The 57,671-nt window shown below is 54.2% G+C and carries 42 protein-coding genes and 3 pseudogenes (1 of these 45 running past the window's edge); 22 read left to right on the top strand and 23 right to left on the bottom strand.

Annotation, left to right across the window (positions count from 1 at the left end; all coding sequences use genetic code 11):
* Both AC2FLJ_RS21330 and AC2FLJ_RS21325 read left to right on the top strand, forming a co-directional pair.
* A protein-coding gene (locus AC2FLJ_RS21330; protein WP_496707532.1) for an oligosaccharide flippase family protein crosses the window boundary here: on the top strand, positions 1–575 show its final stretch. Its footprint begins 700 nt before the window's first position; the window shows 575 of its 1,275 coding nt (coding positions 701–1,275); its start codon lies beyond the left edge, outside the window; it ends in the stop codon at positions 573–575.
* The gene (locus AC2FLJ_RS21325) at positions 562–1,395 is read left to right on the top strand and encodes a sulfotransferase domain-containing protein (RefSeq protein WP_496699203.1); all 834 of its coding nucleotides are present in this window, start codon (positions 562–564) and stop codon (positions 1,393–1,395) included. The genes AC2FLJ_RS21330 and AC2FLJ_RS21325 overlap by 14 nt, the downstream gene beginning before the upstream one ends.
* A gap of 324 nt (positions 1,396–1,719) precedes the next feature.
* On the opposite strand, the gene AC2FLJ_RS21320 is transcribed toward AC2FLJ_RS21325, so the two are convergent.
* The 4 genes from AC2FLJ_RS21320 to AC2FLJ_RS21305 form a co-directional block, all read right to left on the bottom strand.
* Positions 1,720–3,750 carry a polysaccharide biosynthesis tyrosine autokinase gene (locus tag AC2FLJ_RS21320; RefSeq protein ID WP_496707530.1) on the bottom strand — a complete coding sequence of 677 codons (2,031 nt, stop codon included), beginning with the start codon at positions 3,748–3,750 and terminating at the stop codon, positions 1,720–1,722.
* Between the two features lie 468 nt (positions 3,751–4,218).
* Positions 4,219–5,298, bottom strand: a complete 1,080-nt coding sequence (locus AC2FLJ_RS21315) for a helix-turn-helix domain-containing protein (RefSeq protein ID WP_496707529.1) — start codon at positions 5,296–5,298, stop codon at positions 4,219–4,221.
* A gap of 60 nt (positions 5,299–5,358) precedes the next feature.
* Positions 5,359–6,105, bottom strand: coding sequence for an anti-sigma factor (locus AC2FLJ_RS21310; RefSeq protein WP_496707527.1), 747 nt, complete (start codon positions 6,103–6,105; stop codon positions 5,359–5,361).
* Entirely contained in the window at positions 6,102–6,674 is a 573-nt protein-coding gene (locus AC2FLJ_RS21305; protein ID WP_496707525.1) for an RNA polymerase sigma factor, read from the bottom strand. The genes AC2FLJ_RS21310 and AC2FLJ_RS21305 overlap by 4 nt, the downstream gene beginning before the upstream one ends.
* 48 nt (positions 6,675–6,722) lie before the next feature.
* On the opposite strand from AC2FLJ_RS21305, the gene AC2FLJ_RS21300 reads away from it, so the two are divergent.
* The 3 genes from AC2FLJ_RS21300 to AC2FLJ_RS21290 all read left to right on the top strand — a co-directional run bounded on the left by AC2FLJ_RS21300 (position 6,723) and on the right by AC2FLJ_RS21290 (position 11,159).
* Positions 6,723–7,667 (top strand): c-type cytochrome, encoded by a 945-nt coding sequence (locus AC2FLJ_RS21300; RefSeq protein ID WP_496707523.1) that lies wholly within the window; start codon positions 6,723–6,725, stop codon positions 7,665–7,667.
* Between the two features lie 87 nt (positions 7,668–7,754).
* Entirely contained in the window at positions 7,755–8,771 is a 1,017-nt protein-coding gene (locus AC2FLJ_RS21295; RefSeq protein ID WP_496699215.1) for an Ldh family oxidoreductase, read from the top strand.
* A gap of 81 nt (positions 8,772–8,852) precedes the next feature.
* On the top strand, positions 8,853–11,159 hold the full coding sequence (locus AC2FLJ_RS21290; protein WP_496707521.1) for a Tex family protein: 2,307 nt from the start codon (positions 8,853–8,855) through the stop codon (positions 11,157–11,159).
* A gap of 28 nt (positions 11,160–11,187) precedes the next feature.
* Here AC2FLJ_RS21290 and AC2FLJ_RS21285 read toward each other — a convergent pair whose 3' ends face one another.
* On the bottom strand, positions 11,188–12,447 hold the full coding sequence (locus tag AC2FLJ_RS21285; protein ID WP_282121591.1) for a replication initiation protein: 1,260 nt from the start codon (positions 12,445–12,447) through the stop codon (positions 11,188–11,190).
* A gap of 578 nt (positions 12,448–13,025) precedes the next feature.
* Between AC2FLJ_RS21285 and AC2FLJ_RS21280 the strand changes: the two genes are divergently transcribed.
* Positions 13,026–14,411: an AAA family ATPase gene (locus AC2FLJ_RS21280; RefSeq protein WP_496707519.1), complete on the top strand. Its 1,386-nt coding sequence runs from the start codon at positions 13,026–13,028 to the stop codon at positions 14,409–14,411.
* Positions 14,404–15,471, top strand: coding sequence for a ParB/RepB/Spo0J family partition protein (locus tag AC2FLJ_RS21275; RefSeq protein ID WP_496707517.1), 1,068 nt, complete (start codon positions 14,404–14,406; stop codon positions 15,469–15,471). Before AC2FLJ_RS21280 ends, AC2FLJ_RS21275 begins: the two co-directional genes overlap by 8 nt.
* A gap of 649 nt (positions 15,472–16,120) precedes the next feature.
* Here the strand turns inward: AC2FLJ_RS21275 and AC2FLJ_RS21270 are convergent.
* From AC2FLJ_RS21270 to AC2FLJ_RS21245, 6 genes are all read right to left on the bottom strand, one after another.
* Positions 16,121–17,668 (bottom strand): adenylate/guanylate cyclase domain-containing protein, encoded by a 1,548-nt coding sequence (locus tag AC2FLJ_RS21270; RefSeq protein WP_496707515.1) that lies wholly within the window; start codon positions 17,666–17,668, stop codon positions 16,121–16,123.
* 6 nt (positions 17,669–17,674) lie between these two features.
* Positions 17,675–18,040 (bottom strand): response regulator, encoded by a 366-nt coding sequence (locus tag AC2FLJ_RS21265; protein WP_058273434.1) that lies wholly within the window; start codon positions 18,038–18,040, stop codon positions 17,675–17,677.
* Between the two features lie 18 nt (positions 18,041–18,058).
* Positions 18,059–20,746, bottom strand: coding sequence for a response regulator (locus tag AC2FLJ_RS21260; protein WP_496707513.1), 2,688 nt, complete (start codon positions 20,744–20,746; stop codon positions 18,059–18,061).
* Between the two features lie 14 nt (positions 20,747–20,760).
* Positions 20,761–21,510, bottom strand: a complete 750-nt coding sequence (locus AC2FLJ_RS21255) for a Tll0287-like domain-containing protein (protein ID WP_496707511.1) — start codon at positions 21,508–21,510, stop codon at positions 20,761–20,763.
* Positions 21,511–21,831: 321 nt separating this feature from the next.
* On the bottom strand, positions 21,832–22,923 hold the full coding sequence (locus tag AC2FLJ_RS21250; RefSeq protein ID WP_496699228.1) for an aminomethyl transferase family protein: 1,092 nt from the start codon (positions 22,921–22,923) through the stop codon (positions 21,832–21,834).
* An 11-nt stretch (positions 22,924–22,934) separates the two neighbouring features.
* On the bottom strand, positions 22,935–24,503 hold the full coding sequence (locus tag AC2FLJ_RS21245; protein ID WP_496699230.1) for a trimethylamine methyltransferase family protein: 1,569 nt from the start codon (positions 24,501–24,503) through the stop codon (positions 22,935–22,937).
* A 103-nt stretch (positions 24,504–24,606) separates the two neighbouring features.
* Between AC2FLJ_RS21245 and AC2FLJ_RS21240 the strand changes: the two genes are divergently transcribed.
* The 5 genes and pseudogenes from AC2FLJ_RS21240 to AC2FLJ_RS21220 form a co-directional block, all read left to right on the top strand.
* Positions 24,607–25,479 carry a LysR substrate-binding domain-containing protein gene (locus AC2FLJ_RS21240; RefSeq protein ID WP_496699232.1) on the top strand — a complete coding sequence of 291 codons (873 nt, stop codon included), beginning with the start codon at positions 24,607–24,609 and terminating at the stop codon, positions 25,477–25,479.
* A 72-nt stretch (positions 25,480–25,551) separates the two neighbouring features.
* Positions 25,552–26,091 carry a dihydrofolate reductase family protein gene (locus AC2FLJ_RS21235; protein WP_496707509.1) on the top strand — a complete coding sequence of 180 codons (540 nt, stop codon included), beginning with the start codon at positions 25,552–25,554 and terminating at the stop codon, positions 26,089–26,091.
* Positions 26,088–26,660 (top strand): TetR/AcrR family transcriptional regulator, encoded by a 573-nt coding sequence (locus AC2FLJ_RS21230; protein WP_496699236.1) that lies wholly within the window; start codon positions 26,088–26,090, stop codon positions 26,658–26,660. Before AC2FLJ_RS21235 ends, AC2FLJ_RS21230 begins: the two co-directional genes overlap by 4 nt.
* A 570-nt stretch (positions 26,661–27,230) precedes the next feature.
* Positions 27,231–30,431 carry an ATP-binding protein gene (locus AC2FLJ_RS21225; protein WP_496699238.1) on the top strand — a complete coding sequence of 1,067 codons (3,201 nt, stop codon included), beginning with the start codon at positions 27,231–27,233 and terminating at the stop codon, positions 30,429–30,431.
* A gap of 28 nt (positions 30,432–30,459) precedes the next feature.
* Positions 30,460–30,558, top strand: a pseudogene (locus tag AC2FLJ_RS21220) (IS5/IS1182 family transposase); the annotation flags it as partial.
* Positions 30,559–30,646: 88 nt separating this feature from the next.
* Here the strand turns inward: AC2FLJ_RS21220 and AC2FLJ_RS21215 are convergent.
* Complete coding sequence (locus tag AC2FLJ_RS21215; protein WP_496699240.1) at positions 30,647–31,615, bottom strand: LysR family transcriptional regulator; 969 nt, start codon at positions 31,613–31,615, stop codon at positions 30,647–30,649.
* A 129-nt stretch (positions 31,616–31,744) separates the two neighbouring features.
* Here AC2FLJ_RS21215 and AC2FLJ_RS21210 point away from each other — a divergent pair, with 129 nt between their 5' ends.
* The 6 genes from AC2FLJ_RS21210 to AC2FLJ_RS21185 all read left to right on the top strand — a co-directional run bounded on the left by AC2FLJ_RS21210 (position 31,745) and on the right by AC2FLJ_RS21185 (position 38,913).
* A complete protein-coding gene (locus tag AC2FLJ_RS21210; protein ID WP_496699242.1) occupies positions 31,745–32,752 on the top strand; it encodes a TAXI family TRAP transporter solute-binding subunit in 1,008 nt (335 codons plus the stop codon).
* An 81-nt stretch (positions 32,753–32,833) separates the two neighbouring features.
* Positions 32,834–35,047: a TRAP transporter permease gene (locus AC2FLJ_RS21205; protein WP_496699244.1), complete on the top strand. Its 2,214-nt coding sequence runs from the start codon at positions 32,834–32,836 to the stop codon at positions 35,045–35,047.
* A gap of 4 nt (positions 35,048–35,051) precedes the next feature.
* Positions 35,052–36,290: an NAD(P)/FAD-dependent oxidoreductase gene (locus AC2FLJ_RS21200; protein ID WP_496699246.1), complete on the top strand. Its 1,239-nt coding sequence runs from the start codon at positions 35,052–35,054 to the stop codon at positions 36,288–36,290.
* 28 nt (positions 36,291–36,318) lie between these two features.
* Positions 36,319–37,062, top strand: a complete 744-nt coding sequence (locus AC2FLJ_RS21195; RefSeq protein WP_496707505.1) for an aspartate/glutamate racemase family protein — start codon at positions 36,319–36,321, stop codon at positions 37,060–37,062.
* An 89-nt stretch (positions 37,063–37,151) separates the two neighbouring features.
* Entirely contained in the window at positions 37,152–37,880 is a 729-nt protein-coding gene (locus AC2FLJ_RS21190) for a TSUP family transporter (protein ID WP_496699249.1), read from the top strand.
* 16 nt (positions 37,881–37,896) lie between these two features.
* Positions 37,897–38,913 carry a D-cysteine desulfhydrase family protein gene (locus AC2FLJ_RS21185; protein ID WP_496707503.1) on the top strand — a complete coding sequence of 339 codons (1,017 nt, stop codon included), beginning with the start codon at positions 37,897–37,899 and terminating at the stop codon, positions 38,911–38,913.
* Between the two features lie 235 nt (positions 38,914–39,148).
* Here the strand turns inward: AC2FLJ_RS21185 and AC2FLJ_RS21180 are convergent, their stop codons facing one another.
* The 3 genes from AC2FLJ_RS21180 to AC2FLJ_RS21170 form a co-directional block, all read right to left on the bottom strand.
* Positions 39,149–39,796 (bottom strand): glycine-rich domain-containing protein, encoded by a 648-nt coding sequence (locus tag AC2FLJ_RS21180; protein ID WP_496707501.1) that lies wholly within the window; start codon positions 39,794–39,796, stop codon positions 39,149–39,151.
* 275 nt (positions 39,797–40,071) lie between these two features.
* Positions 40,072–40,926: a DUF4396 domain-containing protein gene (locus AC2FLJ_RS21175; RefSeq protein WP_496707499.1), complete on the bottom strand. Its 855-nt coding sequence runs from the start codon at positions 40,924–40,926 to the stop codon at positions 40,072–40,074.
* Positions 40,927–41,025: 99 nt separating this feature from the next.
* Positions 41,026–42,717, bottom strand: a complete 1,692-nt coding sequence (locus tag AC2FLJ_RS21170; protein WP_496707497.1) for a thiamine pyrophosphate-binding protein — start codon at positions 42,715–42,717, stop codon at positions 41,026–41,028.
* Positions 42,718–43,152: 435 nt separating this feature from the next.
* On the opposite strand from AC2FLJ_RS21170, the gene AC2FLJ_RS21165 reads away from it, so the two are divergent.
* Both AC2FLJ_RS21165 and AC2FLJ_RS21160 read left to right on the top strand, forming a co-directional pair.
* Positions 43,153–44,712: a class I adenylate-forming enzyme family protein gene (locus tag AC2FLJ_RS21165; RefSeq protein ID WP_496707495.1), complete on the top strand. Its 1,560-nt coding sequence runs from the start codon at positions 43,153–43,155 to the stop codon at positions 44,710–44,712.
* A 248-nt stretch (positions 44,713–44,960) separates the two neighbouring features.
* Entirely contained in the window at positions 44,961–46,148 is a 1,188-nt protein-coding gene (locus AC2FLJ_RS21160; protein ID WP_496707493.1) for a YbfB/YjiJ family MFS transporter, read from the top strand.
* A 99-nt stretch (positions 46,149–46,247) separates the two neighbouring features.
* On the opposite strand, the gene AC2FLJ_RS21155 is transcribed toward AC2FLJ_RS21160, so the two are convergent.
* A complete protein-coding gene (locus AC2FLJ_RS21155) occupies positions 46,248–47,900 on the bottom strand; it encodes an NAD-dependent malic enzyme (RefSeq protein ID WP_496707491.1) in 1,653 nt (550 codons plus the stop codon).
* A 582-nt stretch (positions 47,901–48,482) separates the two neighbouring features.
* Complete coding sequence (locus tag AC2FLJ_RS21150; RefSeq protein WP_496707593.1) at positions 48,483–48,764, bottom strand: hypothetical protein; 282 nt, start codon at positions 48,762–48,764, stop codon at positions 48,483–48,485.
* Here AC2FLJ_RS21150 and AC2FLJ_RS21145 point away from each other — a divergent pair.
* Positions 48,709–48,830 (top strand): annotated as a pseudogene (locus tag AC2FLJ_RS21145) (IS6 family transposase); the annotation flags it as partial. The gene AC2FLJ_RS21150 and the pseudogene AC2FLJ_RS21145 overlap by 56 nt on opposite strands.
* A gap of 2 nt (positions 48,831–48,832) precedes the next feature.
* Here the strand turns inward: AC2FLJ_RS21145 and AC2FLJ_RS21140 are convergent.
* From AC2FLJ_RS21140 to AC2FLJ_RS21115, 6 genes and pseudogenes are all read right to left on the bottom strand, one after another.
* Positions 48,833–48,919: pseudogene (locus AC2FLJ_RS21140) on the bottom strand (IS6 family transposase); the annotation flags it as partial.
* Positions 48,920–49,441: 522 nt separating this feature from the next.
* A complete protein-coding gene (locus AC2FLJ_RS21135; RefSeq protein WP_496707489.1) occupies positions 49,442–51,841 on the bottom strand; it encodes a trimethylamine N-oxide demethylase in 2,400 nt (799 codons plus the stop codon).
* Positions 51,838–52,209, bottom strand: coding sequence for a cupin domain-containing protein (locus AC2FLJ_RS21130; RefSeq protein ID WP_282121446.1), 372 nt, complete (start codon positions 52,207–52,209; stop codon positions 51,838–51,840). The genes AC2FLJ_RS21135 and AC2FLJ_RS21130 overlap by 4 nt, the downstream gene beginning before the upstream one ends.
* Before the next feature lies 1 nt (position 52,210).
* Positions 52,211–54,193: an ABC transporter permease gene (locus AC2FLJ_RS21125; protein ID WP_496699272.1), complete on the bottom strand. Its 1,983-nt coding sequence runs from the start codon at positions 54,191–54,193 to the stop codon at positions 52,211–52,213.
* Positions 54,193–55,221, bottom strand: a complete 1,029-nt coding sequence (locus AC2FLJ_RS21120; protein ID WP_058277106.1) for a quaternary amine ABC transporter ATP-binding protein — start codon at positions 55,219–55,221, stop codon at positions 54,193–54,195. The genes AC2FLJ_RS21125 and AC2FLJ_RS21120 overlap by 1 nt, the downstream gene beginning before the upstream one ends.
* Positions 55,222–55,303: 82 nt before the next feature.
* The gene (locus AC2FLJ_RS21115; protein ID WP_058277107.1) at positions 55,304–56,257 is read right to left on the bottom strand and encodes an ABC transporter substrate-binding protein; all 954 of its coding nucleotides are present in this window, start codon (positions 56,255–56,257) and stop codon (positions 55,304–55,306) included.
* Positions 56,258–56,494: 237 nt separating this feature from the next.
* Between AC2FLJ_RS21115 and AC2FLJ_RS21110 the strand changes: the two genes are divergently transcribed.
* Positions 56,495–57,430 carry a LysR substrate-binding domain-containing protein gene (locus tag AC2FLJ_RS21110; protein WP_058277108.1) on the top strand — a complete coding sequence of 312 codons (936 nt, stop codon included), beginning with the start codon at positions 56,495–56,497 and terminating at the stop codon, positions 57,428–57,430.
* Positions 57,431–57,671: the final 241 nt, after the last annotated feature.

Genomic DNA, 57,671 nt, shown 5'->3' with positions numbered 1-57,671 from the left:
TCTTGGTCGGGGAAACGGCGGTTGGCATCTATCGAATAGCCCTGCAAGGTGCAATGCTGGTGGCTTTTGGATCGCAGGCGGTGAATGTTGTGCTGGCCCCGCGTATGGCGCAGCTGCGCGAAGGTCGAAACCAGGACGAGTTAGTCGTCCTACTGCGTACCAGCATCGTATTGTCGCTTTGCGTGGCGGTGCCAGGGCTGCTGATTTATGCGGCCTTTGGCGAACAGATATTAGCCTTACTCTTTGGAACAGATGCCGTTGCTGCACTTATCCCCCTGTTGATCCTTTCGGCCGGCAATACTTTGGCTATGCTAAACGGCGCCGTCATCCCCCTGCTCAATATGACTGGCAACGAGAATCGTACTCTCATGTCGTTTGCACTGGCATTGGCGTCTACCATCGTGCTGAATTTGGCACTCATTCCGTTCTATGGGACGAACGGCGCTGCCATGGCCGCATTCCTGGCCATCGTTGTCTCAAGTCTTGCACTGCGGCACGCAGCGATCACTAGTCTTGCGATTGATCCGCCTACCACTCTTTTCAGACAAAGGGCTCCTGAAAATGATCACGCCTAAAAACCCAAAACCTACTGCGCTTGTGGTGGGTCCGATGAAATGTGGCACAAGCTGGATACACGAGTATTTCGAAAGTCGCAGGGACATCTGTCTTCCAAGTGGCGTCAAAGAGACGTTTTACTACGACAGGTACCATCACCGTGGGTTGGCATGGTATGAAAGACACTTTAGGCATTTCGCCCCCGACCAAAATGTCGCAATCATCGAAGTGGGTCCTTCGCTCTTTCATGCCTCCGGCACCGCCGCCCCGAAGATTTTCGAAGAATTAGGCGATATTCCGATTGTTGTGACTCTGCGCGATCCGGTAAAGCGGGCATGGTCGCATTACCAGCATATGGCCCGTGGCTACACAAAGCTTCCCGTGCATCAAGCCGTGCAAAAGTTTCCTGAGATCATCGAAGCAAGTCGGTATTCTAAGCACCTTCCAATCTGGAAGGCGCATTTCAGCAGGGTCACCGTTCTACAACAATCAGATCTTGCCGAAGATCCTGACGGTTATGTAAAGACACTTTCGAATGGGCTAAGTTTGCCGATCAAAGACGCTGGAAATATGGCTGAGCGGCGTGTCAATGAGGCGACGGCGCCCAGATCTTATGTTCTCGCGCGTATTGGGCGTTATGGTGCTCGTGCACTACGGTTCATTGGGCTTTACTCGGTTGTAAACGCGCTCAAAAGTGCTGGCCTTAAATCGGTTTTTTTTAGTGGCGGCAAAACGGCGAAGCTGGCTGCGACCGACAGCGATTTGAATTTCCTCGAAGAGTTGCTGGCATCTGAACGGCAGTTCGTGTCTTCGTACGTCGAGGGCACGAATTTGAAGTGATGTGTCGGCCGTGCTTAAAATTGGTTCATTGCTCATTGTATCGCTTCTGAATTGGGCAATACAGTCGCCTTCGCCTGACCAGATCTCCAGAAACTGCTCCAGCGTTCTGTTGACCATTAAAGCCCGGTGAGAGGAACAGCCAAAGTCATTGCGGCATTAATATGCTTCAGAGACAAGTGGGGCAGCTGAACCAGTGTTGGGCCAATATAGCTAGAACCATGAGTTTAATGAGTGTCGGCACCAAGGCCTCAAAAACAACCCAAGCCAGCCCGTTCAGGGGTTTACCGGCAAATCCATGTTGTGTTTCTTCTTAGGTATCGGCCGTTAGTTGCTGTAATATTTGTTGGCATACCCGCCGTATGAATAGCCGTAGTGCTTGGCGCTGCGAGCGTTGATCTGGCCCAAAACAAGACCGGTCAAGCGCTGGTTGTCAGTGTGGAAAAGTCGCATAGCTTCGGTGACATCCTGCTCGGAGGTGGCGTTCCATTTGACCGTCAACAACACTGCATCCGCATTGCGCGCAATCAGCCGAGCGTCAGATACCAACAGCGTCGGCGGCGTGTCGATCAAAATTATATCGTATATCTCACGCATCTCTTCCAAAAAGAGCCGGAATCGATCCGAAGCAATTAGATCCGCCGCATTCGCCGCAGTCTTCTCGCCAGCCAAAACATCGCAACCCAATAGCGAGTCATTAAAGATCGCCTCTTGCGCCTTTACATCCCCAGCCAGAACCGAAACGATCCCCTTCTTCGGCGCTTCCTGCAACTGTGCCGTCATCGTCAGGCGGCGGATGTCACCTTCAACCAGCAACACCTTCTTGCCGATTCCGACAAAGTTTTGCGCCAATGCCATAGAATTTGTCGTCTTGCCTTCTTCCGGCAACGAAGATGTCATCACGACAATCTGCGGTGGGCGGTCCACATTGGACAACATCAGCGAAGTGCGCAAGTTACGCACTGCCTCGGCTGCAGCGGAAGAGGGTTTGTTGACAAGATATTCCAGAACCTTGCGGCGCCCGCGAACGGGAAAAACCGGGATTTGGCCCAAAACACTGTACCCGGTTTTGCGCTCCATCTCGTGCGCCGTGCGATAACCTTTGCGCCTTGTTTCGTTCAGCACAACAATAGCAGCACCCAACAAAACGCCCATAATGGCTGAGAAAGCAAGGATCACCGGTTTTCGCGGTTCCGATGGATCGCTGGGGACTACGGCGCGTGACAATTGCCTGCTATCCGCTTTCTGAATTCCTTCCTGCGCGGCTGTCTCTTTCAGGCGTGCCAGGAAATATTCGTACAACAACCGGACCGCTTCTGCCTCGCGCCCCAGTTGTTGCAGCATGATCAAGTCTGCATTCTGCAGCGCGATACGCTCGCCCAACTCCTGAGATGATTGCGTCAAAGCCTGAACTTGTTGGGTCGCGCGCCCCGCCTCAAGCTCAGAGCGCGCAAGCAGGCGCTCAAAGGCGGTGTCAAACGCGACCTCACCCGTGTCGGATGCGTTGATCTGCGAGAATATGCGTTGTAACTGCGGGTCCTGGCTGGCTTCGACCTGGGCCGCGCGGCTATCAGCAGCTTCAAGTGCTTCATATCGCGCCTGGGCCGAGGCGCGAGTTGCTTCAGCCGAAATGCTACGTTCGCGCAAATCCTTAAGCTGAACTTCCTGTAACTGAAGCGCTTCAGGTGAGATCAACGCTGTTGTTGCATTGAAATCATTGAACTGCGCTTCGGCAGTTTCTAACTCAACTTGCAACTCGGCCACGCGCACGGTCAGCCATGCAGTAGCATGTTCCGTGGCTTCAAACTTCACTTCGATCTGGTTCAGGATGTAAAGCTCGACAATAGTGTCGGCAATCAACGCAGATTTGCGCGCCTCTTCGGTCTCGACCGTGACCGTAAAGACCAAGCTTTGCCGCACGTTTTTCACCGAAACCTTTTGCAGAATGGCCGAAACCACACCGTCCCGAATTTGCTGCTCGGCTATATCCTCGGGCACCTGTTCGCGGTCGCTCCCAACTCCAAGCAAGGATTTGATAAACTGCTTGACCCCGTCTAGCGCGGATACAGGTTGAAGCGCGGCGTTGAACTCGGGGTCCGATACCAAGTCCAGCTTGTCTACAACCTTGGCCATCAGGCCGCGCGACTGAAGAACTTGGAGCTCTGAATTGACCTCAACCGTATCTCCGGCAAGACCGCCCACCACGCTTTGAAGATCAACGACGCTGGCCTGTTCGGTTTCCAATATGACGACGGCTGTGGACCGGTATAGCGGAACAGAGGCCACAAACGCGTAATACGCGCCAAACAAAATTGCAGCTGTGGTGCACAGGGCAATAATCCACTTATCGCGCCACAAAATGCCGGCTAAAACTCCAAGGTCGATCGTGTCTTCTTCGACGTGTCGTTTATCGGGGTACGCCCGGATTTAGTCGCTGCGTCGTGTATCGGAGTTTGCTTCATATCAAGCTTAATGTCCCTGATGCCAAATATACGCAAAGCGCCTGCGCTTGCGCTCTCTACATGGCTGCGAAGCATAAATAAAGATCTCTACATGCTTTGGTCTAGACACTCAGAAACACGGCAGAAATTACCGTTTAAGTGATGCTATATCTCTAAGAAATCCACGCCGAATTAGACATGCAGCATCCATCGACACCATCTTGAGGTAGATGCTGCCATTGTACCCAAAGAACCATCGGCGCAACCTGTTTCCCAGCGGAATTGCGACGGTTCTCTCGGTCTTCGTCTGAGTAACTGAAGCACATGAAAAGACCGAAGACCAAGCCGCGCTTACTGCCCGGACATATCGCGGGCTGTTCAAAGATTACAGCGTCGCGGTCCAGACCCGGTAACGCCCCTGCCCCGTTACCTCTCGGATCAAGCCGCGCCCCATAAAACGGTCGATATTGCGTTGCACCGCAGCGCGCGAAGCCTGCGTCAGGTCCTCGGCAAGCGGCGCCGACACCATGGGCCATGCGGTCAGCGCGTCGATCAGGCGCGGTGGCGTGCGACCGCTCAGGTCACTTGTCGCCTCGCGGGCACGCTGATCCCAGGCGCTGACCCGATCCAGGTGCAACAAGGCCGCCAAAATCGACTGCCCTGCCCCTCTGATCCAGGCTGAGAGTTTCTCCTGCGGCTCACCAACCCCGCGCAACGCCCCCGGACCCGACAGCGCCAACGGCATGAAGATCGCCCCACCCCGCCCCATCGACGCAGCATGTCGGGCTGCAATGATCGCTGCCTCAGTGTCCTGACCAACGCCTTCTGACAGGGCGCGCCAGGCATGAAACCCGATTGCGGCCTGCGTGACGGGATGCAAGCCTTCTGCGTTCTGCATAATCTCAGCCAAATCGGCGATCGCCTCTGGCATGTCTTCGATGCCCTGTGACATGCGATCAAGAAATGCGGTCAGGCCAGTGGCCCAGCCGTCTTCTGCCGGGCCAGCCCCCGCCGTCAGACGGCGCACGGCCCAGCCTGCCCGGAACATCGCCTGGACATCATCGCCGGTTGCGCCAATCCGTAATCCGACCCACAATGCAAGCCGGTCGACACCGATCCTATCCCCTGTCCACCAGCCCAGATCAGACACATCCATCAGCGCCAACCGGTGTCCCCACCCTGTCGGCCCTGCGCGCAAACGTTCGTCCAACGCCCCAAACGTGGCCGCCAGTTCCGCCAGTTCATAAGACAGCTCGGCCTGCGCCGCGCGCCAATCCCTTGGGTCAAACAGAAGACGGCGATCGACTGCCGGACCGGGGGGCAGAAATACGCCCTGTGCCATACCTTCATCGGGAGGGAGGAACCAAAGATCATCTTCCTCAGCCGGGTCGATGTCATAGATGCTGGGAGGACCGATCGCGTCGTCGTCCTCATCCGGGTCCGGCATCACAGGTTTCATCGTCATGCCCGCTATATTTCGGACATTTCGTGCGGTTCACAAGACGTATTCCGCCCTGCCCCCCGGTCAACCTGCGAATGTTGTGGTCAGAATGTTCAGTTGCTGGTCAAGATCGGTCTGCTTGCTGCTGCCGATTAGCATATAGCCATATCCATCCTGCGCCCATGTCGCAGTGGCAACACCACTTATCGCCGCAAGTTTGACATCCTTTGCCGGCGCACCTTCCCCCTGGCGGATCACACAGAAGGCCAGCGGCTGGCCCTGATCATCCGCAAAAACTACCTGGATCAGAGGTTTTCCCTTAAAGGACAGTACCTGAGCGCGCTTCAATTCCAGCCCGGGCAGCGTCTCAAGTGTGTCCCGGTTAAGCGATCGGCCCAACTGTGCCTCAGCCCGCGCAAATTGCGCATCCAGCGCAACCGGAGAACTGTCCAACGATTCAATCGTGTCCGGCGAATAAAGCGACTGATAGATTGCTGCCTGTTCGGCCCAACCCATTGGCTCTGGCCGTGTCGCCCAGAAAGTTGCGGACACGGCCACGACGGCAACCGACGCGGCAACTGCCATCAAGCGCCAGAGACCGCCTGAGGTGTCGGCCGTACTGACCGGCATTGGCTGCGGCAATTCAATCTTCGGCTCATCCGCAGGGATGTTGTCAAACACTGATTGCACCACAGATGCCAGCGGGTCCAGTGTCATCAGGCGTTGTTCCAGTGCAAGATCGGTTTCGATCGCCGCTTCGATTGCGGCGGCCTCGGCCGCATCCGCATTGCCTTCCAGATACGCCCTCAGCGTCTCGTCGGAAAACTTCATTTGCCACTCCGTCGAACGGTGTCTGCCGCATCATGCTGCATCACGTTTTTCAGTTTTTGCCGGGCGTTGGACAACCGGCCCATGATAGTGCCTATTGGCACCTCCAGCAACGCGGCGGCTTCGCGGTAGCTGTATCCTTCAACAAACACAAGCATGACTGTCTCCCGCTGCGCTTCTGGCAACTCCATTACTTGTGTAAACACCTCAGCGGCGAAAATATTCGTTTCTGAATCCGGTCCGGTCGCAACCAATTCGGCCTCGGGCGTTACGGACAGCGCCTGGGCCTTACGCACCGAGCGTGCGCGCACCTCATTCAGCCAGATCGAGCGGCAGATCGTCATCAGCCAACTGTCCAGCCGATCATACGACGTAACCTGATGATGACGCTCCAACGCACGCAGACACGTCGATTGCAATAAATCATCGGCAACATCCGACGCCCCCGAAAGTGCAAGACCAAACCGCCAGACCCGTTTGGAATGCGTCTGGATTGCGCCGCGCACGGCCTGTTCGGAGGAAATATCGGGACTCATCGAATAAATCGCGACCTGTGTGTGTTTGCTTTTCACGGACCGGGCCCGCGGGGTCAGGACTGACATAACCCGAGGAGGAAAGAAATGAAACTTCTGTTGAAGGCAGTCACGATTGCGTCGGCAATTGTTGCAACCCCGGTTCTTGCGCAAACTTGGACGCTGGACCCTGAAGGCTCGCATCTGGCCTATGGTTCGATCAAAAAAGACACCGTGGGCGAGGTAAACTCTTTCACAGGCCTCTCCGGTCAGGTTGGACCCGACGGGAAAGCCGATATTGAAATTGACCTTTTGTCGGTGGAAACCAATATCGACATTCGCAATGAACGTATGGTCGAATACGTGTTCCAAAAAGCGGGTACAGCTTCACTGACGGCGCAGTTCGACATGGCAGATGTAACGGCCCTGAGCGTTGGCCAAACCACGATTGTCGATGTCGATGCGATGCTTTCGTTGGCAGGCACAGAAGTAGCGTTTGATGCCGAGATGTTTGTGGCGCGCCTGTCTGAAACATCCGTCTTGGTTTCAACAAATGACATGGTGTTCATCAGTACAGAAGATGCAGGCGTCGATGCTGGTGTGGAAAAGTTGATGGAATTGGCCGACCTGCCCGGCATCACCCGGACCGTACCCATCACAGCGCGTCTGATATTCAACCTGGACGAAAAGACAGCCCAAGCCGAACCTGCCGCCACCGCCGTAACTGCTGCGGTTGCTATCGAAGGTGACGTCAAAGCAGGTAAGAAGGTGTTCCGTAAATGCAGCGCTTGCCACAAGTTGGACGAAAACCGCCATACGGTGGGCCCATCGCTTCACCGCATTATCGGCGCTACGGCGGGTCAAGCTGACGGATTTAAGTTCTCGGAACCTCTAAAGGGGTCGGGTATCGTCTGGACAACCGACACCCTGACCGCCTTTCTGGCGGATCCCAAAGGCACAGTTCCCGGCAACAAGATGCAGTTTCGCGGCCTGAAAAAGGAATCCGATATCGTGAATGTGATCGCCTATTTGCAAGCCGAAGCACAGGGTTAAACCTGAACCAATCCAATAAAGCGGGTTCCCTTTACACGTACCGCCACGCTATCCCTTGTCTGACCTCAGACAAGGGAGACGCGCGGCATGAGCGACACGGTCAAACTGACACTGGACGAGATCCGAAACCTCAGCCTGTCCATCCTGACCAAGTCGGGGTTTGGCCCGGAACACGCGGCCGCCATTGCCGATGTATTGACGACCTGCCAGGTCGACGATTGCCAATCTCATGGGTTGTTCCGCCTGTTCATGTGTAATGACACCATGAAGACCGGCAAGATTGACGGGCATGTGGCCCCGGCTCTTGCGCCTTCGGATAATGCCATTGTTCGTGTCGATGCGCGCGGAGGCATGTCTTTGCTGGCTTTTCGCGAAGCATTGCCTGTGCTGATCGAAAAGACCCGCACCCACGGCATCGCTGCAATGGCAATCAACCGCTGTTTTCACTTCTCGGCCCTTTGGCCCGAAGTGGAAAGTCTGTCTTCAGAAGGTCTGGCCGCGATGGCGATGGTGCCCAGCCACAGCTGGGTCGCACCGGCTGGGGGCACTCGGGGTAGTTTGGGTACGAACCCGCTGGCTTTCAGCTGGCCGCGTCAGGGCAAAGACCCATTCACGTTTGATTTTGCCACCAGCGCCTTTGCCCGTGGTGAGATTGAGCTTTATCACAGGGCGGGTAAGCCCCTGCCCGAAGGCGTCGCCATAGACAAATATGGAAATCCGACCACTGATCCGCAGACCGCGATGGAGGGGGCGATGCTCACCTTCGGCAGTTACAAAGGCTCGGCCTTGTCGATCATGATCGAGCTGTTGGCCGGTCCGTTGATCGACGACCTGACCAGCCTGGAAAGCATGGAGTTTGCCGAGGGCCAAGGCGGCGCGCCCTATCACGGCGAGATCATTCTGGCTTTTGACCCCGCCCAGTTCAGCGGTGGTCGTGCCGCAGCAAATGATGAGCGCGCCGAACGCTTGTTTGCCGACATCGTCGATCAGGGTGCGCGCCTGCCGTCGCAAAGACGTTTTGCTGCTCGCGCACGCAACACCGCCCGTGGACACGTTGAGATCGCGAAAACCCTGTACGAAGATTTGCTGGTTTTGGCCGAATAGGTGTAAGGCCCGCGATCTTCTCTTTCCCTTAGCGGTGCGGCTGGCTAAGAAGTTCCTCCCAATTGAATTCAGGAGGCCCCCTTGGACCGCATCGCCCGCACCATCGCCACCGAAATCAACGCCCGCGCCGAACAGGTCGGTGCAGCGGTAAAATTGCTGGACGAAGGGGCCACGGTTCCATTCGTGGCGCGTTACCGCAAAGAGGTGACTGGCGGGTTGGATGACACGCAACTTCGAACTTTGTCGGACCGTTTGACCTATCTGCGCGAACTAGAGGCGCGGCGCGCAACCATCCTGAGTTCAATCAAGGATCAGGACAAGTTGACCGACGAGTTGGCGAAATCCATCGCGCAGGCAGACACCAAAGCCCAACTGGAAGACATCTACCTGCCCTACAAGCCCAAGCGCCGCACCAAGGCGATGATTGCGCGCGAAAACGGGCTGGAACCGCTTGCCGATGCAATCCTATCGAACCGTTCCACCGATCCCGAAAGGCTGGCACAGGGTTACATTAGTGATGCGGTTCCCACAACAAAGGACGCATTGAATGGCGCGCGGGACATAATCACTGAACGGTTGACTGAAAACGCCGCCCTTCTGGGTGAATTACGGAATTTCATGCAACGCGAGGCCTTGCTGACCTCGAAAGTGATCGAGGGTAAACAGCAAGAAGGCGCCAAATTCAGCGACTACTTCGATCATTCGGAGCTTTGGGCCAAGACCCCATCGCACCGCGCCCTGGCAATGTTACGGGCTTCGAAAGAGGGGATCGTGACGCTGGACATCGCCCCCGAGCCCGAGGCTGGCGCCGCGCGAGCCGAAGCTATGGTGGCTGCTCATCTGCAGACACGCAGCGATGCACCCGGTGATAAATGGCTGCGGAAAGTTGCCGGCTGGACGTGGCGGGTAAAACTGTCCCTTGCGATGATGGTCGAGCTGATGGCCGATTTACGCAGCCGTGCACAAGACGAAGCAATTCATGTTTTTTCCCGCAATCTCAAAGACTTACTGTTTTCCGCACCTGCCGGCGCGCGGGCTACCTTGGGGTTGGACCCTGGAATCCGAACCGGCGTCAAAGCCGCAGTCGTTGATGCAACAGGCAAGGTGGTTGCGACGGAAACCTTGCACCCATTCCAACCCAAGAATGATTTGCGCGGATCGCGGGCGGCGATCCTGCGCTTGATCTCAGCCCATAAGATTGACCTCATCGCTATCGGCAACGGCACGGCGAGCCGCGAGACCGAAAAGATGGTTGCCGACACGTTAAAACTGCTGCCAAAGGGCGTCAAAGCCCCAACCAAGGTTGTCGTTTCAGAAGCCGGAGCTTCGGTCTATTCGGCATCAGAATTGGCCGCGCGTGAATTTCCAGACCTAGATGTATCGCTGCGTGGCGCTGTTTCGATTGCCCGCCGCTTGCAGGATCCGCTGGCAGAACTGGTAAAAATCGAACCAAAATCCATTGGCGTCGGTCAATACCAGCACGACGTTGATCAACATCGCCTGTCACAGTCGCTGGCTTCCGTAATCGAAGACGTTGTGAATGCTGTGGGTGTGGATCTGAATACGGCCTCTGCCCCCCTACTCTCACACGTTTCTGGTCTTGGGCCCGGCCTTGCGGAGGCAATTGTTATGCATCGTGATCTCAACGGCGCGTTCCAGTCCCGCAAGGAGTTGCTGCGCGTCGCGCGTCTTGGGCCGCGCGCCTATGAGCAGTGCGCAGGTTTTTTACGGATACGGGATGGCGTGGAACCCTTGGACGCGTCCTCGGTGCATCCAGAAGCATACAAAATTGCGAAACGGATCGTATCTGCCTGTGGTCGTGATATTCGCCAAATCATGGGGCATGACGGTGCCTTGAAAGGGCTGCGCGTAGAACAGTTCGTGAATGAAGATTTTGGCCTTCCGACTGTGCAAGACATTTTCTCAGAGCTGGAAAAGCCAGGTCGTGATCCCCGCCCTAGTTTCGTGACCGCTTCGTTTACTGATGGGGTCGAAGAGATTACCGATCTGAAACCTGGAATGGTGCTGGAAGGGACAGTCACCAATGTGGCCGCGTTTGGCGCTTTCGTCGACGTGGGCGTGCATCAGGACGGTTTGGTCCATGTCAGTCAGCTTGCGGACAGGTTTGTCAAAGACCCGCATGAAGTGGTGAAAACGGGCCAAGTGGTCAACGTCACCGTGGTCGAGGTTGACGTGCAACGCAAACGTATTGCTCTGACCATGCGAAAGGATGGCGGAGCTTCGGCGCGTAAAGAACAGGACGGCAAGGGTACAGAAAAACGCCCATACCGCCCAAAAGGGAAACAGGCGCAATACGCAAAATCTAGAGAAAACGCGCACCACAGCGCACTTGGTGACGCCCTAAAATCTGCGCTCAAAAAGCAATAGCCCTGGATGAACGTTATTGAAACAACGCTCAGGTGAAAGCTTCCGGTTCAAGCTCCTCCCAGAATTCAAATATCTTTGTGGCGTTCAACCCTGATCGCCACCCATGAGCTCTGAAATGTTCTCGGTCGAGATCATTATCAAGGCCCGATAGAAAGAGCCGCTTGTCGGCATCGCGTTGCGTTGGGTTTCGCCGCGAAACCAGGTCCTCAACAATTGCCAATCGCCGCGCACGTTCGGTCCGCTCTACAGTTCTTGCTTCGTATTCCTTGTCCTGCTGCTCTTGTTCGGCAGTCCTGCGTTTTACAGCTTCACCCACCGATGGGCCTGGCACCGCCGACGTCTTCTTTTCTGGCGCTTGATAGTTGTCCCGCAAGGCAGCGGACAGGAAACCAAGAGTCGATTTAACTCCATCCCTGCCCTTGGCATATTCGAGCTTTTCCCGAACATAGTCTTCGCCATGTTCAGAAATCCATTGTCGCGCCAACCTGTCGGACACACCTTGCTGGCGCAGCGTCTTGTAGATTGTCAGATTGCGAACGCCATCTTCATCATCAATCTCAAACATCGCTTTCTGCGGGTTACCCTTTATCAGGAACCGGATATCTGTAACTGTGCGGCCTTTCTTCTGGAATTCAGGCTCAATGAGAATATCAGAGCTTTTGTTAACTTCGGCGACAGCTGGTTTAATGATCTTGGCATTCAGGTGCTTGAAGCTGCCATAGTAATCGCTTCCGTCGACCCCCATGAGCTTTCTGAAGACATCCAACGCCCACCAACCCGTCGATCCTGTCCGGACAAATCGATAACAATTTTCATAAAGCGCTAAGCCGTGTCCTGAACTAAAATTTCTCTGAATCTGGACATTTATTAACGCGTAGATTTTCGGATCATAAAGTTTCTGCGCCAATGCTGGTGAATACGCGTATTCACAGATTCCATTCTTCAACTTCGCAAAACTCAACAAAGATGAAACACCCCATTCCTGGCGTCCCTGCTCATCCAACATGTCCCATTCAGCGACCGTTTCAGCCAGAGCGCGCAAGCTTGCTCGCAACGTGTCAAAGTCGTTTGAGTTATACCCAACCATCATCGCCAACGTCCGGGCGTCAATTGTATGGGTCGGGGCGGACGTCAGCGCGTCATATGCATTCAACAACAACACGTTCGACAACTTGCGTTGCAACAGCGTCAACTTCCCGCTGATGTGAATCGCGGCGACGTTTTTCTTAACTGTCTCCCGACGCAACGCGCCTGAGAGGTTGTCCATGTTTACTTGTGTATCCGGCATGATTCTGCCTGGCTGCTCGTTTGCTCATTATTTGCATGATAGGTACCTGAGTTGCAAACTATTTTAGGTGCCTATATACAGGATGACGCCGATCCTGTGGACGGGTACCTTTCGAAGTAAGCCCAAAAGTTATCCACAGAAACGCATGGGAAAGATTCGCACGAAGCAAAGAACACGCAAACTCTCGTGCCCTGAACCCTAATTTAGAGCCTTTTTCAAGGTAGATACTGGCGTCCTGAGAATCGGGCCCCATCTAACCGTAACTTGGCGCCATACGTCCTGTACTTGGGTACCTATAATCCCGTATGCGGGTCCCCTTGACCCTGTAAATGGTTACTCAACAACATTTAATCTCTTGTATTAAATAGTTTTTTTCACGCCAAAGATTCTAAATTATACAAAATAACTAAACGATTTGTTGCGTTCTGCTTTATTGATTCTTCAAGTTTCGTGGCGAAACCTGGCGGCAACTACAACTTCAGTGGAAAAAACAAAGAGGGAGGATAGCCTCTCATCCAAATGTTCGCTACATTGCGTTATATACGCCGCCAAGGCGAACATTACCTGAGGTACCGACAGTGAATAAGAACAACCAACCTCCCCTGCCCCCTTATCTCAATCTCGATCCGGAAAAAGCAGCTGCAAAGCTACCTGATCCTATTGGAACTTCACGATTCGCTAAAGCTGCTACTTTCTGCGCAAAAGGGCGCGAGGATTTAGCCAGGAGAGGTTACGCACCCGACGGTGAAAAACGGTTACGTCGTTTCTCTATCTGGGAGATCACCAAATACTTAATTCCCGTAGCGCCAGCTCACCTAAGACGCGTCCTCAAAGCAAATATCGAGCTCCCACAAGGCGAGGGGGAAGCAGGTTCAAAGTGGTTTACTCTTGAAGAGGTTCTGACGCTTAGAAAACACTTTGCCGCGGAAGGTGTCAGTACTAAGGAATACTTGCCATATCGTCCGGAAGGCCTGCCTGCCAAAGTCGTATCAGTAGCGAACTTCAAAGGGGGCGTTGGCAAGACATCAACCGCGGCTCACCTTGCTATGTCTGCGGCATTAGATGGCTACAAAGTTCTGGTGATTGATCTAGATAGCCAGGGATCGATGACGTCAATTCTTGGCGGAACAGTTGCGGACGAGTGGCAAACAGTATTTCCGCTGATAGCCAAAGATTACGCGAGGGCTGTTCAAGAAGAGAACCGTGTCCGGCAGGTTGGCGGGCAGGCCGAAATCCCTTTGGATGAAACACTGCAAGAGGCGCTAGCAACAAGTCCAACTGATGTTATTCAGAAAACCCATTGGCCCAATATCGACCTTATAGGGGCCCAACTGAATTTGTATTGGGCAGAGTTCCAGATCCCGGTCTGGCGTATGGGGTTAAAAAGTTGGCCATTGTGGGATGGTCTGACCAACTTTCTTGAGACTGAAGGTGTTCTAAACGATTACGACATCGTATTCATTGATACCCCTCCTGCACTTGGGTACCTAACGATCAACGCATTGGCTGCAGCGGATATCCTTTTGGTCCCGCTTGGAGCGTCATTCCTGGAGTTCGATTCAACCGGCCGCTTCTTTGACATGCTGTATACGACGTTCGCAAGTATCGAAGATGGGGAGAACACCGCCCAGCGAGCAGCCGGATTGCCAGAGTTGAAGTTCGAATGGGATGTCGTTCGGGCAATCATTACCCGATTTGATGCCAGCCAACAGACAGATATGGCGAACGTGATCCAGGCGTATTTTGGTGACTTCATGAACGCTTACCGACAGGACTTCACTGCTTTGGTCGGGCAGGCGGGTGAACAAGTGAACGGTATTTACGAGGCTGACTACCGAGATTTTAACCGCGAAACCTATGTCCGTGGACGTGAAACTTTTGATCGTACCTACGCGGAATTCAAAGAAGTTCTAATAGGTTGTTGGTGGCGGGATGCCCAAATGGGAGGAGAGTCGAATGGCTAAACGTAGAAGACTTGCTGTTCCAAACACAGCGGAATTAGAAGAGTTGGAGGTGGGTTTCGCCGCGAAACCTTCTTTGAACCCGTTTGACGGTACAACGCCTACACCACCGATTGCACAGGTAGCAGCAGAGGCTGCATCCTTAAGCGGAATGGCGACTGTCACGGACCGTGTGGAATTAGCCAAGGATCAAAGCGACGCAGCAAGGTGGCGAGACGCAAAGGATGCGGGTTTGGTGGCTGAAATGCTACCGATTGAGTCGATTGATGCTGAGTATATTCGTCGAGATCGGATGGTCGAAGACGAAGAGGCTATGGCGGAGCTTTTGGAGTCTTTGAGAACAAACGGGTTGCGTACACCTATTGAAGTGACGCGTGAAGGCGAAAGCTATGGTCTTATTTCGGGGTTCAGGCGCTTAAACGCTTTTAGACGTTTGTCTAAAACAGATGATCGGTTTGCAACCATTCCTGCCTTCGTGAGAGGTGCTGGTTCGGGGCAGGGGGCTTACGTATCGATGGTCGAAGAAAATGAGCTACGCTCTAACCTAAGCCCATACGAGCGTGGACGTATCGCAGTTCTGGCAGTAGGGCAGGGGATATTCGAATCTACCGAGGCAGCAGTCGATGTCTTGTTTGCAGCTGCCTCCAAAGCCAAGAGATCAAAAGTTCGCAGTTTTGCTATGGTCCATGAAGCTCTCGGTGACCTGCTGCAACATCCTGTGGCGCTTTCGGAGAAGGCGGGTTTAAAACTCGCATCGGCGCTGAGAGGGGGGGCTCAGAGCAAACTTCGTCGTGCACTGGCAGAGGCAGAGGTTATTGACCCTAAAACCGAATGGGACGCTCTGGAAAATGCAATGAAGTCGTCTCCTCCGCCTGCTACCGATAAGCCCCGTGGCGGGCGTCCGCAGCTAGTCCAACCGTTGACACCGATCAAGTTGGGTGGAGGGGGGACAGTACAGGCCGAGCTGTCACCAGATGAAGTTCGCATTCGAGTCCGAGTGCGGGGAGTATCGACCGAGGATGCTCAAGAACTGATAGAACAGATCGCGCGCCACCTTGGTTAGTTTAGTGGCGAAATCAGAACAAAGCGGCTGATGTACGTTTCCATTGGCCGCATAACATCTAAAAGCTCGCGCAAATGCGGATCATCAATATAGTGAGCAAAAAGCTGTTTTAATGATCATTATGGAAACTGGCGCTGTGCTATCATAATGCTCCTTGAACTCAAGTTTGCGACAGATCATGGCTGAGCGCGGTTAGAGGGGGGGGGGGCTGTCGCAAACTTTGCCTCTACCTGTCAGGTCGAGTGCGTTCCTGGTCGCGTGCACAAGAACATGACAGGAGCAGGCCGTGACAATCTCGTTGAAGGCGCGCATTTTCCGAATGACGTGATCACACTCGCGGTTATCTTCTACCTGCGGTACGGAGTGTCTTACCGGAATCTGGACGAAATCATGGCCCTTTGCGCAGTAAGGCTATAGCCGCGCCATCTACTCGTCCAACAACCAGAATAGACTACTCAACATGACCCCCACATCTCAGGTGCTTGAACCATGTCGCCGAGATGGGGACAACAAATTTATTGGTCCAGAACCAAGGGTTTGCAAACGCAACGATCCGCTTTTGGAGACACAAATTAGGCCGTTTGGCCAAGTTCCAACTCGAAATTATCAAACGGTCGAACTGATGGGGCTCAGAACCGTGTCACAAGCCTTAAGATACGAAGTAGGATGTTATTTCTCCCACTCCTTTTACAAAATGAGTTTGCGCTTCCGCGTTGGACAAATGGTCACCCAGTGCATCTTTGGTTTCCTCGGAGATGTGGATGTGCCCTGACCTTCCCGTGGCCTCGAGACGGCTGGCAAGGTTCACGGTTTCCCCCCAAACATCATAAATTGAACGTTTTCGCCCAATCAGACCAGCAATGACGGGTCCGGAATGGATACCGATGCGGATTTGCAAACCCGCGCTACTAACTGTGCTGTCGGACATCGTTCTCAGGATGTCACGTGCAAAGCTTATTGCCGCTATCGCGTGGTCCTCGCGACGCAAAGGAATACCCGATGCCGCCATGTAGGCGTCTCCAATCGTCTTGATCTTTTCGATACCGTGCAGGGTGGCCAGGTCATCAAATGCAGTGAACAAGTTTGACAATTCCAGGATCAGGTCACCGGCGTCCATGCGGGCTACTAGTGGTGTAAATTCCACGATATCCGCGAATATTATGGTGGCGCCGACGAAACGATCAGCGATGTTTGTCTCGCCATCGTTTAGTCGTTTGATAACCGGCGCGGGCAGCATCGAGTGCAGCAATTTGTCTGCCCTGTCACGTTCGTAGGTGATCTCATTTGTGAACGCCAATTCCTTAGCGCGCCAGCGACTGCGTTCCATGCAGGCATCCACGCGCGCGTGCAGTAACACCGGGTCGATAGGTTTTGGCAAATAGTCTTCAGCGCCGACACTGATACATTTGGCGATAGCGTTTGTCTCGTTCAGACCTGAAACCATGACCACGGGTATTTCGCGCCAAGACGGATCTTTTTTCATTCTTTCGAGGACGTCGATGCCATTTACCTCTGGCATTAGGATATCCAACAGAACAAGGTCGAAGCCCTCGCGATCTAGTGCTTCAAAAGTTTCGCTGGCCGAGCCGACCGATCGCACACTGTGTCCTCGGCGCTCTAGCAAACGAGTCAGGATTTCCCGATTAGCCGTCTCGTCATCGATCACCAAGATACGCCCGGTCAGGGCTTCGCGACCGGCATCTGAGCTCGCAAGGCTGCGTTCAAGGCTGGCCGCAATTTCCTGATCCCGGTCACTGTCCTCAGCGCTTTGCGGAATGTCCGCATCACTGATGGTGCTGTCGATCTGTAGCGCCAGCTTACGCGCTTCGCTCAGGATCGCGTTTATGTCGCTGCGAGCCGAAGGCTTCAGATCTGCCTCGAAATCATCCAGAACCATTTCGGAATAACCAATGATCGCATTGATCGGTGAGCGTAAATCATGCCGTAATTTTGCCTGAGCGTCTTTGTCGGCCGAGATTTGGTGCGCACTTTTCCCCAACAATTCGATCATCTGAACAAGGTTGCTGGCGGCGGCGCCAATCTTTTGCAAATCCTTTAACGCGGCTTCTGGCCCAGTTTTGCGCACCTCCTCGATCAGCAGGTTATGAAACCCTACGATCGCTTCTGACGGCCCATTGAGGTTTTGGGAAATGCGGGTAGCTAGTGCCAACTTGTCTTTTCGGTTCTTGGAAACCATGCCGCGCTACCCGTCCAGCAGTTTTTTAATAATCTCCAGCAACCCAGGCAGTTCGATCGGCTTGGTATAGAATTCGTCGCATCCTGCCTCCATGGCTTTGTCGCGATCACTTTGCATCGCATGGGCAGTTAAAGCGACAACTGGGATAGTTTTCGTGTCTGGGTTTGCTTTTATTTGTCTTGTCGCCTCCCAACCGTCGATTACGGGCAGGCTCATGTCCATTAAAATCAGATCTGGTTTATCCGATAGGGCTTGTTCGACGCCAGCCTGACCATCGCGGGCCGATACGGTTTCGTATCCTTTTCTTTGGAGCCGACGCGACAGCATATCGAGGTTCATATCGTTGTCTTCCACAATAAGTATCTTTGCCATCGCCTTAAACTTTCCGACTTATGAATAGTCCTGTAACTGACGTTTCAGCGCCGCAATCAGATCACCTCGACCAGTATCTCCTTTGCGGATGACCTCATCTGAATGGGCTTTCAACCAATCCAGCTCGTCCCGCGTCAGATCCTTAGACGTGGCTACGATAACCGGCAAATCGGCAAGCCCATCAGTTGTGCGAACCGTTTTTAGCACATCGAAACCGTCCACATTAGGCATCATAATGTCCAATACCATCAGAGTCGGCCTTTTGGATTTCAACTGGCTGAGCGCGCCGTGACCGTCTGCCGCCTCGCGCACTGTCCAACCATTGCGCGTCAAAATACGGCGAAACAGGTTCCGCGTAGACATATCGTCGTCAACGATCAGCACGTCTTTGTCGCGACCCGAGGCGATTGAATCTAGCGTTGCGATCAGCCGAGCTGGATCAATCGGTTTTATCAGGTGTTCGATCGCCCCAAAAGCAAGGCCCATGTCGCGATCCGCGACAATTGTGGCCAAGACGACGGGTGTCTCGCACAGCTTCGAGTCTGCCTTGAGTTCTTTCAACATAGACCAGCCGTCGCGTTCGGGCATAATAACATCCAGTAGAATAACGTCAGGCTTTTGCGCGCGTGCCATTTCCATGCCCGCCTCCGCATTTGATGCCATCAAGACATCATACCCTTCCTCGCGTACGATTTGTGCAACCGCGTCTCGTGCGTCTTCTTCATCATCCACGATCAGAACGCGGCCCAAAGCAGTGTCCGGTGACGCTTCACTGCGATCGGCAACCAATGTGGACACAGCAGCATAGCGCGCCGGGATTTCAAAAGAGAAGGTCGATCCAACACCCTCTTTGCTATCGACTGTGATGTGCCCGCCCATCATACGCGTAAATTCCTGCGCAATGGCGAGCCCGAGCCCGGTGCCTCCGAAATTGCGCGTAGTAGACTGATCAGCTTGTACGAACGCCTGGAACAGCTTGTCGCGTTGCTCCGACGTCATTCCGATACCTTCATCTCGCACCGCAAATCGAAAGAAATCCGTATCATTCTTCCGGAGTTTAGAGACGAGAAGCTCGATCTTACCACCTTCAGTAAACTTCGCCGCGTTGGACAACAGGTTGAAAAGGTTCTGCCGGAGCTTGGTTTTATCGGTTTCGATCTCGTCAGTGTCTTCGAGATCACAAGAGAGAACCAGTTCATTTCCATTCTTGCTCACCAAGGGAACCACCGTCGACGCGACTTCGTCCAACAACGGCCGGAGTGCGAAGCGTTCCGGGTACATTTCCATTTTGCCCGCTTCGATCTTGGACAGATCAAGAACGTCGTTGATGAGCGAGAGCAGATGTCGCCCGGATGCCATGATCTTCTCCAGATCATCCGTCGCAGTCTCGAATCCCATGTCCTGAGCATCTTCAGACAGCATTTCGCTATAACCGATGATCGCGTTCAAAGGAGTGCGCAACTCGTGGCTCATGGAAGCCAGGAACTGGCTTTTGGCCGAGCTGGCGGCGATCGCCTGCGCGTTGGCATCTTCAAGTTGTTCCTGTTTGGACTTAAGGTCAGAAATATCGCTGTAAACAGCGACCGTGCCCCCGTCGGGCGTCTGGCGTTTCGACACCTGAATCCATGCGCCACCCAGCAAGACTTCTTGGCGATCTCCGTCAGGTCTGCGATGTCGTGCAAGCCGGCTGCTAATCCACTCTTCGTCAGGAACATCGCCGGTATCCACCGATTTTCGTTCCAGTTGCAGCCGCAAGATGTCTTCGAACCGGGTGCCTGGAACCAAAATGTCGTCCACATGTGCGAAAATGCTGCGGAACCGATCATTGAAGAGTATGAGCTCGTCTTCGTTGTCGAACAATGCAAACCCGTCTGGAATTGTTTCAATTGCTGTCAGAATCGTATTGCGCTGCGCACGCGCTTCTTCTTCTAGTTCGCGCCGTTTGTCCTGGCTGTCGCGAAGCGCTCTAAGCGCTTGGGACATCCGACCTAGCTCATCAGGGCCTTCGGGCGGCAGCGCGACATCCCGTTCACCCCGGATTAGGCCTGAAATCGCAATGTTGATTGCATGCAGTGGTACAACGATCGACCTTAGAGCACGCCACGTAAGAAGCGCTCCCAATATCACAATGATAACACATGCAATGATCGCTCGGTTCATCGCTGCCTTGGCGGCAATCGTTGCTTCATTTCTGGTTTGGTCGGCGCTTTCAGATAGGTCATCGACCAATTGCGTCAGCGTCTTGTCGACGGCATCACTGGCCACTCGGGCCTGTGCAAGTAAAGTATTTCCCAGCACTCTGTTGCCGTCGGTGTAAGCATCGGCTGCTTGCATGGAAGTATCGTAATAGGAGTTTGCCTGCTCTTGTACGCTGGCTGCGGACTCGGGTGCAAAATCGGAGAGCTGTTCGAGGCTGCTATTGAGCTTTGTACTTGCTTCGTTGGCGCGCCGCTCCGAAAGTGTCAGTAAGCTGACAGAAAGATCCGTCAGCCAGTACCTCATCTCTCCAAATTGACGATCTGCCTGGCCTGCCACTTCCAGCCGGTGAAATTCAGTATTTGCGTCCTGTATGCGGGCCTGGTTACGCGCCAGATCGTAGACCATCACGATAGTGCTCACGACCAAAGCAGCTAACAGTAGCGCCGACAGTGATCCTATGCGCACCGGAATAGTATTTTCGGACACCCACCGCCAATTGTTACTCACACCAGATTCTTGTTTCATCTAAAAAGGGTTATGCTAATTGCACCCGCCAGATCACCAAGTTGCCCACCTTCCTTTGGGAAACCAGTTACATCCGTTTCACCCGCTGGCGATCCGTGGCATGAAAGACAGGACTCAGAGTAGTATTCTGGAATCAGCATACGGAAAGCAGGTGTTCCAGAAACGTTAGTTTCTTCGAAAAATGGCTGCCCTTCGGTCCAAGATGTGTCCTTGAACTTTTCCTCTATGACCGAGTTTTCCCAAGTATCCGGACGGGCCATGCGATTGCGGACAAGTTCTGAAGGCGCCGTTACCTTGACCATGGCAGACGTGCCAATTTCATCAGCGAACTGTTCATTTACCAACCGCGCAAAAACCGCCGGAATAAATCCTTTGAATGCCACTCCCTCGGCATTTATTATCTCTTGGTTTGCGTCGATTACCGTGACCATAGCGTCCAGCTGCGTTTCTGTAAGCTTTTGCTCCAGTGGGTCCAACCCATCATGCAGTGGTGGTTCACCATTGGCCTCCAAGTAGGCCTCAATAACTTGCTCGTAGAACACATCACCGGACAGCCCTTTGTCGGTAATATCCGGATTGTTGATTAAGTCCTGACTGTTCGACACGACACTTCTGCCGGCCCGTAGCACTGCCGCCAGTCGGTTGCCCGTTTCAACTTCTTCGGCGGTTTGCGCCGCAACACCGTCCAGACTAAGCGGCCAGATTGTACTCAGAACGACCGCTGCTTTCAAAATTTGTTTTTTCAATAGACCAACGCCCCCACGTAAAGTCGAGTGCAGTGACAATAAGATAGACTAGCAAAAAATCGCCAAACTGTCTTATGAATTCGGCCCGAATGGAGTGTGCAGCCAAAAATGGCGTGTAGGATGTGACGGAAGAGCTAGTAACCGCGTTGCTTGTGCACCAAATAACTTTGTCCGAAAATCAGACATCGACCCTGCCTTTTGAAAAACCGATGCCGCCCGAAAGAGCCGCAACGCAAAGTGGCAAGATCGATCCGTGAACCATACCGAGACATTGCTGGCGAGGCTGGAACACAGGTACCGTCGCTGCAGGCCAAGACTTCCCTAACTATGTGTGCGAGCTTTTTCAGGGTCGTAAATTGGGCTGGACACAATTGTTGCGTTTGTGGCGAAATCACTTCCTGAGACCTTTAGAGTGGACCCGATTTCAAGCCCTGGATGAACATGCGCAAGCGCAAGCGATTTGTTCAGGCGGCGAGAGTAACAGGGGCTGTTGATAACCCCAATATTTTCGCCGTCCAGGGACAGTCTCTCCCCACCTTCGACCATGTCGGAGTGATCGATGTCCAGACAGACATTGTTGACTTTTTCGGCGCCTTTCGAGGCCATGACCATCGACTTGCCTCGGAAATCGCCCTTTGTCCTGCTGACGGTGAAGCCGAGGCCGACCTCCCACGGGGAGTTTTCATCGGTCATGTCGTAGCCATAAAACAACAGCCCGGCTTCGATACGCACCTTGTCCAGAGCAGTGAAAGAACAGGGCATGACGCCTGCATCCGCCAGTTTGTCCCAGATGTCGGTGATCACCGCACCGCCCGCAAAAATCTCGTAGCCGCGTTCGCCCGAATATCCGGTACGCGAAATACGGCAGGGATGACTAAAGAGCACAGCAGGCGCATGTTCAAAGTAGCCCAGTTTGGCGAGATCGATGTCGATATGAGCATTGAGGATATCCAGCGAGGCCGGCCCCTGCACGGACAGGTCATGCAAGTCGTCGGTAAATTCGACCTGGACGTCACGCCCTGCCGCCGAAGCCTCCAAGAGCGCCATGGTGTCACCGGAACCATGTACGATCATCCACTCGTTGTCGCCGTTGTTGGACACGATTGCATCATCGGCGATCCCGCCGTTGTCAGTCAAAAGGCAGAGATATGCTGCCTTCCCCGGTGCGAGTTTTGACAGATCCCGTGTGGTTAGGTGGTCAAGCACGGCAAGGGCGTCAGGACCACGCACGAACACTTTCTTCAAAGGTGACATATCAAACATGCCTGCGCGTTCACGGACTGCATCATGTTCATCATTGGGGTCAGTGTCATAGGTCCAGGCCGTGCCCATGCCATTCCAATCCTCCAGTCCCGAGCCAAGCGCAGTGTGGCGTGAGGCAAGGGCAGACGTGCGGCTGAGTTCCTTGGTCATGTTAATCCTTTCTAGTACCATTCGTCCGGCATTCGCGCTTTGCGATCTGACACGAAGTCTTCAAGCGCGGCCTGGATTCCGGGTTCCATTTCGGGGCATTGATAGTCGTTCAACATCTGACGCCACCGCCTGGTGGCGCGTTGATCTGCTGTAAGAGCACCATTTTCGGACCAGGTTTCGAAGGGTCCGGCGTCAGAAATCTGTGGCTCAAAATTCGCCGTCGCGTAGTGCCGCAGCGTGTGATTGGTCGACAGGAAATTTTCGCCTGGGCCCGTTTCAAAATAGGCATCACGACCAAATGCTTCGTCGTTCATTTCGAAGCCCTGCAGCAATTTCAGCATCGCGCCACAGTGGTCGAGATCCATGATGAATTTCTCGTAGGACATCACAAGCCCACCTTCGAGCCAGCCCGCCGCATGCCAAACCTGATGGGCTCCGGACAAAAGCGTGGACCACATGGCACCGGTGCTGTCCTGCATCGCGTGGCCGTCGGGCGCATTGGAGGCGGTGATATGCCCGCCGCCGGAACGCACAGGCACGCCAAGCCTTCGTCCCAATTGTGTAAGCGCCATCGTAGTCATGTTCGCCTCTGGCGATCCAAAGGTCAGAGCGCCCGTACGCAAGTTCATTGTGGAGTGGAACGAGCCGAACACCACCGGACAACCAGGGCGCACCAGTTGCGCAAGCGCAATGCCAACCATCGCTTCTGCCAGAGTTTGCGCCGCCACCGCGGCCGGCGAAAGCGGGCCCATAGCGCCCGCGAAAATGGCAGGGGAGACGCAAACACATTGGCCTGCCCCCGAATAGATACGCAGAGCTGACGACATGGTATCATCATAAACCAGCGGCGAATTGACGTTGATATTGGCCTGCATCACTGTGTGGCGCTCAATGAAGTCGCGCCCAAAGACCAAGCGTGCCATCTCGATACTATCCCGCGCACGCTCGGGTGCTGTGACAGATCCCATAAAGGGCTTGGTCGACAGTGTCAGATGCGCCAGCATCATGTCCAGATGTCGTTTGTTCACCGGTACATCTGTCGGCTCGACCACCGTGCCGCCGGAATGGTGCAGGGCAGGGGCAGTGTAGGCCAGCTTGACGAAATTGCGGAAGTCCTCCAACGTCGCATAGCGGCGGCCATTCGCCAGATCGCTGACAAACGGAGAGCCATATCCCGGCATCAGCACAACGTTGTCGCCGCCAAGTGTCACTGTTTTGGCCGGGTCTCGGCCATGCAACTGAAATTCACAAGGGGCGGTAGCGCAAAGCGCGCGGACGTGACCCGGTTCAAACCGTACACGTTCGCCATCGATGCGTGCACCGGTTTGGGCGAAGTGATCCAGCGCGGTACGATCCCCCCGGAACTCGACACCAATATTGTTTAGAATCCAATCGGCTTGATCTTCGATCCGGGTCAGTGCCGTTTCGCTCAGAAGATTATATGCAGGTATCTTGCGCCCCGTGAACGGCGTGCTTTCAGAGGGCTCATTGTCACGGGCCAAGCGGCGTCGGCGTACGCGTCTGCGGTGTCCCGCCGGTGTTGATGTGTCTGCTACAGCGTTCAAAGGATCCAACGTCATCTTTTCGTTTCACGCAACTAGATGCAAATTTTGGGCTTAAAAAATTGCCTTGAAAATCGAAAATTTCTTTTCTCAGTGTTCAGAAAATTTGTACGCTGTACTCATGACTGCCCGCTTTCATCACCACGACCTGCTTAGGCTATTTGCCGAGATCGCCCGCTATTCCAGCTTTTCGACGGCAGCGTCGGCGCTCAATATGACAAAGGGCGCGATCAGTTATCAGATCAAAACGCTTGAGGCCGATCTGGGGATGGCTTTGTTTCAGCGCACAGCGCGTGGTGTCACACTCACCGGTGAAGGACTGAAACTGCTCGCAATCTGCCAGACCCGATACGAAGAAATCGAAACCGAAATTCAGGCGTTGAAAGGGATTTCATCACGCTCTTTGACTGTTGGTGTCTCGACCTATTTCGCTGCGCGCTGGCTGTCGCCGCGCCTTATGTCATTCATGCAAAGCCACCCGGACGTGCAGCTTCGCATTCAACCGATGGTCGAGTTTTCGCAGACAGAGATGCAGGAAGTGGACCTGGCAATCAGGTGGGGCAACGGGAATTGGAGCGACGGCACCGTTACACCGTTCATGCACTTACGGCCCTATCCTGTAGGTAATCGGTTGGCAGCTGACCTGGTGAATGAGTTGGGAATAGAAGGCGCAATGTCGCAACTTACGTTGCTGAGAGATCGTGATGACAGCAGCGCCTGGTCAGATTGGCTGAACGTCGCAAAGCTTCCTCGGCAAGCAAGGAGAGATGTGCTGATCGTTCCTGACCCGAATGTCCGGGTGCAAGCGGTCATCGACGGACAGGGCATCGCTTTGATGGATGACTTGGTTGGGGAAAACTTGAATGGGGCAGGGCTGTTTAGGTTGTCGGAAACCGTTCTGCCTGAATACGGGTATTTCTTAGTTCAACCGCACAGAACCGCTCCAATTGGCGCAGTGCGGGCATTCTCGGATTGGGTTTTGAGCCAAACCTGATGGTATTCCCCCTTGAGCGTTGTCAAAGATATTATTATACGGCATATAAAAAATTTGAAGGAGATCCCGACGATGCCCACAGGACACATTATGATGGCAATGAGTCTGGACGGCTTTGTTGCAAGGTCGGATCACAGGCTGGATTGGTTGGATAAGCAACCCACCAAGGATGAAGATCACGGGTTCACAGCCTTTCAGGACAGTGTCGATGTGATCGTAATGGGGTCGGGATCATACCGGACGGTTAGGGGGTTTGGAGCGTGGCCATACACGAAGCCGGTGGTGGTTCTCAGTCGTTCGATGACAGCCGACGACATCCCTAATGACCTACGTGAGAAGGTTGAGGTTTCAGACAAAACACCAACCGAATTGATGAAGAGCTTTGACGCGCGTGGTTTCAGTCGAGTTTACGTGGATGGCGGAGCAATCATCTGTTCATTCCTCAAAGCTGGGCTGATTGAAGACATGCGGATCACTTTGATTCCCATCCTGATTGGTGAAGGCATTCGGATATTCGGCGAGACACAAGGCGACGTTGATCTAGAACTGGTTTCGGTTAGCAGCTTTCCCTCTGGCCTGGTGGATCTCGAATACAGATTGAAAATCAGATGACGAAAACTGCCCCACCGGGGCGGCCGCCAAAGGCTGAGCAGCGCCTTTCGAAACAGTTGATCCTGCAGACTGCATTGCCGATCGCCCAAAGCGCAGGTGTTGATACGCTGTCCTTTCGCATACTTGCCGATCAACTCGGCGTCACTCCGATGGCCGTGACCTATCACGCAGGTAGCAAGAAACAGCTTTTGACCGATCTGGTAGAAGTGGCGTTTGCAGGCGTGTTGGATGGTGTGGGCGGAAGTGCTCCGGTCAAGCGTGCCCGCGCAATTATGGCGACTTACTATGCATACGCTTTGAAGAACGCCAATTTACTCCGTGCCATCCTGGACGATGTGACGCTCATGAGCGCGGACCTTATGAACGTGGCGGTAGAACTAAAGGCCAGCACGGACCAACTTGAAAACAGCGATGGCGGTAACGTCCTTGTTCACGTGCTCATCGACTATGCACATGGGTTTGTACTCTCTGCATCCAGCGGAGAAAACAATCCGCTCACAATAGATGACTTTCTGTGTGGGATCGACTGGATTCTTGGTCAAGCGGCAGGTGATGTCAGGTCGATCTGAAATGAAGAACATACGCATCAGAAGCGCCCGCCGGAACAACGTAAAAGACGTGGATATCAACATGAGGTCATGTCTTCGCGTCCGCAGCGAATGGTAGCAATGCGAGCTGCAAGCGCAGCATGGCGAGAACTTAACAAGTGACCACTCTGGGCCGTCCCGGATCTTGGCCGACACCTACCTGCTATCATGGAAGCCGCAATGCGGCCCTTCGAACCTGCCGACCCCCGCGGGCGCAGAACCTTGGAGTCAGGTGCACTCACACACCGCGGTTAACTAGCACGTTTGCAATTTCGACAAACTATCAAATAGTTCCCTGCCCGACGATGCGGTTCCGAGAGTTTTCTACACAGGTAATTTTTTTGAATGCTCTTTTGTTCAGCCGCATTCTGGCTTTCTCATCTCTAGGTCTCAAGCCAACCTAGTTGGCTCTCTGTTCTTAGCCCACATGCCATATATGGCGATATCTTTTGCGATTTGTGCAAACTCGACGTCTGGGGATTACTGATTGCCCAAACCTTCTTGATCGGGAAAACTACGGTTCTTAGACCCTCGTCGAGGACCCGTCACCTAATGTCAGATCTCGTTGAATGGCTGTCACGAATGAAGCTCCTTAATCTGGAGCCGGTTCTGGTCGAGAATGAGGTCGATCTTGATATCCTTTTTGATCTAACAGATGAGGACATGCGCGAGATCGGCCTTTCACTGGGCGCGCGTAAGCGGTTGCGGACTGCCATTGATGCTGGAGAACCCAATCAATCTCATTCTGACGCGACCAGTGTGACGGAAATCAAACGCGAGGCCGAGCGTCGCCATCTAACGACTCTGTTTGTGGATCTGGCCGGATCAACGGCATTGTCGGCGCGGCTGGACCCCGAAGACATGAGCGAGGTGATCAAGCACTATCAAAACACGGTCGCCGGTATTGTCACACGTTATGAAGGGAATGTAGCCAAATATATGGGTGATGGTGTCCTGTGCTATTTTGGTTGGCCGGTGGCGCATGAAGACGACGCCAAACGCGCTGCACGCTCCGCGTTGGAAATCGTAGGATCGATCGCCGAAATGCGCACCCCTGATGGGCAGGCACTATCTGCTCGAGCCGGAGTGGCGACCGGCATGGTTGTCGTCGGCGACCTCATCGGGGAAGGGGCATCGCGGGAAGAAACTGTTGTTGGCGACACGCCAAACCTTGCTGCACGCCTTCAGACATTGGCCGAGCCGGGACAGGTTCTGGTTCCGGAATCGACTAAGCAATTGATCCAAGACACGTTCGAGTTAGAAGAGTTAGGTCATTTCGACGTTAAGGGATTGGACTCGCAGGTACCAGCCTGGAGGGTGGGAACTGAGCGCAGCCTAGAAAGCCGTTTCGAAACGGAAGATCTCAATCCCGTTTTGCCCATGATCGGGCGGGATCATGAATTGGGGCTGATCATGGATCGCTGGCAGCGCGCAACTTCTGGCGAAGGCCAAGTCGCTGTCCTTATTGGTGAGGCAGGCATCGGCAAGTCCAGGCTGACACGTGCCGTCATTGATGCGGTCTCAACGCAGGATCATTTTCGGATGAACTATCACTGCTCTCCCTATCACACGGATTCGAGTTTCTTTCCTGTTGTCCAGCAGCTTACACATGCCATGAGCCACCAGAAAACCGACTCGGCAAGTGTAAAAGTCGAAAAGCTCCGCCAGCAACTCCGGGCTGCCGATCCAAAGATCATTGCTGAACTCCTTCAGATTGAGGCGGGTCCATCCGCCGAAAAGCCCATTCTGACGCCACAACAGCTTCGCGTCCGGATCATGGAAGAAACTTCGGCAGAAGTGCAGGCCCTTTCACGAGAAAAACCAGTTCTGCTGGTGGTGGAGGACGCACACTGGTGCGATGCCTCGACGCTTGCGATGTTAGAAGCCTGTTTGGACCGGATTGCGGCCGAGCGGGTCATGATCTTGATTACGGCAAGGCCGACTTTCCAGCACGCTTTTGGAGGCCACCCAATTGTATCCAAGCTAACATTGAACCGGCTGGGCTCGGAGCAGATCGAAGGTGTTCTCGCAAAGATATCTGGTGGAAAAACCCTTCCCGACGAACTGATCCGGGAAATCATCCACCGAACTGACGGCGTGCCACTGTTTATCGAGGAACTGACAAAGACCATATTGGAGTCCGGCGATCTTATTGAGACCGAGGACAGTTTCCAACTCACCGGTCCCATCGACCGGGTGACTATACCTGCGACATTGCATGATTCCCTCATGGCCCGGATCGACCGGCTTCAGCCGGTTAAAGAAATCGCCCAGATAGCCGCCTGCATCGGCCGAAGTTTCGACCGAGCCTCCTTGGCAAAAATCGCCCGCGTCGATGATCTGACGCTGGACGATGCGCTGGGACAGCTTGAGCGCAGCGAACTTGTATTTCGGCGGGGGATTCCTCCGGACGCGACATATGTATTCAAGCATGCTCTGGTTCGGGACGTAGCCTATGAAAGCTTGCTGAAACGCCGACGTCTGGAAATCCATCACCGACTTACGGATCTGTTTGAGGCTGACCCGAATGCACCCCCGGAATTGATCGCACATCATGCGACTGAGGCTGGGTTGAGGGAAAAGGCCATTACTTTATGGGGCGAGGCCGCCAGAAAAGCTCAGGCCCGACCGGCATATATTGAGGCGGGAAATCACCTGCGAAATGCCCTGACGCTGGTGGCGGGTTTACTGGACAAACCGGATTGGCGCGAACGAGAGCTGGCGCTTCTGGTGCAACTCGCGCAGGTACATATCGCGAAGGATGGCTATGCATCAGCTGAAGCCAGCGAAGCATTCTCGAAAGCACTGGAACGGATAGAGGCAACCAAGGACCCGGAACTCACGGTCGCAATCTACTATGGGACCTGGATCGCGCCATATATCGGCAACGATCTGCACAAAGCGTTCGATCTGGTTTCGAGACTGGTAAAGGACGTGGCGAACGAACCTGACCCGATCCCAAAACTGATTTCTCGCCGGATGCGGGCTGCGACCCTGATCGCCAAGGGCCGGTCTGCTGAGGCACTTCAAGATCTCGAAGTCGCTTATGAGCTCTATCATTCGGCCGAGATCGTAGATTTCTCTACGAAATTCGCTCAGGATCCGGGTGTGCAGATCTGGTGCTACATGCTCCTTGCACAATGGATGTGCGGCGACGAAGACATGGCACGGCAGACCTGCGACAAGGCTCTTGCCCGAGCCCGCGAGCTCAAACATGCCAACACAATCTGTTACGCAGGTCTGCACGCAGTCACCCTGACGATCTGGATTGGCGACATAGAAAACGCAACCGAGATCAATGAGGAAATGCGACGGGTCTCGGACGAGCACGACATGGCGTTGTGGAAAGATTTTGTTGCCATTCATGACGCTGTCCTAGCCTGCATGACCGATGTGCCCAGTGCTGTCCATCAACTGGACAAGGCCTTAGAAGAGTATCGCGCAAAAGGATGCTGGCTTTGGGTAACGCTCTATTTGGCTGAACACGCGAAAGCCCTTCTCAGGGCCGGTGATCCTAGCGCTGCCCAACGTACAGTGGATCGCGCATTGCGAGAACAGGATATCACAGGAGAACACTGGGCTGAGGCTGAGTTGCTCCGTATCAAAGGAGAAATCAGTGCAGCACAAGGAGATATCGATTCAGCAAATGCCGCCTTTGACCAAGCTATCTCGGTTGCCCAAAGTCAAAAGGCGCAAATGTTGATCGAGCGCGCGGTTCGTTCAAAACAAAGTCTCCGGGACGCAAACGGTTGAGCAAACGGTTTCCTCGTTCGGATCATGGAACGTGAGGCTGCCCTATCGCGTTGGCAATAGCCCGCTGAACCTGCTCTTCGACAGTACAGGCATCAAGGCGGTAGGGGAAGTTGGGTGGAACGCTCGCAATTTGAGCAAAACAGCCTCGGATAAAAGCACATTGGTCATTGCCGATATTCGTTCTTATTGGATTTCAGGTCGCAATCCTCACAGCTTTAATTCTGTTCGCGCTGCGCATCATCAACCGATGTTGCGTGAGGGTTTGCCTGCACCGCCTCCAATTTCTTTAACACTTCTGCTTTCCAGCCAGCTTTAATCTGAATTGCCAATTGGGACGGTGGTCGGTGGTCGGGTTCGAGGAGAGCGTATTCATATCTTAGCGGTTTCTCGAAAGGTAAAAACACAAGCTTTCCGTTGGATAGATTAAGCTCTTTTTCGGTCGCAACAGTCAGCGGGTCAACGATGCTGCAACACTGCCCCGAACTGACAAAGGGGATAAGAGGTAGAAAATACTGGCAGGTAACAGTCTGATTGTACTCCGCGGCAACGTCCTCGAACTCCTGCCGGACTTTCCGTTGGAACGGGTGTGAAGGATGCAGGCCGCCCATTGGCGTTCCGTCAAGATCCGATAGTGTCAGGATCTTGCGCGACGCAAGAGGATGTTGACAGTCAATAGCACAGAAGCAATCAGCCCGGATAAGTTCAGCGGAATACTGGGGTTCTTTGCCGGCTGAATGCTCGAAGTCAGCAAAGCCGAAGTCGATATTTTGCGTCCCGGCAAGCTCCATAATCTGCGGTGAGCTGCGTGTCGAAAGCGTGATGCGAATATCGGGGTTTTCACCAACTGATTGGCTTATGAAACGTGGGAACAAAAAGGCAGATGGACCCGGCATCGTTGCAATATTCAAGCTTCCGGCATGCCCTTTGATGAGTCCTTCCATCGTGCTGGAGATTGTCGCCAGGCGGTCCAAAATACCCGTAGTTTCGGCTAAGAGATAGTGCGCCTCGGGGACTGGCACCAATCGTCTTCCCTTACGTTCGAACAACGTCAGACCCAATGTCTTTTCAAGGTTTTTCAACGCTAGGCTAATCGCAGGCTGCGTGCGATTTAGTTTCTTGGCGGTTTGAGAGATGGAGCCGGTCTCCATCACCTCACGAAATACAGTTAGCTGAGTTAGGTTCATATTTTTAAATATAAGCAAAACTTTAGTTTAGTGAAATATAACAAATTTGTATTTATGCAGTTTGTCTCTACGCTTGCGGGATCGAAGTTTGGGAAAACCAAAACCGAAATTCCAACAAGGGAGATGATAATGAAATTTGTGAAATGCTTGACTGGTCTTGCATTGGCGGGCGCGCTGGCAGCACCCGCGCTGGCGCAGGACCCAACGTTCTTCCGTATTGGCACTGGTGGCGCTGGCGGCACTTACTTCCCCATCGGTGGCACCATCGCAAACGGAATCTCCGCCCCTCCAGGATCGCGCCCGTGTGAAGAAGGCGGCCAGTGCGGTGTTCCGGGCCTGATCGCGATCGCGCAATCCACCACCGCTTCGGTCTTCAACAATGCCGCCGTGCAGAACGGAGAACTTGAGGCCGGGCTGGCTGCAGCCGACGTCACGCGTTCGATGTATCTGGGTGAAGGTAAGTTCGAAGGTAAACCTCATCCCAAACTGCGCATCATCGCCAATCTGTTCCCCGAAGACCTGCACCTGGTGCTTCCGGCCGGCTCGACGATTAACGATCTGAGTGATCTGGAAGGCAAGCGCGTTGGCATTGCGCAGGCTGGTTCCGGCACGCAGGTTGCCGTTTTGCAGATGCTGGATGCTTGGGGCGTTAACCGTGACAACATGGATGAGGCCGAGCTGAACAACAGTCAGAGCGCCGAACGTCTGGCCGATGGTCAGCTTGATGCCTATTTCTATGCCGCAGGCTGGCCGGTTGCAGCGATGGTGCAGCTATCTTCGACCAAAGGTATGAACCTGCACTCCTTCTCCGACGAAGATCTGGGCAAGATCAACGAGATCATTCCGGCCTATATCCCCTCAGCCATTCCAGGTGGCGTGTATGAAGGCATCGACAGCGAAACCAAGACCCCTGCTGTCAGCGCGATGCTAGTTGTGTCATCAGACCTGTCCGACGACCTGGTCTATGAGCTGACCAAGGCGATGTGGAACGACAATACCCGCAAGCTACTGGACAACGGCCATGCTAAGGGCAAGCAGATCACCCCTGATACTGCCTTGGATGGTGTCGAAGCACTGGGCGTTCCGCTGCATCCGGGTGCGGAGAAGTTCTACAAAGAAGCCGGGCTTCTTCAGTAACCTGATCTCAACTCAACTCATCGTCCGGTGCCCCTAGTCGGGGCGCCGCACACTCGAAATACGCGAAATCAGGGGGCCATCATGTCCACAACTCAAAATCTTGATGACCACGAGCTCACAGCCGAAGAACTAGCGGCTATCGAAGAACAGTTCGACGAGGGTGCCGCCGTCCGGCAGGTTACGCCGACAACCGGCAAGGTCCTGCGCGTTGTGGCCCTGATCTTTGCGTTTTACGAATTCTTAACGGCCGGTTTTGGCCTGCCGGCCGATCACTGGCACATGGGCATCTATCTGGCTCTACTGTTCATTCTGGTCTACGCGACAATCCCGATTATCGGGGCCAAAAGCCTTTATGCGCTTAAGGTCAGCCGGTTCCGGATCGGCAACATCCCTCTTTACGATCTGGTCTTCATGGCTCTTGGGATCATAGCGGCGCTGTATGTGGGCGTCGCCTGGCGTGGCATTCCGTTTCTTGGGATTGAGGAACAGACCTTCCGTATGGGTAACCCCAACAGTTATGACGTGATTTTGGGTGTGATCATCATCCTGCTGGTGCTGGATATCGCACGCCGCACGCTTGGTTGGGTACTGCCGCTGATCATCTGCGTATTTATCTCATACGCTTTGCTTGGGCCGTATTTCCCCGGATTGTTGCAGCATCCTGGCGTGAACTTCAAAACCTTCGTTTCGTCGATGTACTTCCCGCAGGAGGGCATCTACGGCGTCACGTTGTGGGTTGTCTCGACGATCGTCTTCCATTTCGTGTTGTTCGGCGTGATCGCGCAACGCACCGGGTTAGGTCAACTTTTCATCGATAACGCCACCATTTTGGCGGGCCGCTATACCGGCGGTCCGGCAAAAGTGTCGGTGGTATCCTCGGCCTTCTTCGGCACGATCTCGGGTTCTTCGGTGGCCAACACCGTATCAACCGGCGCGCTGACAATTCCCAACATGAAGCGCCTTGGATACCCCGGCCATTTTGCGGGTGGGGTCGAGGCTGCTTCCTCGGCGGGTGGTCAGATCACTCCGCCGATCATGGGTGCCGCTGCCTTTATCATGGCAGAGTTTCTTGAGGTTCCCTACACCACCATCGTTATTGCTGCGATTTTCCCAGCACTCCTGCACTATGTTGGCGTCTTTGCTGTCGTGCACCTGATGGCACGCAAGCTGAATCTCAAAGGTCTCACCAAAGAGCAACTGCCGCAGCTCAAAGCCGTCTGGGCCGAAGGCTGGGCCAACATAGTGCCCCTGATCGGCCTGCTAGTGGTTCTGTTCACGGGTTACACGCCCTTCATGTCGGCCTTCTGCGGCATATCACTTGCTGTAATCGCGGGCATGTCGCGCTTGAGGCAACCTCCGACACTGATCTACGCGGCAGCGTTCCTCAGCTTTGTACTGTGGAAGTTCTCAGACGGCGGCTTTGACCTGACCATGACAACAATCCTGTGCGGATTGACGGTGGTCGCAACATTGAACCCTCAGAAACGCATCGAAGTGCCCGAGATGCTGCAGGCGGTAGAATTGGGTGTGAAATACTCGCTAGCCGTGGGTGCCGCCGCTGCTGCGGTTGGTATCGTGGTAGGCGTGATCAACACCACTGGCATCGGGTTCCGTATCGGTTTCATGGTTACGCAGGGCGCAGGCAACCTGGCATCGGATCTGTACAACATGATCTCGTTCGGCAGCTTCCAGTTCTTTGCGATGGAAGACTTACAATTGTTCATCTCATTGGTGTTCATCGCCGTCGTCTGTATCTTGATGGGCGCGGGCATTCCGACCACCGCGCTGTACATCATGCTTGTGTCAGTGGCGCAGCCTGCGCTGGCGCAACTGGGTGTTCCACCCATCGCCAGCCACCTTTTTGTGCTCTACTATGGTGTGGTGTCCGAGATTACACCACCGGTCTGTACTTCAGCCTATGCCGCGGCTGCCATTGCGAACTCGAACCCGTTCCGAACTGGTCTTTCTGCCTTCACCCTTGGATTGGGCAAAGTGATAGCGCCTATGGCCTTTGTTTATGCGCCGGTGCTGCTATTCGTGTCCTCAACCGGGTTTAACCTGTGGGAGTTCACCTATACCGCGACCAGTTGCATCGCCGGGGTTATTGCCCTGTCGGCAGCTGTGGTTGGGTATTGGTTGAGTCCGCTGAATATCGCATCGCGCATTCTGTTGGCCATCGCTGGGATTATCTTTGTTGCGCCTAGTCTGACGGCAGATCTGATCGCGATGGCTGTGGCCTCGCCGGTCATTGTCACCCAACTAATCGCCCGCAATCGCAGTCACTCACCGGCCTGAATCGATGACAGAACAAGTGACTATCATCGGCGCAGGGATCGTCGGCATTTGTTGCGCTTTGTCGTTACAGGAACGCGGCATTCCGGTTCGATTGATTGACCGTGGTGAACCAGGTCAGGAAACATCGTTTGGCAATGCAGGTGTCGTCTCACCGTGGTCAATCATTCCTCAAGCGACGCCGGGTATATGGAAATCACTGCCCCGGATGCTGCTGGACCCAAAAAGCGCGCTTTCGGTCAAGCCTGGCTATTGGGCCAAAATGATCCCCTGGGGGCTGCGGTTTTTGCGAAACTCCGGTGAAAAGTCAGTGCGCGAAATCTCGGACGCGATGGAGCTTTTGTGCCGCCCTTCTATCGACCTGTATCGGCGTCATCTTCAAGGCACCGGGCACGAAAACCTGATCACTGACAGCTACTATATTCACGCTTTTCGCCACCGGAAGCAGGCTGATCTGAATGGGCTTGGATATCTGATCCGCCAGGAAAAAGGAGGCGATCTGGAGTTTGTCGATGGTGCCGAGTTGCGCGGCCTGGAACCTGCACTGTCAGAGGAATTCAAAGCCGCGATCGTGATCAAAGGTCAGGCACGCGTAACCTCACCAGGACGTGTGGGGGCAATTCTGGCAGAAAAAGCGCGCTCGCAAGGCGCCGAAATAGTTCAAACCGAAGTCACCAAACTGACACCGGCTGGAGATGGTGGTTGGCAGATTACAACCTCGCAGGGCACGTTGCGTGCCGCCAGCATCATCCTCGCGGCCGGTGTGTGGTCCGCCGACCTGCTGAAACCACTGGGGATGCCTGTGCCGCTTGTGGCCGAGCGGGGTTACCACGTCGAATTCCCTAAGCCCTCGGCCCAATTGAACAATTCGGTCATGGATGTAGACGCAAAGGTGGTCGCAAGTTCCATGCAGGACGGTCTGAGAGTCGCTGGCACGGCTGAATTTGGTAGCGTCGACGCGCCCGCTGATCCTCGCAAGAAAAAAATCCTGACCGAACAAGCCAAGGCCATGGTCCCAGGCCTCAATACAGGCGAGGCACAATTTTGGATGGGTCGACGCCCGTCCTTTCCGGACAGTTTGCCGGCCATCGGACCAGTTAACGGGCGGGAAGGGCTCTATACCGCGTTCGGGCATTCTCACTATGGGCTGATGATGGCCCCGAAAACCGGCGAGCTTGTGGCCGATCTTGTGTCCGGTCGCAGCCCAAACATCGATTTGGCCCCGTTTTCTCTGGCCCGGTTCTAAAGTTTCAAATCAGAAGGATCCGATGATTATGCCAATCTACAACGGTGGTCAGAACATCTGCGGGGCGTCAATTGGTGTACTGTGCCTTGAAAGCTATTTTCCAAAACCACCGGGCCATATCAAGAACCCTTCCAGCCTGCCATTTCCGGTTCTGTATGAGATGATCGACGGTGTGACGGTCCCGACCTTGCTGAACAACCCTTCGCCCGAGTTACTGGCACCGTTCATCGAAGGCGCCAAGCGGCTTGAGGCTGAAGGCGTGCGCGCCATAACTGGCAGTTGCGGCTTTCTAGCCTTGTTTCAAAAAGAATTGGCTGCTGCGGTTTCAGTGCCTGTCTTTGCCTCCAGCCTAATCCAAGTGCCGCTGGCCTTTCAAATGACCGGTGCCAACGCGCCAGTGGGCGTGCTAACCGCGGATGCATCCGCATTGACGCCCCGGCATTTCGAAGGTGTCGGTGCATCAGGTGTTCCTGTGGCCGTGAAGGGATTGGAGGATACAACAGAATTCGCCGAAGTGATTTTGCGGAACACACGGACCCGGATGGATACGGACCTGATCGAAACCGAGGTCTTGGATGCGGCCCGTAGTCTGGTTCTGGAAGCTCCGGACATTCGGTCGTTGGTTTTGGAATGCACGGATCTGCCGCCTTACGCATCGCGGCTTCAGGAAGAACTGCAGCTTCCTGTATTTGACCTGACCACACTGGCGCAAATGGCGCACGCTGTGACGACCCGGGCGCAATACTCGGGACTGATGCCGTGGCAACGCTGACTGTGCCAAAATGGTCAATGATGGACCCTGGCCGGGAACTCAGGATATCTGAGGGCTTGCGACATTGCTTTGGTCCATAGGAGATTTGAGTGTTCGTTGACCTGTCAATCCTGATGATTGCCATCTGCCTTGGCGCAATGCTGCAAGTCGGCGTTGGCATCGGGTTCAGCATTATCGCGGGACCGCCCATGATGATTTTGCTTGGCACGTCGACAGCGGTTCCCGTTTTGCTTTTGCTGAACACGTTTGTATCAGTGGTAGCGACAGACCGGCATGTTCTAAAAAACAACCGTCAACTAATCCGAACCGCGGTCATTGGATGCTGTGTCGGAGTTGCCGCCGGCCTTGTTGTGTATCCCTTTTTGAGCGAAGCATTTGTTCTTGCCCTGACGGCGTGTCTATTGCTGATCGGGTTGATTACGACCTTGCTCCCCTTGCGGGGGTCCATTGGCAACGCTGGGTTTTCATTCGTTACAGGACTGTCTGGGCTTGCGACTGTTTGGGCAGCGACACCGGGCCCTCTTATGGTGTTCGGTTTGATAGCTAAAGGCCGTTCCGCCAAAGAAGTAGCGAAACTGGTTCAACCGATAGCGTTGGTGGCATACGGCATAGCTTTCTTGTTGCACAATTTGTCCGAAACCCAAGCAATCTCATATGAACCGCAGTTAATAGGGTTCGTTGCGATCACTCTGATCGGCAGCATAATTGGTCGTGCAGCAGGCCCTTATTTGCCACAGCCGATCGTCATCGCAGTGATCCGCGTGGTATCCTTGATTGCCTGCTGCGTTCTGTTCCATCGGGCTTTTTCAATGGCTTAACCTTAAAGGTCACAAGATGACACGAAACAACAATCTGCACAGGTTTCCACGTGCCAAACTTATGTCGGGTCCAACCCCTTTGGAGCGTTTGGACAACTTGTCGGCAGAACTGGATATCGACCTTTGGCTGAAACGTGATGATCTGACTGGGCTTAGTTTTGGTGGCAACAAAACACGGCAGCTAGAATTCTATCTCGGAGATGCGCGTCAGCAGGGTGCTGATACCATTCTGATCACCGGCGCCGTTCAATCCAATTTCGTTCGATCTGCGGCCGCTGCCGCAGCCAAACTGGGCATGCAATCCGTGCTTCAGTTGGAAGAGCGTGTCCCTGATATGGGGGCGGAGTACTATTCGTCCGGGAATGTGCTGCTGGCACAAATCCTTGGTGCCGAGCATATGGGTTACCCTGAAGGTGAAGACGAAGCGGGAGCCGACGCAGCGCTGCATGCGCGCGCAGTTGAATTGAAAGCCAAAGGTCACAAACCGTACGTTATTCATCTGGGGCTGGGCCATCCGCCCTTGGGTGCCTTGGGCTACGTCGTGGCCGGACAGGAATTGTATCAGCAGATGCCGGACTTCGACGCGGTCGTCGTCCCCTCGGGTAGCGGTGCCACACATGGCGGACTGCTGACCGGTCTGGCGTTAGAAGAAAGCACTGCCTCGGTGTTTGGGATTTGCGTGCGCAGAGATCGTGAAATGCAGCAGGCCCGAATGAAGGCCGTTTTGCAGAAGCTTGCGGACTTGCTGGATATCGACGCAGGACTTCTACAGGACAAGATCGATGTTTTCGACGAAGCCTTGCCGCCGGGTTATGGCAAAGTGAATGCAATAACGCGCGCTGCATTGGAAAAGATGGCACGGACGGAAGGGGTTTTCCTTGACCCTGTTTATTCTGCGAAAACGTTCGCTGGTTTGCTGAACCTGGTCGAAAGCGGGAAGATCAAGCCAGGCGAAAAAATCGTATTGTTACATTCGGGTGGATTGCCCGCACTCTTTGGATATCAAAGTGAATTGATCGACAACCCAACTTGAAGCGTTCGCAGTTCTCATACGTTTCAGAAACTTGCTTGCTTCCATTTTTGGTGCCCAAACAAAACTCCTGAAACCCCAGCGATGAGCCATCTGTGTCTGCGTGGCATCGCGCTACCACGGCTAACCGAAAAACATTGGATCACGATTACAGGGTGAACGATTTGAGGGCGAAGCTTCGGTTCTACGTCTTGAGTACGGTGCAGAGCAAACTTAATCAGATTGAACGTTTGGCGATTCAATCGCCGCAACCACCGCCATCTCCTGAGCCACAATCACCTGCATCCTCGTCGGCGAAGGGATCGTTGCATTCAAAAATTAGCGTCAGCTCACTTTTGGAGGTCAGGCTATTAAGTGTGATCACAAAAACGAAGAGAGGTACGCTTAGCCAAAGCACTCCAAACAAAAAACCGCCACTTTGAGCGATGGAACTGGCGCCGATGCAAATGAACACCAGCAAGAAGATCAGCACTATGAAAGTTCCAATTCTGTTTTTCCGCTTCCAAATCCCTTTTGGGGGCGTTCCAAACAAGTCCGAATAGGCTTTGACTGTGGCTTTGTAGTCATCCAGATGTTGGAGACCTTGACCGCCGGGGTTGTGATGTACTGGTTTGCCCAGCTTCTTGCAAAAGGCGTCCCAATAGTCGCGGCTGTGTTGCATGTGCAAATGCCAAACCAAATCGACCGCCTTTGAGGGGACGTTGCGTTCTGGTCGGGTGGCACAAAGATACATGAACTTTTGATATTCGGCGATCGCCACATTGGCGGTATCGCGAGAGATGCGGTTTTCGGCCATCAGCTGTTCAATGAATGGCGTGCCTGCAGCATCATCAGGCATTTTATGCGTCTTAATCAGCTCCCATAGCTGAGTATTGAGAGAGGTCATCGGAGCCTCCTATGTTTTCTCTTTTTTGCAACTTTTGACTAGCGCACGAATATGACAGATATGTGACACGTGCGGGAACCTGCTTGCGACATTGAGGCCAGTGGCGAGTTCGGAGCTAAACAAACCTCCATCTACATTCAGGCTGAGCGCCTTGAAAACCGGGCGCTACTTTTGGCGAAGTAATAGTCTCCTGAGGTTTTTTGCGAGGTCACTCGACGCTGAAATTTCGCTTTTCTGCCGACAAGCAGGAAAACATAAACTCGCAATCGAGTTGTTCAGAATTTGATCAGCACGAATTTAGATGTCAGCCACAGTGCTGCGATAAGGATTACGTAAGTTGAAAGAACCCAAGCGGTTGCTTCTCTAATAGGCAGGCTTTTCATCTGCATGTGATGATGCCCGGCCATTTGGTGCCCGTTTTGGCCTGCCATTTCGCTGTTTTCGTGGGAAACATGGCCAAGTGCTGGTGCCGGGCCATCAGCACCGGGAAGTGTCATGCAACCGTGTTTCAGGTGGTTCGCCACCAACCATCGGTTCATTGGAAAGGCGACAACCGCACCGACAACAGTCGCAAGGCTCATGCGAAACCAGAATTGTGGGGTAAGCGGGTCCTCGGATCCCGGCCACGCAGCCGTAAGCAGAACCATCGTCGGGATCATTCCGGTCATAACCATGTTCATCGAAACCGTTTCTGCAAAGAGCGTCTTTCGAACGGCCTGCCCGTAACTCCCGAACATTGGCATCATCATCAGCGCCTGGAAGATAAACAAACCAGATACGAACCCAAAGGCATATTCGACCAAGATGTCCCACCCGTTTGAAAGGTCCAGGAAGTGGACGAGGATGGCAGCAAAAATGATGCCCGTGGCATCACCTGCAACGCAGTGCATTTCGCTATTGATACCTTGTTTCCAAGTTGCGCGCGTATACTGGTCGTGACCTCCCGGGAATGGGCGGCGACATGCAAGCAAGTAGAAGAACAAGCCGACCGGACCGGTGTATAACGTTACGAGTATCCATGCGGTTCGCTGTACCCAACTCGTAACGCCGTTGCTGATCGAATCCCAAATGACAAAGCCCACGCTGACACCAGTCAAAAGAAACCAGACGAGCATCGCACCATTCAGCATATTAATTCCCTATGTTCGGCGGAAAAAACACCGCGGATCGGGTTGCGCCAGTCATGTGTTGTCAATTGACCAACTGTCCGGATTGTCCCGAGTAATTCTCTATCTGCATCGATTGGGCCGACCGTTGTTTCGCGCGACCTGATTGCCCCACCGCAACAGGTTGACGTTGCAATCGTCCCGATCAATCAGAACTTCGATCAGGCAAAGACCGTCATGATCCAGAGCTGTTTTGATGGCCTTGTCCAACTCGCCTTCTGTTTTCACCCTGCATCCCCAGGCGTTACCCTCTCCGGCGCCAAACACGTCAATCAAACCGGCGTAGTCCCAATTCTTGATGGTGTTATATGGGCCATCGTGGATTTCTACTTCGATCGTGTAGCCGCCATTGTTGATGAGGAAAATAATTGGCTTTGCATCGTACCGGATCATGGTCGAAATCTCTTGCGCAGTCAGTTGGAACGAACCGTCGCCAATGCACGAGATCAACCGGCGCTTCCTGTTACCTAAGGCGTATCCCAGCGATGCACCGACAGACCAGCCAATGGATCCATACTGCATCTGTATCTCGAAACGCGTGCCCTCGGGCAGTTTGGTCTCTATGCCGTTGAACCATGAGTCACCCGTCTCCACGAGCAACGTGCTGTCCTTATCCAGCATCTTCTGCACGCGGGCGAATAGTTGGCGAACCGTCACCGGTGTTTCGGCTTCACCGGGCGCTGGCGGGTTTTGTTCGGTTCTGACACGTTCGAAGGCCGCGACAGCACCGCTGTTCGGCGTAAGCTTGTCAGTTAGCGCATCCAGAAATTCATCCATGCGGACATTGCTGAAATGTGTGTCACCCAACTGTATGGACGTTGGATGCACCATAACCGCTTTGCCGGGATCAAAACCAAGCTGATGACCCGTCGTAGTGTAATCGGTGAAAACAGGGCCGACAAACAGCAGCCCGTCGGCGGCATCGACAATTTTCCCACAGCCCGGCGTGCTGACCGGTCCCCAATAAATCCCCATGAAGCCTTCGCTTGTCTCAGGCAGGAAGCTCTTGGCGTTGGGCATAGATGCCTGGGCGTATTCGCAGGCCGCGGCAAGGCTGCGCAAGGGGCGTTCGGCCTGACCCGCGCGCACTTTGCTTCCCGCGACAAGTACTGGCCGCTCTGCCGTATTCAGGAATTCAGAAACTTGAGAGACCGCAGTCGCTAATGTGTTCGGATCACTGCTGGACTGCCTGGCGAAACTACGCGGTACAGGCGCGGACGTAGGTGCACCTGCAATGTTCGAGGCGATTTCGATATAGACCGGTTTGCGTCGAAGCATTGCGGTGTCTATCGCCCTGTCGATCGCGACAGGCGCAAGAGACGGATGATGAATCGTGACAGCCTCTGCAGTGACGCGGGCGAACATCTCGCGCTGGTAATCGTATTCAACCTCGCCAAGCGTGTGGTGCAGATATTCCCACTCGGCTTCTGAGTTTGTGTTCGGCCCACCGGAAATCGCGATCAATGGAAGATCTTCGGCATAGGCGCCTGCGACGGCATTCAAAAGGCTCAACCCTCCGACCGAATAAGTGACGACAGCCGCTGACGGCCCCCCGGTTGCGCGAGCATACCCGTCTGCTGCGTAGCCTGCGTTGAGCTCGTTGCAGCAACTGATCATCCGCAGATCCCGATTGCCAAGCAGCTCGTCCAGCAGCACCAAATTGTAATCGCCGGGAACCACAAAATAATCCGCAATTCCAGCTTCTTGCAGTCTCTTCGCCAGATATGATCCGACAGTCCAGCGCTCTGTTGCCATGCCATTACTCCAATACAATTTATCAAAAAGAACTTGGCACATCCTATTCACGAAAGCCGGATTCGCAAAACCAAGAGAGTTGCGCTTGGCTCTGTCACGGAGAAGCTGGAAGCCGAAATCTGTTTTGAACTAGTGGGTGCTGTCTGCGTCAAAACTCAGCTATCGGTCTGTGCGGCCACCCAGTCGAATGACATCGCGCGATAAAATCGACAGAAAAGATCCTGAGCCTGAATGGGCCTTTACATCAACTCGAACCACAGATTGGACAAATTTACTCTTTGTGGGCGTTTCTGCCGCTCCCTATTGGAAGTGGATAACAATGCAGTATGCTCGATCCACCGACCAACCAATTGTGTGTTTGGTTTCCGCTCGTTGCGCGTCCACTGAAGATTGTTGAGGGCACCCTCGGACGCGGGTCCATTTGGAGAGAAAAGCATGCCGGTAACCGGGCCACCGCTGGCCGCTCCCGCGGATTTAACGAACCTTTTTCGGCGGGGATTGTCGGCGGATCCCAAGGCGATTGCGCTTTACGCGTTGGACGGGGCTTTGACCTGGCAGGAGCTGGATACCGCCTGTACACGGCTGGCGCTTCGATATCTGAGCCTGGGGCTTAATCCGGGGGACCGAATAGCTTCGATTATGCCGAACCGCGCGGTGTTGGTGATCCATTATCTGGCCTGCTTGCGGGCCGGTTTGGTGGCGATGCCGCTCAACTATCGCTATACGGCCGCGGATATCGACCATGCGCTTCGGTTGGCGACGCCGGCGGCGCTGTTGGTGCATGGCGAGCGCGCCAAGGATGTGGCCGCAGTGCCAGGCGTCGGGCGACTGCCTTTGGGGTTGATATCCTATGCAGGCGAAGTGGACGGGGCGCTCGTCTTGAAGGACCTGATGGACGGTGAGGTTGAGGCGACATTGCCGACGATTGGGGCGGACGCGCCAGCGTTTATATTTTTTACTTCCGGGACCACGGGGAAGCCGAAGGGCGTGACGCATAGCCATGCCAGCATGGGGGCTATGGTGGCAAGCAATGCTCGGGGGTTGGGGTTGAGACCTGGGGATGTGGTGCTTCCGGCGTCGTGGATTTCCCATACTGCCGGGTTGCGGCTGACGTTTGCAGGGCTTTGGGCCGGTGCCAGAACGAACGTAGTGCGGCAGTTTTCACCCGCCGAGCTCCTGGGGCTCCTGCGACAGACAAAGCCGACAGTGGCGCAGATATTGCCCGCGCCATTGGCTGCATTGGTAACGGGGCACGGTGCAGTGCGCGAAGACTTTGGTTCATTAAGAACGATGATGGCAGGTGGCGACAAACCCTCGCAGACACTGGTCGACGCCTTTGGCGCGTTGGCGGGTGTGCCGATCGGGGCGTTTTATGGAATGACTGAAATGGGGACGTCACATTCGAACACACATGGAGGAGTAGAGAAAGTCGGTTCCATTGGATTGAACAATCCAGGGTATGTCTCGGCGCTTCGTGATGAGGCTGGGGTGGAGGTGCCAGTGGGAGTGGACGGCAGGCACTGGGTCAAGAGCCCGACTATGATGACGGGGTATTGGGACGACCCAGGTGCGACAGCGGCAGCGTTTCGGGATGGCTGGCTCGATACTGGCGATTTGATGCGACGGGATGAGGAAGACTATTTCTGGTTCCGGGGGCGGCAAAAACAGATCATCGTGCATGACGGCTCGAACATCAGCCCGGCAGAGGTGGAAGATGTACTGACAGCGCACCCCGCCGTTGCAGCGGCGGTGGTGGTTGGGGTGCGAGATGAGATGCACGGCGAAGATGTATGGGGATTTGTGAGCTTTGTCGAAGGGGCGAAGCCAGTGCGCCCCGGAGATATCATCGACTTCGCGCGGAAACAGATCGGATACAAGGCGCCGGATGTGGTTCGGATCGTTAGTGCATTGCCGCTGACCATGGGAGGCAAGTTGGACCGGATGGCGTTGAAGCGGATGGCGGCGAAAGAAAGCGGTGCCGCGCATATACTGTGATACCGTGGACGATCAGGTCGCAGATGCGAAATGCTGACCTGAGATAAGAAGCGGTGACGATGGGCAACGGAACTGAGGATCTCATTCCCTCAGCGCGGAATGCGGCATTGGAAGTCGAACCGCAACTTGTTGTAAATAGGCACTCTTAAGCTGCTCAAGCCCTACCGAAAGTATCCGCGCCCGAACAGTTAGGATTGCACGTCCAAGCGCATTGGGGCACGGTGACCGTTCAACTTGGAAGAATGTTCATGGCCACCGCAAAACCTACCAACCCGTGGCTCATATTGCTGGGCCTTGCGCTTGGGGTCAGCATATCCAACGCATTTGGTCGCTTTGCATACGGACTAATCCTGCCATCCATGAAAAGTAGCCTTGGCTGGAGCCTCACTCAATCCGGTTGGCTCAATACGGCCAATTCGATTGGCTACATAGTGGGTTCGATTCTAACGCTTTTGCTGATCCGGCATTTTTCTCCGTCGCGGTTGTTTGCAAGTGGAACTGTGGCGACCGCACTGTGCCTTTTGACGACCGGGTTTGATGAAAGCCTTGTGTTTCAAACTGCCTGTCGTACTTTGGTGGGACTGTTTGGTGCTCTTTCCTTTGTGTCCGGCGGCGTACTGGCAGCATCGCTGTTCCAAACCAGCGCCCGAAAGAATGCATTGGCCATCGCCTTATACTTTGGCGGTGGCGGTGGATTTGGTATCGCATTATGTGGCGCGATCCTTCCGAGTATGTTGGACGTATTCGGACCACAATATTGGGACTGGGCGTGGATCGGGGTCGGGTTGGCAGCCCTGGTCATTTGCCCATTTTCGGTTTGGGCTTCCACAAAATTGAACGAAACCGAGCATGACGCCGCACTGCCTTCCATCCCACCGGTGCGCAGAATGCTTGGCGAACTCGGCGGGTATGCGCTGTTTGGATTGGGTTACATTGTGTACGTCACTTTTATCTCGGTCTGGATGAAGGAGCAGCACTCCAGCGTCCTTTTGACCACCGCAACATGGATGGTTCTTGGGGTCAGTATTATGGCGTCTCCTTTTGTTTGGCGCGGGGTCTTGGCCCGCTTTCCATCCGGAACGCCGTTGGCGCTAATCCTTACCGGGGTCGCATTTGGATCAGCCCTGCCAATCCTGGTTCCATCTGGATATGGATTAATTTTGTCGGCACTGGTGTTCGGGCTATCGGTCTTTATGCCACCCACTGCGGTCACCAGCTTTGTCCGCCAGAACGTGGATCAGCAGGATTGGGGTGCAACCATAAGCTTTTTTACAGTTGTTTTCGCCATTTCACAGACACTAGGACCAATCGGGGCTGGTATCATTGGCGACTTGACCGGAGAAATTGGAGATAGCCTTGTGGTGGCTTCTGCGGTCCTGCTGGTGGGTGCCCTTTGTGCTGCGATGCAAAAGCCGCTCAGGCGTAAGGTGGCGTAGCCGTCGTATTCAGAACCATACTGATTCATTCTCTATTTGGACGCGGTGGGTTCTGAATGTGCAATGTAAGACCTAGCGGTCACTCCAGCCTGATCTGCTTTAGGCAATCCCCTCATAATGCGGGGTCCAGAACTTCGCATCTATTGCCGCTTTCAAGTCATCCCCCGTGGATTTAGGCGCAACCCCATCCAACTGCGCCTGTTGCCCAACGGCAAATGCGATAGCTTTGCTGACCTCGCGGATGTCCCCCACATCGGGCAGCAAGCTGGCTGTGCGATCGGACTTCGCAGGTGACAACGTGGCGAGAGCCTCGGCGGCGGCCATGAACATTCCGTCAGTGACGCGACGCGCGCCTGCGGCCAGCACACCCAACCCCATGCCTGGGAAAATGTAGGAGTTGTTACACTGTGCGACATGGTGCGTCTTGCCGTTGTAGACAACAGGATCAAACGGGCTTCCGGTGGCGACCAATGCATGACCATCTGACCAGCGGATAATATCCGCAGGCACGGCCTCAATTCGCGATGTCGGGTTCGACAGCGGCAATACGACAGGATGTTCTGTGTGAGCCGCCATCGCCCGAATGATCTCTTCAGAGAACAAGCCTGCCTGACCGCTGACACCCACCAATATGTTGGGTTCGGCCTGGTTAATCACGTCCAACAGAGAAATTTCACCATCGGACCAGCTCCCTACTTTGTTGAGGGGTTGGACAATTTGCGTTTGGAACGGCAGAAGGTCTTTCATCGCATCGGTTAACAACCCGTTCCGGTCCACCATGTAGATGCGTTCGCGTGCCTCGGTTTCGGGTAATCCTTGGCGAACCATGAGTTGAACCAGTTGCTCAGCGATACCCACTCCCGCTGATCCCGCTCCAAGAAACGCGATGGTAGCGTCCTTTAGCGGAATGCCGGTGACATTTGAGGCAGCCAGCAACGTACCCGCCGTTACCGCCGCCGTACCCTGAATATCATCATTGAATGTACAGAGCTGATCGCGATACCGCGCAAGCAGGGGTGCCGCATGTTGCTGAGCAAAATCTTCGAATTGCAGCAACACATCCGGCCACTTACGCTTTACCGCCTGTACAAACAGATCGACAAAGTCAAAGTACTCATCCCCGCTTACGCGTTCATTCCGCCATCCGATATAGAGGGGATCTTCCAGCCGTTCTTTATTGTTGGTGCCGACGTCCAGTACCACCGGGAGCGTTACGGACGGGCTTATTCCACCCGCAGCGGTATAAAGCGAGAGCTTTCCGATCGGAATTCCCATTCCGCCCGCGCCTTGATCGCCCAAACCCAAAATCCGCTCTCCATCGGTGACAACTATGGCTTCGACAGAGGGCAGGACGGCATTCTCAAGTATGTCATCGATCCGGTCACGTTCGGGGTACGAAATGATTAATCCGCGTGGGTGATCGTAGATCTCACTGAACCTCTTGCAGGCGTCACCCACGACTGGTGTGTAAATTATCGGCATCATCTCGGTTAGATGTCGCACCAATAGAGCGTAAAACAGAACCTCGTTGTCATCTTGCAAGCCACGCAGATAGACATGTTTATCCAGCGGCGTCTCCTCACGTTCAAAGGCGGCATAGACACGGTCCACTTGGGTTTCGAGCGTTTCGACGTGTGGCGGAAGAAGACCCAACAATCCAAGCTTTTCTCGTTCGTGTAGAGAAAAGGCAGTACCCTTGTTCAGCAGCGGGTTTGTCAAATAGTGCAAATTTGCAGGATCAGTATCGGCCATTGGATGCCCTTTCGGATCAGCACGCACAGGTTGCACGCATCTGTCTGGTAAGGTCAGCATTATAAGACAAAAAATGCAACGAGCTTGCGACTGGAACTTTCTCGCATTGGGCCAACACACTACGTGCGATGGCTTGCCCGAGTAATTCGCGGCCCAGAACCGCCATTCGTCTCAGTTGCTCACGCTGCATTGCAGATTCCCCGAAGCGGACTTTGGCCGGGAATCTCATCCAACAGATAGGTCGCAAGCAGTTCGGAGTACTGCCAGTCTCTGGAGCTAGGGATAGTCAAAAGAGCCGTGTCCCAAATACGAAAGTGTTAATCGGTCTGCCGCTTCCATTGTGCCCGCACTCGATACTGCGGAACGATGTACGCCCACAATAAATTCGCACGGAAGATGCTAACCTTTACGCTTTTTCCAACCGTTGCATTGGCCAGCTAATAACCCCGCCCACCCGGATAAATCCGAGCAAACAACCAAGATAGACATTCATTTTTTACCCCGGCGCAATGAACCCGGAATGCCCGAACTTCGAGATGGTTTCGATGGTCTGTTCAACACCAAACACTATACAGAGCCAGGTCAACCAGGGTGGAATAATTTTGTTCTCACCAAATCCCAGCACTGCAACTGCGCTGCCCCTTCTGACAGGCCGCTTGGATCATAAGCCAGGCCGGCCCAAGTCCACGCCTGAACTTTTGCCGTCAGAGTGAAACCAAAGACGCCGGCCATAAAAACATAGCGATGAGGCACAGGAAGAAGGGCTGAGAACTGGCCAGAAAAATCATCAAACCGAGAGAGACAAATGTTGGAGACCAATACGTTGCCGAAGAAGATTGTGATCGACAAAAACGGTGCCAACATTGCGAGCCTCAAGGCTACCAACAAATGCTGAAGAGCTTCGGTTGTCCGATGCCAATTGAGATGGTGAGCCGTTTGATGAAAGGGTGATCTTGCTCAATGATGCTATTCATGGATTTCCGCCTGACCATATCAATCAGGATCGGGTAGCCGAAACTGAGTGCCGGAGGTGGAGGAACACCGCTTGCAGGATCACTTCTTTTGAAAAATGCGCACCTTTAAATGAGATTGCCGCGGCTAGCTTCCGTCTATATCCGTAACGCCTTTTACACGATGGCCTCACCTCAGTCAGAAGGTAAAAAGTTTGCGACAAAGTCATTAAAGATCACGGTTCCTGACGCCGGACAGAACCCTTTTCACATTCAAGTTGGTTGTAGCAAACGCAGTTTTCAACGATCCCAATGGAACTGACGTCAAACAGTCGTCTCAGTTGTAGTTCTCGACGCTCAGGAAAACCAGTGTGCGCATCCGGCAGCCAGTCCAATGGTCGGATGAACGAGCATAACCGTCACAAGTGAAAGCCAAAAACACAACGAGACGCTATTGTGAGGTTCGATATCGGATGCTGGAGCGGGGCAGACAAAACTTTTGCTTTCTCGCAGTTTTGCGAAGGTCATTCTTCGCATACGATGCACCCTGACGGGAGACTCTCTGTGACCAACGGTTTTGTTAAGGAGTCGTCATTCTGCTGCATCAGGAACATCAACTATTGAATAGTTGCCCTTTACGCGTTCCTTTGTCGGGTCAAAATGAGGGAAAGGCACTATTTTGGCTTTCAGACGCTTTTGTTGGCCGTCCAGTTGCCCGATTTCAATGTCAACTCCGACGACGGCATGAGTGACCGAAACCCGGCCCAACGCAATAACCTTGCCCAGAACGGGTGATTTCATCGCGCTGGTAATCTCTCCAACCTGCGCCTTTCCTAAACGCACACAGTCGCCGGGCGAGGGGACCGTGCCGCCCTCAATCTCGAAACCGACCAGTTTGCGATGAGGATGGGTCTTGCGTTCTTCAATCGCTGCCCGCCCGATAAAATCGTCGGGCTTTGACTTCAGTGGAACGGTGAAGCCGATGCCTGCCTCGAAGGGATCGGTTTGATCGTCGAATTCGGACCCGGCAAAGATCAAGCCACCTTCGATCCGCACCATATCCAGTGCCGCAAGTCCAAGCGGAGCTATGCCATATTCCTGGCCAACCTCCCAGACGCGATCAAAGATCTCGACGGCATCTTTGGGATGGCAGAAGATTTCATATCCCAGCTCACCTGAATATCCGGTCCGGGAAATTACCACAGATGTCCCCTGCACATCACCAACCCGAGCCACGGTCAGCCGGAACCATGGCAGTTCTTCGATCGTCGGTTGCTGAGGCGGTGTCCAAAAGATCTTGGAAAGGATGTCGCGACTGTACCGCCCTTGAACCGCAATGTTGTGCAATTGATCAGTCGAATTGCGCACCCAGACATTCATATTGCGTTTGAGGGCCTGTTCCTGCAGCCACAATCCGCTGGTATCATTCCCGCCGATCCAGCGGAAATTCGTCTCACCCAATCGATAAACCGTACCATCGTCGATCATACCGCCGTGTTCATAGCACATCGCGGTATACACGACCTGACCAACGCTTAGCTTTTTCATGTTGCGGGTTACGCAAAGCTGCAACAGCTCTTCTGCATCGGGTCCGACAACTTCGTATTTCCGCAAGGGGCTGAGGTCCATAACCGCAACCTTGTCGCGGCAGGCCCAGTATTCGGCAATCGCGCCGTGATTGGTCATCGTGTTGGGCAGCCAATAGCCGTTATATTCGACGAAATCACGGGTGTGCCGTGCAAAGCAGTCGTGAAATGCAGTTTTCTTGGTTTCTTCCACATCCGCCTCCGCAGATTTTCTATAGCCGTAGGATCTTTTGAAATCCTCGGTCGCCTTGTAGGTTCGCACCTGAATATCGGTTGGATTCCAGCCATTTGCTGGATCAATGTCGCAGGGACAGCCGGTGCTGACGCAGACCAGATCGGTCAGCGCGCGCAACAAGACGAAGTCACCGGGGCGCGACCAGGGGTCGTCCATGCCAATGGCGTTGGTGTCGTCCAGCATCGTGTTGAAAAAGAAGTTGATTGCAGGCCAACCACCACGTGATTTGATGCCATACTGATCCAAGTCTTTATTGATATTGTCCGAGCAATTCACGTGGCCGGGGTAACCGAGATCTTCATAATACCGCGCCGTACAGGCAAGGCCAAACGTGTCATGGCGTCCGCACGTATCCTGAACGATCTCTATCAGCGGTTCCTGATCAACTGACCAATACTTCGAAAAAATCCCCGGTTTCGGATACAAGCTGCCCATCAGGCTACGCGTTGTTGTGGGATCAATCTCGCGTTCGATCCCCTGATCCAGTGCCCGTTGGCTGAAGGCCTGAAAATCCGAGCACTCACGCCCGCGAACATCGACAATCTGAATGAACTCACCGGCCCTGACCTCGTACGAGTGGGCATTGCCCGGCTGAATATTGAAGTCCCTGAGCGGATCGGCCAGCGGTTCGGGTGGTCCCACATCGGGTTTTTCCAAACCGGGTGCAGAGCGCTGAATGTACAGGATGATATCCGTGGGAGGGTTGTTATCTTCGGGGCGCATCGCCTTGCCGGGTGCAGCCACGATCAGAAGGCCATCACATTCGGCGACGAAATGCACCATGTCACCGGGGCGCGACCCGTCGGTAAACGCCCGAACCGCGTCACCTACTCCGATGTCAAATCCGGCAACTTCCAGAGCGCGCAGCACTTTCTTGCCAGACGGCGATCCATTTGCCAGCGTCGCAATCAAACCATCCGGACGTCCATGTCCCAAAGCACCCAGCATGGCCGCATCAGAACTCCGGTCAGGGGCAAAGAAGACCATCTCGGCCTGTTGCATCCCGTCGCGGTCCAACAAGGTTATCGTATCACCTTTGGAAATCGGAACAGCGCGCGACCCCATTCCTGGGACCGGGTGGCGTTCCGTTCCATGCGGCAGGATCGGAAGGCCGGGGGCCAGAACTCCGCTGCGTTCGAACGGAACTTCGAATACCGGCTTCACATTCATAGTGCATCTTCCTGAATGATCTCGGTTGCACCGCGGTGGGTGACAACCAATAGGCATCCCGCCTCGGTTTGCGAATAGTGGCTGGACCCAGCAGCGAGGCTGACAAAGTCGCCGCTGCGATAGCAAAATCCATCGTGATCTGTCAGATCGCCTTCGAGGATGAAGAACTCTTCTGGTCCATGGTGGATATGCGGGCTTGAACGTGTGCCCGCTGCCATCTTCATCAGATAGCTGCCTTGCCCGGTTCCCTCATCAAAGCTGACATTCTTCCACCAAACTTGTTCGTCGGGTCGGCCTTCCATACGCATCCGGACAAACCCGGGATCGTCGAAACGGGTAACGGTGCGTGGGATTTGATGCTGTGCCATCTCAATCAAGCCCCAACCGTTTTTTTCGTTTTTCAGCCCAACTGCTGATCGCCATGTCAAAGGTCAGCGCCATCAGGGACACGTTCAGACCCAGCACAAAATTCTTACCCAGTTCGGTGCCCGCCAGTGTTCGCTGCAGTTCTTGTCCCAGATCTTGCGTACCGATGAAGGCGGCAATGATAACCATGAAAAAGGCGAACATGATTGCCTGATTAAACCCGACCGCCATTGTCGGCAGGGCCAGCGGGAATTGGACCGACATCAGCTTTTGCCGCCGGGTCGAGCCGGACATGTCTGCCGCCTCGGTCATTTCCGGCGGTACATTACTGAGGCCAATAATCGTGTACCGGATCAGCGGCACGGCGGCGAAGATCAGGATTGAGAACACAACTGCCACATCATTGACCCCAAACAGCATGATCGCGGGGATCAGGTAAATGAAGCTTGGGAAGGTTTGCGCGGTGTCGCAGGCCAGCAGGATGCTTTTGGACCAGCGGTTGGACCGCGCTGCAACAACGCCCAAGGGGATACCGATCATAGTCGCCAGCGCGACTGCTGAAATCACAGTATAAAGCGTGATGACCGACCGATCCCACCAGCCCGAGAAGGCGACAATCGTAAAGAAGATTGCGGCGTAGATGCCGGGCTTTCGGCCACCGACACAATAGGCAAAGGATACAACCAGCAGGATGAAAGCGGGAGTCGGAATGGCGAGTAGCGTATTCCGGAACGGGATCAAAACCTTGACGTTAAGGAACCAGCGCAGCCATTCGGTTGTGCCCTTGATCGCGTCTATGGCCAGGAACGACTTGATCACCACGTCGATTTCTTTGCCCTGGCTGAGATGCTGCTTGCGACCAACTTCAGCCAGGATCGGAAACACCTGGGCCAGCAGAGTAAATCCAACAAACAGACCCAGCGCGACCAGCGAAATCTGGTGCCGTTTCCACCATGGTGTCCCGCGTTCGAAGTGCACCGGCTGCTTGACGACCCAGGCCTTTGACATCCGATCCAACGTGACAGCCAGAAGGACGATGGTTACGCCAATCTCGAAAGAACGGCCCAGTTTGAAACTACCCATCATCGCCAGCAGTTTCGCGCCAAGACCGGGCATTCCGATAAAAGCGGTCAGAACAACCATCGCAAGACACAGCATGATCACCTGATTGACGCCGACCAGAACCTCGGTCCGCGCGGCTGGAACGTAGACGTGGCGCAACATCTGCCAGCGTGTGCAGCCAGACATCTGGCCTGCTTCGATCACTTCCGGGCTGACCTTTTTCAGGCCCAGAGTGGTCATCAGGATCATCGGTGGGATGGCAAAGGTAATTGTTGCGACGGCCCCAGCTGTCGGTCCGACCTTAAAGAAGATCACTGCTGGCAAGAGATACGTAAAGAAGGGCAGGGTTTGCAGTACGGACAGGATGGGTTTCAGCAACCGCTCGAACCAGCCGTATTTCCAGGCCGCGATGCCTAGTACCAGACCCAGCAAGAAAGCCAATGGTGCCGCAACCACGATGACGGACATCGTCTGCATGGCGATTTTCCACTGTCCGATTGCCGCGGTCCAGATGAAGGTGCCCGCGCCCAAGGCAGCCAAACGCCATCCACCAACGGCATAGCCGACGACGGCTGCCACTGCGGCAATCGCGGACCATGGGATCGGGCCCAGATAGGGCCAGCGACGCTTGCCCTCCAATAGGTTCGCCGAGGTATCCAGCAGAAACTCAAGCGGGCCTTCTGCAATAAAGCGGGTGACATAGATCAGACCGAGATCGTTTTGAATGAAGTTGAATATCGCGTCCAAAACCTGTGCCGTTGGCGGGATTGCAGCCTCAGGAATGCGATTCAGCCACTCGGGCAGAATGCCAATTGCCTTAGCCAGGATCAGTGCAATAGCGGTGACCAGCAGCGCGGTTAGGACTTTGGTTTGCCCCCACGGGCCGTCCCTTGTGTCCGATATGTCGGTGGACAGCGTCGCCATCATTCCGCCCCAAGCAGAACATTCAACGCGGTGTCACGTTCCAGAACCCCGGTGACAACGCCTTTGTCATTCGCGACCGGCAATAGGATGCGCTTGTCATTTACCAGTACCCGCGCCAATTCGTGAATAGTCGAGCCGCCATTGATCGGCGCGCCCTCCAAAGCATGACCATTCACAGGCTTTGCAAGCCCCTTCGCATGTACGACCCGGGCCTTGTCGACATCTTCGGTAAATTTGGCCACATACTCGGTGGCAGGGTTCATCACGATCTGATCGGGGGTGTCACACTGTTCGACCGCGCCGTTGCGCATGATGGCAATCCGATCGGCCAGACGCAGCGCCTCATCGAAGTCATGCGTGATGAAGACGATGGTTTTGCCCAGCATTTCTTGCAGACGGAGGAATTCATCCTGCATTTCACGGCGGATCAACGGATCCAGCGCCGAGAAGGGCTCATCCAGAAACCAGATATCCGGCTCAATCGCCAGTGATCGGGCGATACCGACCCTTTGCTGTTGACCGCCGCTGAGTTCACGCGGGAAATATTCTTCCCGACCTTCAAGGCCCACCAATTTGATGACCTCCAGTGCGCGTTCGCGCCGGTCGTAGCGATCTTGCCCGCGCATTTCCAACGGGAAGGCGACGTTGTCCAATACCGTGCGATGTGGCAACAGACCGAAGGATTGGAACACCATCCCCATCTTGTTGCGGCGCAGCTCAATCAGCTCGCGTTCAGTCAGGCTCATGATGTCCTGACCGTCAACTTCAATCGTTCCGCCTGTAATATCGTGTAGGCGTGAAAAACACCGCACTAGCGTGGACTTGCCTGATCCTGACAGGCCCATAATGACCAGCATCTCGCCACGAGCGACCTCAATCGAGACGTCCTTGACACCGGCGATGTACCCATCCGCGCGGATCTCATCGAAACTGCGGCCAGCGGCCAGAGATTTCAGATAGCTCTCTGGCGAGGGCCCAAACAGTTTCCAGACGTTTTTGGCTGAGATGACAGGCGCTGAGGCGGACATGGCTGCCTTTCTTTCGTGTTGAGCGCGGCCTTGCATCGCTGAGATGTTCAAGGCCGCGCCAGTTTCGGTGGATGCAACCGGATTATGTACTGCAGGCACTGATCCAAGGATCAATGACGGCGCGGTTGGCGTCCAGCCATTCTTCGGCTGCCTCTTCCGGCTCAAGCTCATCAGTGTCGACCAGCTTCGCCATCTCAGCAATCTGCGGGTTGGTGAAAGAAATCTCGGTCAGGGCGCAATACGCGGCCGGCCACTTGTCTTTCATGCCATCCCAAGCCGCCTTTTTCAGGTAACCCTCGGCAGGGTTGCCACAATCATACAGCGCTTCCGGGTTGGGACCCTTGGCTGGATCCTTGTCGCACCCATCTTCCCATGCCGGGAATTCAACGAACTCACCTGGCCAAACAGCTTCGGCGAAGTTTGGCGTCCAGTTAAAGACCAAAACCGGCGTTTTGTCGGCCTCTGCCGCGCCAATCTCAGCCCAAAGGGCTGCGGCTGAACCCGCATTGATCACCGTAAAGTTCAGATCCAGTGCTTCGGCGCGTTCTTTACCATGCTTCAACCAGTCGACCGGCCCATCCAGATAACGGCCCTTGTCACCGGTTTCGGCTGTGGCGAACAGGTGCGCACAGTCGTTCAGTGCCTGCCAGTCAGGCAGGCCCGGGCAGGATTCCTTGGTCCACATCGGATACCACCAATCCTCGCGCGTGACCGCATCATGATCGCCCGCATCATGCAGACCACCTTTTTCCAGTGCCGCGCGGTAGGATGCACCAAAGGCACCTTCCCAGACTTCCATCTCCAGCGCGACATCGCCCAAACGTACCGATTCATAGACGGCCTGACTGTCGGTGGTGACATATTCTACGTTGTTGCCCATCTCTTCGAAGATCAGGCCTACAACGTTCGACATCACGATCTGGCTGGACCAGTTGTGAATGGGGATTACGATCGGGTCGCTGCTGTCTTCGGCAGCCGCGCCAGTTCCCGCTACTGCTGCCAAGGTTGCAGCAGAAAGTAGGTTTGTAAGTTTCATGTTTGCTCCCTGAGTGACATTCATTTTTGAGTTGAGGACTCTTCCGGCCCCGAATTCATGCATTCTGCCCAAGATCGTCTAATGTGCAGAACAGAAATTTGAGGGGCTTTGACCATAATTTCTTGAGGCTAATCCGACTTTTTGCTATCTTAACAGACAGTTGCCTGATCGAATGTTGCCAGATGCGGGCAAATGTTTTTGATCGCGCCGTCGTCCAGCTCGGGAAAAGGCCCCCAAATGCCAAAAAAAGCGCCAGTCACCGGGAAAGTCTTGCCGCCGCTAGACTATTTGTTGGCATTTGAAGCCGCTGCCAAGGCACAGAGTTTTGCGCAAGCCAGCAAGGTGCTGAACATCTCAGAGACCGCAATCAGCCGCAAAGTACGCTTGCTGGAACAGCACTATGACGTGCCCTTATTCGTAAGGGGTCATCGTTCTGTTTCCCTTACTCAACAGGGTGCCATCCTGTTGGCGACCGTGGAAAAATCACTGGACCTGATGCGGGATGTCAGCCGAGACATGCTGGCCAAGCATCAGGCAAATACGGTTTCGATCTCGGCGACCAATTCTGTTGCGTCTCTTTGGCTGATGCCGCAACTTCGCAAGTTCAACAAATCCAATGGCCGAATACGTATCTCTTTAGTGTCTTCTGACAGTGACGCAGAATGCCTGTCAGATTCTATGGACCTGACAATTCTGCGGGGGGATGGCGACTGGCCGGGGTACGAGGCAAAGCTTCTGTTCGGAGAAACCGTTTTTCCGGTTTGCAGCCCCGAGTACCTCAAAAGTAATCCCAATGCCGCGGATATTTCTGCGTTACCGGAACTTGACCTTATTGAGGTCACCAGCGCGCATGCAGAATGGATGACGTGGCGAGCGTGGTTCAGCGGCAATGGTGTATCAACATCATCAATGGAACAGGCAGTCGCGTTCAACACTTACCCATTGTCAGTACAGGCAGCGGTTGATGGATTGGGCATTGCGTTGGGCTGGGCCCATCTTGTTGATCCATTGCTTGAAAGCGGCGCTTTGGTCAGGCCAGTCCAGGGCGCATCGGTGCGAACTGAGTCGGGATATTACCTGCTGAAAAGGCCTTTCAACAGTGCTTTTCCAGAGCAGTTGATAGTCGAAGATTGGCTGCTGGGTCTTAGTGAAGGTCGGAAAAGATACGCCTGAATTGGGTTGTTGGTGGCTGGGCATTGATGGTGAGTTTGGCTGTGGGCTGTTTGGCAACTACAACTCGCGTATTGACCCAGGGGAATAATTATTTACTTTAAAGAAAAATAATCGAATCTGGGTTGGTGCGCTGCCGATCCGGCCAAGACGTTGTCAGACTTTTCCAACCGGGGGTTTTGCCCAATGAGCTATAAATCGGACATTGAAATTGCGCGCGAGGCGCAGAAGAAGCCTATTCAGG

The sequence above is a fragment of the Ruegeria sp. CDSA034 genome, from assembly GCF_059612275.1.
This window is presented reverse-complemented; position numbering and strand designations above follow the sequence as displayed.

Bases quoted from the DNA above. Each gene is read 5' to 3' on its own strand.
- AC2FLJ_RS21225 (WP_496699238.1), top strand. From the start codon at position 27,231: ATGTCAGATCTCGTTGAATGGCTGTCACGAATGAAGCTCCTTAATCTG.
- AC2FLJ_RS21135 (WP_496707489.1), bottom strand. From the start codon at position 51,841: ATGAATGTGAAGCCGGTATTCGAAGTTCCGTTCGAACGCAGCGGAGTT.
- AC2FLJ_RS21205 (WP_496699244.1), top strand. From the start codon at position 32,834: ATGTCCACAACTCAAAATCTTGATGACCACGAGCTCACAGCCGAAGAA.
- AC2FLJ_RS21110 (WP_058277108.1), top strand. From the start codon at position 56,495: ATGCCAAAAAAAGCGCCAGTCACCGGGAAAGTCTTGCCGCCGCTAGAC.
- AC2FLJ_RS21285 (WP_282121591.1), bottom strand. From the start codon at position 12,447: ATGCCGGATACACAAGTAAACATGGACAACCTCTCAGGCGCGTTGCGT.
- AC2FLJ_RS21240 (WP_496699232.1), top strand. From the start codon at position 24,607: ATGACTGCCCGCTTTCATCACCACGACCTGCTTAGGCTATTTGCCGAG.
- AC2FLJ_RS21235 (WP_496707509.1), top strand. From the start codon at position 25,552: ATGCCCACAGGACACATTATGATGGCAATGAGTCTGGACGGCTTTGTT.
- AC2FLJ_RS21325 (WP_496699203.1), top strand. From the start codon at position 562: ATGATCACGCCTAAAAACCCAAAACCTACTGCGCTTGTGGTGGGTCCG.
- AC2FLJ_RS21160 (WP_496707493.1), top strand. From the start codon at position 44,961: ATGGCCACCGCAAAACCTACCAACCCGTGGCTCATATTGCTGGGCCTT.
- AC2FLJ_RS21210 (WP_496699242.1), top strand. From the start codon at position 31,745: ATGAAATTTGTGAAATGCTTGACTGGTCTTGCATTGGCGGGCGCGCTG.
- AC2FLJ_RS21200 (WP_496699246.1), top strand. From the start codon at position 35,052: ATGACAGAACAAGTGACTATCATCGGCGCAGGGATCGTCGGCATTTGT.
- AC2FLJ_RS21315 (WP_496707529.1), bottom strand. From the start codon at position 5,298: ATGACGATGAAACCTGTGATGCCGGACCCGGATGAGGACGACGACGCG.
- AC2FLJ_RS21195 (WP_496707505.1), top strand. From the start codon at position 36,319: ATGCCAATCTACAACGGTGGTCAGAACATCTGCGGGGCGTCAATTGGT.
- AC2FLJ_RS21130 (WP_282121446.1), bottom strand. From the start codon at position 52,209: ATGGCACAGCATCAAATCCCACGCACCGTTACCCGTTTCGACGATCCC.
- AC2FLJ_RS21165 (WP_496707495.1), top strand. From the start codon at position 43,153: ATGCCGGTAACCGGGCCACCGCTGGCCGCTCCCGCGGATTTAACGAAC.
- AC2FLJ_RS21310 (WP_496707527.1), bottom strand. From the start codon at position 6,105: ATGAAGTTTTCCGACGAGACGCTGAGGGCGTATCTGGAAGGCAATGCG.
- AC2FLJ_RS21270 (WP_496707515.1), bottom strand. From the start codon at position 17,668: ATGGTTTCCAAGAACCGAAAAGACAAGTTGGCACTAGCTACCCGCATT.
- AC2FLJ_RS21120 (WP_058277106.1), bottom strand. From the start codon at position 55,221: ATGTCCGCCTCAGCGCCTGTCATCTCAGCCAAAAACGTCTGGAAACTG.
- AC2FLJ_RS21155 (WP_496707491.1), bottom strand. From the start codon at position 47,900: ATGGCCGATACTGATCCTGCAAATTTGCACTATTTGACAAACCCGCTG.
- AC2FLJ_RS21180 (WP_496707501.1), bottom strand. From the start codon at position 39,796: ATGACCTCTCTCAATACTCAGCTATGGGAGCTGATTAAGACGCATAAA.
- AC2FLJ_RS21245 (WP_496699230.1), bottom strand. From the start codon at position 24,503: ATGACGTTGGATCCTTTGAACGCTGTAGCAGACACATCAACACCGGCG.
- AC2FLJ_RS21250 (WP_496699228.1), bottom strand. From the start codon at position 22,923: ATGACCAAGGAACTCAGCCGCACGTCTGCCCTTGCCTCACGCCACACT.
- AC2FLJ_RS21125 (WP_496699272.1), bottom strand. From the start codon at position 54,193: ATGGCGACGCTGTCCACCGACATATCGGACACAAGGGACGGCCCGTGG.
- AC2FLJ_RS21150 (WP_496707593.1), bottom strand. From the start codon at position 48,764: ATGTTGGCACCGTTTTTGTCGATCACAATCTTCTTCGGCAACGTATTG.
- AC2FLJ_RS21115 (WP_058277107.1), bottom strand. From the start codon at position 56,257: ATGAAACTTACAAACCTACTTTCTGCTGCAACCTTGGCAGCAGTAGCG.
- AC2FLJ_RS21295 (WP_496699215.1), top strand. From the start codon at position 7,755: ATGAGCGACACGGTCAAACTGACACTGGACGAGATCCGAAACCTCAGC.
- AC2FLJ_RS21275 (WP_496707517.1), top strand. From the start codon at position 14,404: ATGGCTAAACGTAGAAGACTTGCTGTTCCAAACACAGCGGAATTAGAA.
- AC2FLJ_RS21175 (WP_496707499.1), bottom strand. From the start codon at position 40,926: ATGCTGAATGGTGCGATGCTCGTCTGGTTTCTTTTGACTGGTGTCAGC.
- AC2FLJ_RS21170 (WP_496707497.1), bottom strand. From the start codon at position 42,717: ATGGCAACAGAGCGCTGGACTGTCGGATCATATCTGGCGAAGAGACTG.
- AC2FLJ_RS21300 (WP_496707523.1), top strand. From the start codon at position 6,723: ATGAAACTTCTGTTGAAGGCAGTCACGATTGCGTCGGCAATTGTTGCA.
- AC2FLJ_RS21265 (WP_058273434.1), bottom strand. From the start codon at position 18,040: ATGGCAAAGATACTTATTGTGGAAGACAACGATATGAACCTCGATATG.
- AC2FLJ_RS21215 (WP_496699240.1), bottom strand. From the start codon at position 31,615: ATGAACCTAACTCAGCTAACTGTATTTCGTGAGGTGATGGAGACCGGC.
- AC2FLJ_RS21230 (WP_496699236.1), top strand. From the start codon at position 26,088: ATGACGAAAACTGCCCCACCGGGGCGGCCGCCAAAGGCTGAGCAGCGC.
- AC2FLJ_RS21185 (WP_496707503.1), top strand. From the start codon at position 37,897: ATGACACGAAACAACAATCTGCACAGGTTTCCACGTGCCAAACTTATG.